Annotated in this window: 59 protein-coding genes (2 of these 59 only partly in view); 19 read left to right on the top strand and 40 right to left on the bottom strand. The window is 48.4% G+C overall.

The genetic code is table 11. The features are described 5' to 3' along the window. From rlmN to trmJ, 11 genes are all read right to left on the bottom strand, one after another. Nucleotides 1-985 carry the 5' portion of a dual-specificity RNA methyltransferase RlmN gene (rlmN, locus tag EHS89_RS09825; protein ID WP_124925962.1) on the bottom strand. It extends 149 nt beyond the left edge of the window, so only the first 985 of its 1,134 coding nucleotides appear in the window; the start codon lies at nucleotides 983-985; its stop codon lies beyond the left edge, outside the window. A 56-nt stretch (nucleotides 986-1,041) separates the two neighbouring features. Then, entirely contained in the window at nucleotides 1,042-1,449 is a 408-nt protein-coding gene (gene ndk, locus EHS89_RS09820) for a nucleoside-diphosphate kinase (RefSeq protein ID WP_124925961.1), read from the bottom strand. 132 nt (nucleotides 1,450-1,581) lie between these two features. Then, a complete protein-coding gene (iscX, locus tag EHS89_RS09815) occupies nucleotides 1,582-1,776 on the bottom strand; it encodes a Fe-S cluster assembly protein IscX (RefSeq protein WP_124925960.1) in 195 nt (64 codons plus the stop codon). A 14-nt stretch (nucleotides 1,777-1,790) separates the two neighbouring features. Then, nucleotides 1,791-2,129, bottom strand: a complete 339-nt coding sequence (gene fdx, locus EHS89_RS09810) for an ISC system 2Fe-2S type ferredoxin (protein ID WP_124925959.1) — start codon at nucleotides 2,127-2,129, stop codon at nucleotides 1,791-1,793. After that, a complete protein-coding gene (hscA, locus tag EHS89_RS09805; RefSeq protein ID WP_124925958.1) occupies nucleotides 2,129-4,003 on the bottom strand; it encodes a Fe-S protein assembly chaperone HscA in 1,875 nt (624 codons plus the stop codon). The genes fdx and hscA overlap by 1 nt, the downstream gene beginning before the upstream one ends. A 6-nt stretch (nucleotides 4,004-4,009) precedes the next feature. Next, on the bottom strand, nucleotides 4,010-4,549 hold the full coding sequence (hscB, locus tag EHS89_RS09800; protein WP_124925957.1) for a Fe-S protein assembly co-chaperone HscB: 540 nt from the start codon (nucleotides 4,547-4,549) through the stop codon (nucleotides 4,010-4,012). 29 nt (nucleotides 4,550-4,578) lie between these two features. Beyond that, entirely contained in the window at nucleotides 4,579-4,902 is a 324-nt protein-coding gene (gene iscA / locus EHS89_RS09795; protein ID WP_124925956.1) for an iron-sulfur cluster assembly protein IscA, read from the bottom strand. A 35-nt stretch (nucleotides 4,903-4,937) separates the two neighbouring features. Further along, nucleotides 4,938-5,324 carry a Fe-S cluster assembly scaffold IscU gene (iscU, locus tag EHS89_RS09790; protein ID WP_124925955.1) on the bottom strand — a complete coding sequence of 129 codons (387 nt, stop codon included), beginning with the start codon at nucleotides 5,322-5,324 and terminating at the stop codon, nucleotides 4,938-4,940. 37 nt (nucleotides 5,325-5,361) lie between these two features. Then, the gene (locus tag EHS89_RS09785) at nucleotides 5,362-6,576 is read right to left on the bottom strand and encodes an IscS subfamily cysteine desulfurase (RefSeq protein WP_124925954.1); all 1,215 of its coding nucleotides are present in this window, start codon (nucleotides 6,574-6,576) and stop codon (nucleotides 5,362-5,364) included. A 34-nt stretch (nucleotides 6,577-6,610) separates the two neighbouring features. Next, complete coding sequence (iscR, locus tag EHS89_RS09780; RefSeq protein ID WP_124925953.1) at nucleotides 6,611-7,096, bottom strand: Fe-S cluster assembly transcriptional regulator IscR; 486 nt, start codon at nucleotides 7,094-7,096, stop codon at nucleotides 6,611-6,613. 168 nt (nucleotides 7,097-7,264) lie between these two features. Next, on the bottom strand, nucleotides 7,265-7,999 hold the full coding sequence (gene trmJ / locus EHS89_RS09775) for a tRNA (cytosine(32)/uridine(32)-2'-O)-methyltransferase TrmJ (RefSeq protein WP_124925985.1): 735 nt from the start codon (nucleotides 7,997-7,999) through the stop codon (nucleotides 7,265-7,267). A gap of 132 nt (nucleotides 8,000-8,131) precedes the next feature. Here trmJ and EHS89_RS09770 point away from each other — a divergent pair, with 132 nt between their 5' ends. Next, complete coding sequence (locus EHS89_RS09770) at nucleotides 8,132-8,944, top strand: inositol monophosphatase family protein (RefSeq protein WP_229753750.1); 813 nt, start codon at nucleotides 8,132-8,134, stop codon at nucleotides 8,942-8,944. 118 nt (nucleotides 8,945-9,062) lie between these two features. On the opposite strand, the gene EHS89_RS09765 is transcribed toward EHS89_RS09770, so the two are convergent. The 12 genes from EHS89_RS09765 to EHS89_RS09710 all read right to left on the bottom strand — a co-directional run bounded on the left by EHS89_RS09765 (nucleotide 9,063) and on the right by EHS89_RS09710 (nucleotide 22,087). After that, the gene (locus tag EHS89_RS09765) at nucleotides 9,063-10,358 is read right to left on the bottom strand and encodes an adenylosuccinate synthase (RefSeq protein ID WP_124925952.1); all 1,296 of its coding nucleotides are present in this window, start codon (nucleotides 10,356-10,358) and stop codon (nucleotides 9,063-9,065) included. Between the two features lie 34 nt (nucleotides 10,359-10,392). Further along, on the bottom strand, nucleotides 10,393-11,577 hold the full coding sequence (locus EHS89_RS09760) for an ATP phosphoribosyltransferase regulatory subunit (protein ID WP_124925951.1): 1,185 nt from the start codon (nucleotides 11,575-11,577) through the stop codon (nucleotides 10,393-10,395). Nucleotides 11,578-11,601: 24 nt separating this feature from the next. Further along, a complete protein-coding gene (locus EHS89_RS09755; RefSeq protein WP_124925950.1) occupies nucleotides 11,602-11,799 on the bottom strand; it encodes a DUF2065 domain-containing protein in 198 nt (65 codons plus the stop codon). A gap of 135 nt (nucleotides 11,800-11,934) precedes the next feature. Then, nucleotides 11,935-12,810 carry a protease modulator HflC gene (gene hflC, locus EHS89_RS09750; protein WP_124925949.1) on the bottom strand — a complete coding sequence of 292 codons (876 nt, stop codon included), beginning with the start codon at nucleotides 12,808-12,810 and terminating at the stop codon, nucleotides 11,935-11,937. After that, a complete protein-coding gene (gene hflK, locus EHS89_RS09745) occupies nucleotides 12,810-14,003 on the bottom strand; it encodes an FtsH protease activity modulator HflK (protein ID WP_124925948.1) in 1,194 nt (397 codons plus the stop codon). Before hflK ends, hflC begins: the two co-directional genes overlap by 1 nt. A 58-nt stretch (nucleotides 14,004-14,061) precedes the next feature. After that, nucleotides 14,062-15,381 carry a ribosome rescue GTPase HflX gene (gene hflX / locus EHS89_RS09740; protein ID WP_124925947.1) on the bottom strand — a complete coding sequence of 440 codons (1,320 nt, stop codon included), beginning with the start codon at nucleotides 15,379-15,381 and terminating at the stop codon, nucleotides 14,062-14,064. 8 nt (nucleotides 15,382-15,389) lie between these two features. Then, entirely contained in the window at nucleotides 15,390-15,626 is a 237-nt protein-coding gene (gene hfq / locus EHS89_RS09735; RefSeq protein WP_124925946.1) for an RNA chaperone Hfq, read from the bottom strand. Between the two features lie 119 nt (nucleotides 15,627-15,745). Continuing rightward, nucleotides 15,746-16,723 (bottom strand): tRNA (adenosine(37)-N6)-dimethylallyltransferase MiaA, encoded by a 978-nt coding sequence (gene miaA / locus EHS89_RS09730; protein ID WP_124925945.1) that lies wholly within the window; start codon nucleotides 16,721-16,723, stop codon nucleotides 15,746-15,748. Then, complete coding sequence (mutL, locus tag EHS89_RS09725) at nucleotides 16,689-18,629, bottom strand: DNA mismatch repair endonuclease MutL (RefSeq protein WP_124925944.1); 1,941 nt, start codon at nucleotides 18,627-18,629, stop codon at nucleotides 16,689-16,691. Before mutL ends, miaA begins: the two co-directional genes overlap by 35 nt. Nucleotides 18,630-18,659: 30 nt before the next feature. Next, nucleotides 18,660-20,000: an N-acetylmuramoyl-L-alanine amidase family protein gene (locus EHS89_RS09720; RefSeq protein WP_124925943.1), complete on the bottom strand. Its 1,341-nt coding sequence runs from the start codon at nucleotides 19,998-20,000 to the stop codon at nucleotides 18,660-18,662. Between the two features lie 66 nt (nucleotides 20,001-20,066). Next, the gene (tsaE, locus tag EHS89_RS09715) at nucleotides 20,067-20,573 is read right to left on the bottom strand and encodes a tRNA (adenosine(37)-N6)-threonylcarbamoyltransferase complex ATPase subunit type 1 TsaE (protein ID WP_124925942.1); all 507 of its coding nucleotides are present in this window, start codon (nucleotides 20,571-20,573) and stop codon (nucleotides 20,067-20,069) included. Between the two features lie 11 nt (nucleotides 20,574-20,584). Continuing rightward, a complete protein-coding gene (locus tag EHS89_RS09710; RefSeq protein ID WP_124925941.1) occupies nucleotides 20,585-22,087 on the bottom strand; it encodes an NAD(P)H-hydrate dehydratase in 1,503 nt (500 codons plus the stop codon). Between the two features lie 45 nt (nucleotides 22,088-22,132). On the opposite strand from EHS89_RS09710, the gene queG reads away from it, so the two are divergent. Further along, nucleotides 22,133-23,245 carry a tRNA epoxyqueuosine(34) reductase QueG gene (gene queG, locus EHS89_RS09705; RefSeq protein ID WP_124925940.1) on the top strand — a complete coding sequence of 371 codons (1,113 nt, stop codon included), beginning with the start codon at nucleotides 22,133-22,135 and terminating at the stop codon, nucleotides 23,243-23,245. Nucleotides 23,246-23,284: 39 nt separating this feature from the next. On the opposite strand, the gene EHS89_RS09700 is transcribed toward queG, so the two are convergent. From EHS89_RS09700 to orn, 3 genes are all read right to left on the bottom strand, one after another. Continuing rightward, nucleotides 23,285-25,105 carry an EAL domain-containing protein gene (locus tag EHS89_RS09700; protein ID WP_170167469.1) on the bottom strand — a complete coding sequence of 607 codons (1,821 nt, stop codon included), beginning with the start codon at nucleotides 25,103-25,105 and terminating at the stop codon, nucleotides 23,285-23,287. Between the two features lie 166 nt (nucleotides 25,106-25,271). After that, entirely contained in the window at nucleotides 25,272-25,619 is a 348-nt protein-coding gene (locus EHS89_RS09695; protein ID WP_124925939.1) for a putative quinol monooxygenase, read from the bottom strand. Nucleotides 25,620-25,654: 35 nt separating this feature from the next. Then, on the bottom strand, nucleotides 25,655-26,200 hold the full coding sequence (orn, locus tag EHS89_RS09690; protein ID WP_124925938.1) for an oligoribonuclease: 546 nt from the start codon (nucleotides 26,198-26,200) through the stop codon (nucleotides 25,655-25,657). 143 nt (nucleotides 26,201-26,343) lie between these two features. Between orn and rsgA the strand changes: the two genes are divergently transcribed. The 6 genes from rsgA (at nucleotide 26,344) to EHS89_RS09660 (ending at nucleotide 32,522) form a co-directional block, all read left to right on the top strand. Further along, nucleotides 26,344-27,366, top strand: a complete 1,023-nt coding sequence (gene rsgA / locus EHS89_RS09685; protein WP_124925937.1) for a small ribosomal subunit biogenesis GTPase RsgA — start codon at nucleotides 26,344-26,346, stop codon at nucleotides 27,364-27,366. Nucleotides 27,367-27,388: 22 nt separating this feature from the next. Beyond that, nucleotides 27,389-29,029 carry an HDOD domain-containing protein gene (locus EHS89_RS09680; RefSeq protein WP_124925936.1) on the top strand — a complete coding sequence of 547 codons (1,641 nt, stop codon included), beginning with the start codon at nucleotides 27,389-27,391 and terminating at the stop codon, nucleotides 29,027-29,029. After that, nucleotides 29,029-29,838, top strand: a complete 810-nt coding sequence (locus EHS89_RS09675) for a sulfurtransferase (protein WP_124925935.1) — start codon at nucleotides 29,029-29,031, stop codon at nucleotides 29,836-29,838. Before EHS89_RS09680 ends, EHS89_RS09675 begins: the two co-directional genes overlap by 1 nt. A gap of 40 nt (nucleotides 29,839-29,878) precedes the next feature. Continuing rightward, a complete protein-coding gene (gene asd, locus EHS89_RS09670; RefSeq protein ID WP_124925934.1) occupies nucleotides 29,879-30,724 on the top strand; it encodes an archaetidylserine decarboxylase in 846 nt (281 codons plus the stop codon). Nucleotides 30,725-30,868: 144 nt separating this feature from the next. Continuing rightward, on the top strand, nucleotides 30,869-31,894 hold the full coding sequence (gene ygfZ, locus EHS89_RS09665; protein ID WP_229753749.1) for a CAF17-like 4Fe-4S cluster assembly/insertion protein YgfZ: 1,026 nt from the start codon (nucleotides 30,869-30,871) through the stop codon (nucleotides 31,892-31,894). A gap of 70 nt (nucleotides 31,895-31,964) precedes the next feature. Further along, the gene (locus EHS89_RS09660) at nucleotides 31,965-32,522 is read left to right on the top strand and encodes a hypothetical protein (protein ID WP_124925932.1); all 558 of its coding nucleotides are present in this window, start codon (nucleotides 31,965-31,967) and stop codon (nucleotides 32,520-32,522) included. A 3-nt stretch (nucleotides 32,523-32,525) separates the two neighbouring features. Here the strand turns inward: EHS89_RS09660 and ung are convergent, their stop codons facing one another. From ung to prfB, 4 genes are all read right to left on the bottom strand, one after another. Continuing rightward, nucleotides 32,526-33,251 (bottom strand): uracil-DNA glycosylase, encoded by a 726-nt coding sequence (gene ung / locus EHS89_RS09655; protein ID WP_124925931.1) that lies wholly within the window; start codon nucleotides 33,249-33,251, stop codon nucleotides 32,526-32,528. Between the two features lie 138 nt (nucleotides 33,252-33,389). Beyond that, a complete protein-coding gene (locus EHS89_RS09650) occupies nucleotides 33,390-33,839 on the bottom strand; it encodes a hypothetical protein (RefSeq protein ID WP_124925930.1) in 450 nt (149 codons plus the stop codon). Nucleotides 33,840-33,908: 69 nt separating this feature from the next. Beyond that, on the bottom strand, nucleotides 33,909-35,411 hold the full coding sequence (lysS, locus tag EHS89_RS09645) for a lysine--tRNA ligase (RefSeq protein WP_124925929.1): 1,503 nt from the start codon (nucleotides 35,409-35,411) through the stop codon (nucleotides 33,909-33,911). A 255-nt stretch (nucleotides 35,412-35,666) separates the two neighbouring features. Next, nucleotides 35,667-36,761 (bottom strand): peptide chain release factor 2, encoded by a 1,095-nt coding sequence (prfB, locus tag EHS89_RS09640; RefSeq protein ID WP_124925928.1) that lies wholly within the window; start codon nucleotides 36,759-36,761, stop codon nucleotides 35,667-35,669. A 157-nt stretch (nucleotides 36,762-36,918) separates the two neighbouring features. Here prfB and nhaD point away from each other — a divergent pair, with 157 nt between their 5' ends. Continuing rightward, nucleotides 36,919-38,382, top strand: coding sequence for a sodium:proton antiporter NhaD (gene nhaD / locus EHS89_RS09635; protein ID WP_229753748.1), 1,464 nt, complete (start codon nucleotides 36,919-36,921; stop codon nucleotides 38,380-38,382). Nucleotides 38,383-38,398: 16 nt separating this feature from the next. Here the strand turns inward: nhaD and fldB are convergent, their stop codons facing one another. Together fldB and EHS89_RS09625 are read right to left on the bottom strand one after the other, a co-directional pair. After that, nucleotides 38,399-38,917 (bottom strand): flavodoxin FldB, encoded by a 519-nt coding sequence (gene fldB, locus EHS89_RS09630; RefSeq protein WP_124925927.1) that lies wholly within the window; start codon nucleotides 38,915-38,917, stop codon nucleotides 38,399-38,401. 33 nt (nucleotides 38,918-38,950) lie between these two features. Next, complete coding sequence (locus EHS89_RS09625; protein WP_124925926.1) at nucleotides 38,951-39,280, bottom strand: phasin family protein; 330 nt, start codon at nucleotides 39,278-39,280, stop codon at nucleotides 38,951-38,953. Nucleotides 39,281-39,405: 125 nt separating this feature from the next. On the opposite strand from EHS89_RS09625, the gene gloA reads away from it, so the two are divergent. The 4 genes from gloA to EHS89_RS09605 all read left to right on the top strand — a co-directional run bounded on the left by gloA (nucleotide 39,406) and on the right by EHS89_RS09605 (nucleotide 42,693). Beyond that, nucleotides 39,406-39,789 (top strand): lactoylglutathione lyase, encoded by a 384-nt coding sequence (gene gloA / locus EHS89_RS09620; RefSeq protein WP_124925925.1) that lies wholly within the window; start codon nucleotides 39,406-39,408, stop codon nucleotides 39,787-39,789. A 222-nt stretch (nucleotides 39,790-40,011) separates the two neighbouring features. Beyond that, nucleotides 40,012-40,818 (top strand): tetratricopeptide repeat protein, encoded by an 807-nt coding sequence (locus tag EHS89_RS09615; protein ID WP_124925924.1) that lies wholly within the window; start codon nucleotides 40,012-40,014, stop codon nucleotides 40,816-40,818. Nucleotides 40,819-40,971: 153 nt separating this feature from the next. Beyond that, nucleotides 40,972-42,210, top strand: coding sequence for a YeeE/YedE family protein (locus EHS89_RS09610; RefSeq protein ID WP_124925923.1), 1,239 nt, complete (start codon nucleotides 40,972-40,974; stop codon nucleotides 42,208-42,210). Nucleotides 42,211-42,246: 36 nt separating this feature from the next. Further along, the gene (locus tag EHS89_RS09605; protein ID WP_124925922.1) at nucleotides 42,247-42,693 is read left to right on the top strand and encodes an RDD family protein; all 447 of its coding nucleotides are present in this window, start codon (nucleotides 42,247-42,249) and stop codon (nucleotides 42,691-42,693) included. Nucleotides 42,694-42,881: 188 nt separating this feature from the next. On the opposite strand, the gene lptG is transcribed toward EHS89_RS09605, so the two are convergent. Further along, nucleotides 42,882-43,940: an LPS export ABC transporter permease LptG gene (gene lptG / locus EHS89_RS09600; RefSeq protein ID WP_124925921.1), complete on the bottom strand. Its 1,059-nt coding sequence runs from the start codon at nucleotides 43,938-43,940 to the stop codon at nucleotides 42,882-42,884. Further along, nucleotides 43,933-45,036, bottom strand: coding sequence for an LPS export ABC transporter permease LptF (gene lptF, locus EHS89_RS09595; RefSeq protein ID WP_124925920.1), 1,104 nt, complete (start codon nucleotides 45,034-45,036; stop codon nucleotides 43,933-43,935). Before lptF ends, lptG begins: the two co-directional genes overlap by 8 nt. A 271-nt stretch (nucleotides 45,037-45,307) precedes the next feature. Between lptF and EHS89_RS09590 the strand changes: the two genes are divergently transcribed. The 5 genes from EHS89_RS09590 (at nucleotide 45,308) to EHS89_RS09570 (ending at nucleotide 52,334) form a co-directional block, all read left to right on the top strand. Beyond that, nucleotides 45,308-46,801 carry a leucyl aminopeptidase gene (locus EHS89_RS09590; RefSeq protein WP_124925919.1) on the top strand — a complete coding sequence of 498 codons (1,494 nt, stop codon included), beginning with the start codon at nucleotides 45,308-45,310 and terminating at the stop codon, nucleotides 46,799-46,801. Between the two features lie 155 nt (nucleotides 46,802-46,956). After that, on the top strand, nucleotides 46,957-47,400 hold the full coding sequence (locus EHS89_RS09585) for a DNA polymerase III subunit chi (RefSeq protein WP_229753747.1): 444 nt from the start codon (nucleotides 46,957-46,959) through the stop codon (nucleotides 47,398-47,400). 353 nt (nucleotides 47,401-47,753) lie between these two features. Then, entirely contained in the window at nucleotides 47,754-48,125 is a 372-nt protein-coding gene (locus tag EHS89_RS09580; protein ID WP_124925918.1) for a four helix bundle protein, read from the top strand. 62 nt (nucleotides 48,126-48,187) lie between these two features. Continuing rightward, nucleotides 48,188-49,288, top strand: coding sequence for a PrnB family protein (locus EHS89_RS09575; RefSeq protein ID WP_124925917.1), 1,101 nt, complete (start codon nucleotides 48,188-48,190; stop codon nucleotides 49,286-49,288). Between the two features lie 190 nt (nucleotides 49,289-49,478). Continuing rightward, nucleotides 49,479-52,334, top strand: a complete 2,856-nt coding sequence (locus EHS89_RS09570; RefSeq protein WP_124925916.1) for a valine--tRNA ligase — start codon at nucleotides 49,479-49,481, stop codon at nucleotides 52,332-52,334. A gap of 548 nt (nucleotides 52,335-52,882) precedes the next feature. Here EHS89_RS09570 and EHS89_RS09565 read toward each other — a convergent pair. From EHS89_RS09565 to EHS89_RS21100, 6 genes are all read right to left on the bottom strand, one after another. After that, complete coding sequence (locus tag EHS89_RS09565; RefSeq protein ID WP_124925915.1) at nucleotides 52,883-53,764, bottom strand: hypothetical protein; 882 nt, start codon at nucleotides 53,762-53,764, stop codon at nucleotides 52,883-52,885. Beyond that, nucleotides 53,745-55,043, bottom strand: a complete 1,299-nt coding sequence (locus EHS89_RS09560; protein ID WP_124925914.1) for an AAA family ATPase — start codon at nucleotides 55,041-55,043, stop codon at nucleotides 53,745-53,747. The genes EHS89_RS09565 and EHS89_RS09560 overlap by 20 nt, the downstream gene beginning before the upstream one ends. Nucleotides 55,044-55,098: 55 nt before the next feature. After that, nucleotides 55,099-55,689 carry a DUF2726 domain-containing protein gene (locus EHS89_RS09555; protein ID WP_170167468.1) on the bottom strand — a complete coding sequence of 197 codons (591 nt, stop codon included), beginning with the start codon at nucleotides 55,687-55,689 and terminating at the stop codon, nucleotides 55,099-55,101. 267 nt (nucleotides 55,690-55,956) lie between these two features. Beyond that, entirely contained in the window at nucleotides 55,957-56,253 is a 297-nt protein-coding gene (gene nadS / locus EHS89_RS09550; protein ID WP_124925912.1) for a NadS family protein, read from the bottom strand. Further along, nucleotides 56,243-56,587 (bottom strand): type II toxin-antitoxin system RelE/ParE family toxin, encoded by a 345-nt coding sequence (locus EHS89_RS09545; RefSeq protein WP_124925911.1) that lies wholly within the window; start codon nucleotides 56,585-56,587, stop codon nucleotides 56,243-56,245. The genes nadS and EHS89_RS09545 overlap by 11 nt, the downstream gene beginning before the upstream one ends. Before the next feature lie 204 nt (nucleotides 56,588-56,791). Next, the gene (locus EHS89_RS21100) at nucleotides 56,792-56,965 is read right to left on the bottom strand and encodes a hypothetical protein (protein ID WP_170167467.1); all 174 of its coding nucleotides are present in this window, start codon (nucleotides 56,963-56,965) and stop codon (nucleotides 56,792-56,794) included. Between the two features lie 257 nt (nucleotides 56,966-57,222). Between EHS89_RS21100 and EHS89_RS09540 the strand changes: the two genes are divergently transcribed. Beyond that, on the top strand, nucleotides 57,223-57,671 hold the 5' portion of the coding sequence (locus tag EHS89_RS09540; RefSeq protein WP_124925910.1) for a hypothetical protein. The gene runs 13 nt beyond the window's last position; 449 of the gene's 462 nt are visible here — the first part of the coding sequence; the start codon lies at nucleotides 57,223-57,225; the stop codon falls past the right edge of the window.

Genomic DNA, 57,671 nt, shown 5'->3' with positions numbered 1-57,671 from the left:
TACCGGCCTTTACCATTACCATTTTAAATGCCTGAATCGCATCTTCATCCGGACGCTTATAATCCGAATTAGGGAATGGGTTAAATGGTATTAGGTTTAGCTTGCAGGGTAAACGCTTTAACACCTTAACCAGTTGTTTTGCTTGACTTGGATGATCATTTACACCGGCAATCATCGTATATTCAACAGTAATAACCCGCTTATCACTCAGGTTATCCATATAGCGGTTACAGGCATCAACTAACTCATTGATCGGGTAACGTTTATTGATCGGTACCAGTTGATCACGCAACTCATCTGTTGGCGCATGCAATGAAATAGCCAAAGATACATCGGTCACTTCACTTAGCTTATCAATCTGAGGGACGACACCCGCAGTACTCAAAGTAACCCGACGCTTAGACAAACCATAGGCATTGTCTTCCATCATCAACTGAATCGCATCGACCACGTTATCGAAGTTCATCAGCGGTTCACCCATTCCCATGAGCACTACATTGGTCACACGACGATCACCAGAGGGATCGAATGGGCCAAAAGAACGGATCGCAACCCGCACCTGCCCGATAATTTCTGCAGCACTCAGGTTTCGATTAAAGCCCTGCTTACCAGTGGAACAAAAACTACAGTCGAGCGAACAACCGATCTGCGATGAAACACAGAGTGTAGCCCGACCATTATCAGGTATCAGTACCGCTTCAACCGCCGAACCACCATCCAGCTTGATAACCCACTTACGGGTACCATCTTTAGAGATATTCTGCACCAGCACTTCAGGTTCGCGAATTTCAGAAACTTCACTTAATTTCTGTCGCAACGCCTTGCTGATATTGGTCATTTCATCAAAGCTGCTGGCGCCAAATTGATGAATCCATTTCAATACCTGAGTCGAACGAAAAGGCTTTTCGCCAATACTCACAAAGAACTCTTCCAGCTTCTTTGGGGAAAATCCCAGTAGGTTAGTTTTTTTAATGGAATCTGTCATAGGGGTCTCAACTTTCATGAAATGACGGGTCGCTGTTAACAGCGACCCGCAGGGGATTACTTACCGAAGAAGTAAGCAATCTCGCGCTCTGCAGATGCAGGCGAATCAGAACCGTGTACGGCATTCGCATCAATAGACTGAGCGAAATCGCGACGGATAGTTCCTTCAGCCGCTTCCTGTGGGTTAGTAGCGCCCATCAGTTCACGGTTCAGAGCGATAGCGTTCTCACCTTCCAGAACCTGAACAACAACAGGACCAGAAGTCATGAACTCAACCAGATCGCCGAAGAAAGGACGCTCTTTATGCTCTGCGTAAAAACCTTCAGCTTCTTCACGAGTCAGTTGCTTCAGCTGCATCTCAACCATCTTCAGGCCGTTAGACTCGAAGCGGGAAGCGATTTTACCAATAACGTTTTTCGCTACTGCATCAGGCTTGATAATAGAAAAAGTACGTTCGATAGCCATGTGCTATTAATCCTCTGTATAAGTTCCAGACACTAAAAAAATTTAACGCGCAATTATACGCTAACAACCCACCAGTGAACAGCACCATACAGCATCAAAAAAGCCCGCAATTGCGGGCTTTTTAAGATCATTCTATTGTCGCTCTTCGATCCAGGCCATCTGAATCGCTTCTAACACTTTTTCACCGCAATGATTCGGGTCATCATCAAACCCATCCAATGCCATAACCCATTCATAAAGGTCAGGAAAACTAACGGTTATCGGATCAATATCAGGATATTTCTCATCCAGCTCGATAGCAATATCGTAAACTTCTACCCACTTCATCACTAACCTCCGACTCAGTGCCGCTCGGACACCTGATTAATGGTGTACTTTGGAATCTCTACTACCAGATCCTCATCCGCAACAACAGACTGACAACTCAGTCTTGATTCCGGCTCCAGCCCCCAGGCTTTATCCAGCATATCGTCTTCAAGCTCATCCGACTCTTCCATGGAATCAAAGCCTTCACGCACGATCACATGACAAGTTGTACAGGCACAAGACTTCTCACAGGCATGCTCAATCTCAATGCCTTCACGCAACGCTGCATCACAGATAGTCTCACCCGCTTCAGCCTCAATAACTTTACCCTCTGGACAAAGCTCATCATGGGGCAGAAAAATAATCTGCGGCATCAGGTATTCCCCTCAATTTCATCAACACTATGCCCTTTAAGAGCATTCTTAATACTTTGATCCATACGACGCGCAGCAAAGAAGTCACTCGCCTGAGCTAACACCTGTACGCCATATTCAATCGCTTTATAATCTTCGCCGTTACGCAGCGCCAGCAGAATTGCCATCTGCTCCTGCAGATGCTTGATCTCTTCAGCCGTCAGTAACGTCGCGCCGTCAGTTTCAATTGCCTGATCCAGGGAAACCAATAACCGATCGGCCTCGACCTGCTGCTCACGCAAACTGCGGGCCTGCATATCCTCTTCAGCGTTGGAATAAGATGCCTTCAGCATCGCTGCAATTTCATTATCAGCCAGACCATAAGATGGTTTAACCTGAATCTCACTTTCAACACCGGTAGACAGCTCTTTAGCCGACACACTCAGCAAGCCATCCGCATCTACCTGAAAAGACACCCGAATCTTAGCTGCACCTGCAGCCATAGGCGGAATACCACGCAATACAAACTGCGCCAGCGAGCGACAATCACTGATCAGCTCACGCTCACCCTGTACTACATGAATCATCATCGCAGTCTGACCATCCTGATAGGTGGTAAACTCCTGCGCCCGCGCAACCGGGATAGAGGTATTTCTGTGGATAACTTTTTCCGCCAGACCACCCATGGTTTCCAAGCCCAACGAAAGCGGCAATACATCCAACAGCAACATCTCGCTATCAGGCTTATTCCCCGCCAGAACATCTGCCTGAATAGCGGCACCTACCGCAACCACGCGGTCAGGATCAATATCGATATGCGGCTTACGGTTGAAGAATTTCTCTACCCGACTCCTTACTAAAGGCACCCGGGTACTGCCCCCAACCATAACCACTTCCAGTACTTCATCGGCTGTCACATCCGCATCTTTCAATGCCCGACGACAGGCTCGTACTGTTTTTCCAACCAGGTCATTTATCAGACCATCAAACAACTCACGGGTAACATCTAACTCTACTTTCTGACCACCGTGATCAAGCTCAACCCTGACGCTCTCATTATCTGTTAGCTGCTCTTTAGTCCAGCGCGCTTTTTCTGTCAGATAACGGGACTCACCCGCAACAACCTCAGCACCACCTAATTGCTCTAAAAACCACTGCGCCAGCGCCAGATCAAAATCATCACCACCCAGCGCACTATCTCCGCCGGTAGAAAGAACTTCAAACACACCTTTATTTAATCGCAGAATTGAGATATCAAAGGTACCACCGCCCAGATCATAAACAGCGATAACCCCTTCAGCCCCCTCATCCAAACCGTAAGCAACCGCTGCGGCAGTAGGCTCATTCAATAAACGTAAGACCTTAATCCCCGCCAGTTGAGCCGCATCTTTTGTGGCCTGACGCTGCGCATCGTCAAAATAAGCCGGCACTGTAATTACAGCCCCCTCCAGCTCACCATCCAAAGTAGCAAGTGCACGGGCTTTAAGGGTTTTCAGTATCTCACCAGAGATTTCAACCGGACTCTTATCGCCGGCAACCGTTTGCAGAAAAGGCATACCACCTTCACGATCAGCAAAGCGATATACCGCCTCACCGTGCAAACCTTTCAGATCTTTAGCGCCACGACCCATCAGCCGTTTCACGGATACGATAGTATTAAAAGGATCGACCGAAGCCTGAGCTAATGCAGCCTGACCAATAACGACACCCTGCTCGGTATAACGCACGACCGAAGGTAGCAGATGACTACCCCCTTCATCCGCCAAAGTAGCTGCATCACCACTACGAACGGTGGCAACCAATGAGTTGGTTGTACCTAAATCGATGCCTACCGCCAGCTTTCGCTGATGGGGTTCAGGGCTCTGCCCCGGTTCTGCAATCTGCAATAGCGCCATAATGTTTTAGTCGTCGAAAAGTTGATCTTCCAGCAGCTCAATTTCACGGCCAAGCTTATCTATAAACTGCATCTTTCTGACACAGGCAGCCGCGGCTTCCAGAGCTGAGGGTGAATTTTGGACACAGAATGTAGCAAACTGCTGACGCAACTCTTGCATCTGCTGCTCTACTACCTGCAACTGCTCTTCAATTTCTGCTTCGGGATCGTCCGCATCAGGTATCGACTCGACCGCCTCTCGAAGCTCCATCTGTTGCATCAGGAACATAGGGTCAAGCTGCACACGGCTTTCGGAAAAAGTATCTACACCTTCCAGCTGTAACAGATACTGCGCCCGTGTTAGCGGGTTCTTTAAGGTAGCAACGGCTTCATTGAGATAAGCCGTATACTGAACCGAAAGCCTGCGCTCCCGATCAGAAAGATGAGAAAAGCGATCCGGATGCAATGTTTTCTGCAATTCCCGGGCTCGCTCAGAAAGCGCCTGCTGATCCAGTTGATAGCTGACCGGCAGACCTAAAAATTCGAAATAGCTCTGGGTAATATCCATCTGTAAACCAGCAGGTAAAAAATTATGAATCAGATATTGAAGCTCTCGCCACAACCACACTCATTCTTCACATTAGGGTTATTGAACTTAAAACCTTCATTCAACCCCTCTTTGGTAAAGTCCAACTCAGTTCCGTCAAGGTACAACAGACTCTTGGGGTCGATAACAATCTTTACACCTTCAGTCTCAAAGACCTCATCTTCTTCGGCGATATCATCCACGAATTCAAGCACATAAGCCATACCGGAGCAGCCTGAAGTACGAACCCCCAGACGGATTCCAAAGCCATGGCCACGGGAATCAAGGTATCTGCTTACATGCTGCGACGCAGCCGGTGTCATTGTAATTGCCATCGAATGTTACACTCCCAAGAGCTTACTCTGCTCTGTTACTTCTTGGTCTGCTTCTCTTTGTAATCAGCAACCGCGGCCTTGATCGCATCCTCTGCCAGAACTGAGCAGTGGATTTTAACCGGCGGTAGCGCCAGTTCTTCAGCAATCGTAGTGTTTTTCAAGTCCTGCGCTTCATCCAGGCTCATCCCTTTAACCCACTCAGTAACCAGTGAGCTTGAAGCAATTGCAGAACCACAGCCGTAGGTCTTGAACTTAGCATCTTCAATAATGCCTTCATCGCTGACTTTAATCTGCAGACGCATTACGTCACCACAAGCAGGCGCTCCCACCATACCCGTACCAACGCTTCCATCTTTGTCATTCATTTTACCAACATTACGCGGATTCTCGTAATGATCGATAACCTGTTCACTATAAGCCATAACGACCTCCTCACATGGTGCTCAACTGATTATCAAATCAGTGATGAACCCACTCAACCTTGCTTAAATCCACACCGTCTTTATACATATCCCACAGCGGAGACAGTTCACGGAGTTTACCCACAGCTGTGCGAATCTGAGCAACAGCTTCATCAATATTTTGCTCTGTCGTGAAACGACCGATGGAGAAACGAATTGAACTATGCGCCATCTCATCATTCAGCCCTAATGCGCGAAGCACATAAGAAGGCTCCAGGCTTGCCGAAGTACAGGCAGAACCAGAGGAAACAGCCAGATCTTTCAGAGACATCAACAGAGACTCACCTTCAACATAGTTGAAACTGACATTCATGTTACCGATATAACGCTGCTCAGCAGAACCATTCAGATAGATCTCTTCCATATCAGCAAGACCATCCCAGAAACGCTGACGCAATGCCAGAATCTTGTCTTTTTCCTGAGCCATTTCAGCTTTTGCGATACGTGCAGCTTCGCCCATACCAACAATCTGATGTGTCGCCAGAGTGCCAGAACGCATACCACGCTCATGACCACCGCCATGAATCTGCGCTTCCAAACGAACCCGCGGCTTACGGCGCACATAGAGTGCACCCTGGCCTTTAGGTCCATACATCTTATGAGCAGAAAGCGAGATCAGATCCACTTTCATCGCAACAACATCGATCTCAACCTTACCGGCACTCTGTGCCGCATCAACGTGAAACAACACACCGTTAGCACGGGTTATTTCACCAATAGCGGCAATATCATTAATAACACCAATCTCGTTATTCACATGCATCACAGAAACAAGAATCGTATCATCACGCAGCGCATCAGCGATCGCTTGCGGCTGAATAATACCCTCTTTATCCGGATCCAGATAAGTTACCTCAAAACCTTCACGCTCAAGCTGACGACAGGTATCCAGTACCGCCTTATGCTCAATCTTTGAGGTAATAATGTGCTTACCTTTTTTCTGGTAAAAATGTGCAACACCTTTAATCGCCAGGTTATCGGATTCCGTTGCTCCGGAGGTCCATACAATCTCGCGAGGATCTGCATTCATCAGATCAGCAACCTGACGGCGTGCGGTTTCAACTGCTTCTTCAGCTTTCCAGCCATACAGATGAGAACGGGATGCCGGGTTACCGAAATTACCGTCCATTGTGAGACATTCGATCATCTTTTCCGCAACACGGGGATCAACCGGCGTTGTTGCAGAGTAATCAAAGTAGATTGGTAATTTCATTATCTATACTTCTCCAAACACCTGATTTATCAGATCAGGCAGTTACTTTTGCTGAAATAAGTGAGTCTTCAAATGACGCTAGCTGCTCTCTGTCCTGTCGCTCAGCAACAGTTTTAACATCTTTACGTGTCATCAGATCAGCCAGACTGATCTGACTCAAAAAATCATGGATCTGACTACTCAGATCACACCACAGATGATGAGTAAGACAGGTATTTCCATCCTGACAGCCACCGCTATGTCCACAGCCGGTCGCATCAACAGATTCATTCACCGCATCAATCACCTGGGCAACATCAATATCTCGCTGCTCTCGATTCAACTGGTAACCACCACCAGGACCACGTACACTTCGCACCAGTTCATTGCGACGCAATTTGGCAAACAGCTGCTCAAGGTAGGACAACGATATGCCCTGCCGCTCAGATATATCCGCCAGACTGACTGGTCCCTCGCCCGCATGAATCGCCAGATCCAGCATTGCTGTCACCGCATAGCGGCCTTTAGTCGTTAATCGCATCGCACCATCTCTCCATCATCTGCTTGTCCTGCGACAAAGCTGGGAGCATTATGCAATACCCTACCTTTTTGGTCAACTATTTAACCAACTAATTCAGTCAGGCTTTAATGGTTTTATAAACGGCTGCGAATTCTAGCAGCTTTTGATTACAAACACCGCCCTGAAACGTCATCGTCGCCCATATTTCTGCACCGCCGACAGCATTCCACGTAAAACATTAACTTCTATCTTATCAGGCACCGCCCTCAGCAATAATCGACGCAAACGCGGCATCAGATTGCGTGGCTTTTCAGGGTCTAGAAACTCGATCTCTGTCAGGGTTTGCTCCAAGTGGCCAAACAACAATTCCAACTCACGATTTTCAGCAAGCTCAACATCCCAGTCCGTTCCCCACTGCGGCTTATCCGAATCAACAGACAACAGTTGCGCCATGCGCAGCTCGTAGGAAATCACCTGTACGGCTGCAGCCAGATTCAACGAGCTAAAATCTTCATTCACAGGGATATGCACATGATGATGACAACGCTGCAACTCATCATTGGTCAGCCCGCGATCCTCACGCCCAAACACAATCGCAATTTTAGTTTCTTGTGGTAACGGCGTCACAATAGAAGCCAACTCACGAGGATTCACCAGTGGCCAGGGAATGGTTCTGCTGCGTGCACTGGTACCTACCACAAGATGACAATCTGCCAACGCCTGATCAAGATCTTCCACCAACAATGCACTATCCAGCAGATCACCCGCACCTGCTGCGCGTGCTACTGCATCGGCATGAGGAAACGTTTTCGGCTTCACCAGACAGAGATCGGTCAACCCCATATTCTTCATCGCCCGGGCTACTCCACCAATATTTCCGGGATGAGTTGTGTTCACCAGCACGATTCGGATGTTTTCCAGCATTTTTTGACCATTATCTGTAAAAAAGAAGCGCATTTTATCAGATAATAGCGAACTATTAATCATGAGCTGTTCTTTCCGCGACAACTGTTTTGTATAATGCTCGCTTTGGTCCCTTATATTGGTGTTTAACTGATGCAACCGATGGTTAATATCGCCCTGCGCGGAGCTCGCGTCGCAGGTGAACAGATCGCCCGTTCTGTAGAACGTCTTGATCTGATCAAATCTGAGCAATCCAGTGTCACCGAGTTTCTCGAAGACACTTGCAAGCAAGCTGAACGCACTATCGTTAACACGATCCATAAGGCGTACCCTGATCACAAGATCGACTGTGAATACACCGGCACTCACAAACCTGAAGACAAGGTTTGTGATGTTGTATGGACAGTTAATCCGATCGACAGCATCTCTAACTTCTCCAACGCTCTGCCGGTGTTTGCCCTGAGCATCGCCTGCCACCAAAGCGGCAAGTTAGAGCATGCAATCATCCTGAACCCGATTACCGGTGAAGAATTCACCGCAAGCCGGGGTCGTGGAGCTCAGCTAAACGGAAAGCGTTTGCGCGTAAGCAATAACAAAACTCTGGATGGCTGTCTGATCGGTAGCGGCTTCTTCGGCCGCAACAGCGACAAAGCTCACCTGGATTCTTTCCAGCAGATTTTTAAGAACATCACAATGGAAAGCGGCAGCATTTACAGCGGCGGCTCTCCGGCACTTAATCTTGCATACACTGCAGCAGGTCGCTTAGATGGTTTCTTCCAGATCGGTCTGAACCAGTGGGAAATGGAAGCCGGTGTTCTGATGCTTCAGGAAGCTGGCGGTCTGATGTCAGATTTCACCGGCAACAACAACTATCTTAAGTCTGGCAATCTGGTTGCCGGCAACCCTAAGATTCTAAAAGCGCTGTTACAGAACATTCGTCCAGCAATGACTGATGAACTGAAGTAACCGCACTGATTAATAAAAGCCGGGCAATGCCCGGCTTTTTTATGCCTTTAAATCACCCTAAAACAGACACAAAAAAGCCCGATACTAATGATCGGGCTTTTTTATACTCAACTAACGTTTACGCATCAAACGGATGACGCAAGACGATAGTTTCAACCCGGTCAGGACCAGTTGAAACGATGTCAATCGGCGCACCAACCAACTCTTCCAGTCGCTTGATATAAGCAATAGCAGCAGCAGGCAGCGCATCCATAGACTGGGCACCCAGAGTAGTTTCAGTCCAGCCCGGCATCTCTTCGTATACTGGCTGTACCGCTTCGTAATCTTCGCTACCACTCAGAGAACTTACAGCGTTACCCTGCGCATCTTTGTAGCCAACACAGATTTGAATACTTTCCAGCCCATCCAGCACGTCCAGCTTAGTCAGACAGATACCGGAAACAGAGTTAACCTGAATCGCATGTTTAAGCGCAACCGCATCAAACCAACCACAGCGGCGTGCACGACCAGTCGTCGCACCGAACTCATGACCACGCTCAGCCAGACGCTCGCCGATTTCACAATCCAACTGTGTAGGGAAAGGACCTGAACCTACACGGGTAGTGTATGCCTTAGTAATACCCAGAACATAATCCAGGTACAACGGACCAAAACCACTACCGGTAGAAGTACCGCCAGCCGTGGTATTAGATGAAGTTACATAAGGATAGGTACCGTGATCGATATCCAGCAGCGAACCCTGCGCACCTTCAAACATGATGTTTTCACCACGCTCACGGTACTCATGCAACTGCGCCGTCACATCAGTCACCATAGGACGCATAACCTCAGCCATTTCCAGCGCTTCTTTCAGCACTTCATCATAGCTAACCGGCTCAGCATTATAGTAGTTCTGCAGCATGAAGTTATGATATTCCATCACCTCTTTCAGCTTCACAGCAAAGCGTTCTGGATTCATCAGATCTTCCAAACGCAGACCACGACGCGCTACTTTATCTTCGTATGCAGGACCAATACCGCGACCGGTAGTACCGATTTTAGCATTACCACGCGCAAGTTCACGCGCCTGATCCATTGCGATGTGGTATGGCAGAATCAGCGTACAAGCAGGGCTCAGACGCAAACGTTCACGCACTGGAATACCACGCTCTTCCAGCTCAGCCATCTCTTTCAGCAGAGCTTCAGGTGATAGCACTACACCATTACCGATCATGCACAATACGTTCTCACGCAGGATACCGGATGGAATCAGGTGCAAAACCGTTTTCTCACCATCAATTACCAGCGTGTGACCTGCGTTGTGACCGCCCTGAAAGCGCGCCACTGCAGTAGCCTGATCTGTTAACAGGTCGACGATTTTACCTTTACCTTCGTCGCCCCACTGCGTTCCTAAAACAACTACATTTTTGCCCATTGGTTGTCTCTAGCGTTTAATCAATCTTGAAAATTTACAGGCTCTTGAGAACCCAAGTTCCATCCTGCTGTACCAACTGATGAGTAAACTGCTGCGCATCTTCCACAACAGAGTCATCTAACAGCTGAACAACACGCTCACCCTGAGCTCTCAGCTTAGTCACAGCTTCCTGCACTGCTGAATCACCGAATCCCGGCGCCAGAATTACTTTCTGACCTGACTTATCAGCCAGCAGAGAAAGCTCAACCAGCGTTTTCAGATCAGCACTGAATCCGGTTGCCGGACGGGCCCGACCAAAGTCACGCCCAACCTCATCATAACGACCACCCTTCGCTACCGCCTGACCAAAACGTGGTACATAAGCAGCAAAGACAATACCGGTATGATAGTTATAACCCCGCAATTCACTGAGATCGAAATACAGATCCAGCTGCGGATAGCGCTGACTAATCTGATCTGCAAGTGCATCCAGATAATCCAACGCCTCAATGATAGATGTGTCTTGCGCAGTAAAACTACTGCGCGCCTGCGCCAACACCTCACGCCCACCATGCAGCGTCGGCAACAAGGTAAGATGAGCTTTAACCTCATCAGACAGGTCTGACTCACGCAGGAAGCGACCAATTTCTGGCAGATCCTTACGCTGTAGTAATTCGAAATATTCAGCTTCCTGATTATCAGTCAGCTTCGCTTCAGCCATCAGACCACGGTATATACCCACGTGACCCAGATCCAGGCTTAATTCCTGATTCACCTGCATCGCGTCCAGTGTTTCGACCATCAGCGATATGATTTCAGCATCACTGGCAACACCTGAATGACCAAACAACTCAGCACCAACCTGCAGAGGATTACGGGAAGCAAGTGGATTGGCAGGAAGAGTATGCAATACGGTGCTGCAGTAACAAAAACGCACCGGCCCATTACTGGTCAGATGATTTGCATCGATACGCGCAACCTGCTGAGTAATATCAGCCCGCACGCCTAACATACGACCGGTCAGCTGATCTGTTACCTTAAAGGTATTCAACTCAAGATCGCGACCTACACCCACTAACAGCGAGTCCAGATTCTCTATCAGCGGGGTCATCACTAATTCATAGCCCCAGCTATCGTACAGATCAAGCAAACGACGACGCGCAGCTTCTACCTGTAGTGCTTGAGGTGGCAACACCTCTTTAACGCCGTCTGGTAACAACCAGCGCTCAGCCAACGTCATGTAACTCTCCGGAAATACGATGGATCAGTTAAATATATACAGCAGAATGACACCTGCCATCATGCTTATAAAACCTGTAATGCGTAGCCCCCGATTACTTACCAGCCCAAGCTGATGAACCAGGTTTCGCCAACGCTGAGGATAGAGAAAAGGCACTATGCCTTCCAATACCAGCATCATACAGAAACCTATCAGTAACTGATGCCAGAACGGCGAATCCATACCTCTACCCCAACAAACAGCAAAGCCGTCACATAAAAAAACCGGGTTATGACCCGGTTTGCGGAATTCTACCACGGAATAGCTGTCAGAGTGCAGCCTATTCCGCGTATTTTTTATACAACCTTCAGCGAATAGTTATTGCTGCGGCTTCTGCTCTCCCATATAGCGGAAGAATTCACTATCTGGCTTCAGAACCATAATATCGCCCTGCTGACCAAACGCTTCTTTATAAGCATTCAGACTACGATAGAACGAATAAAATTCAGAATCCTGAGTATAAGCATCGGCATAAATCCTTGCCGCTAGCGCATCACCTTCACCACGCAGCGATTGAGCTTCACGATATGCGTTCGCTTCGATAACCGCTTTTTGACGATCAGCATCGGCACGAATACCTTCTGCAAGCTCCTGACCACGAGAACGCAATTCACGCGCCTCACGCTCACGCTCAGTACGCATCCGGTCATATACTGAGTTGGATACTTCCTGCGGCAGATCGATCTTCTTAACCCGAATATCAATCAGCTCAATACCCAGCTCATCTTTGGTCTCAGCACTGAGTGATTCAACCAGCTCAACCATCAACTCATCACGCTCACCCGACACAACCTCTGTCAGAGTACGCTCACCAAACTGATTTCGCAGACCAGCATCAACGTTAGGGAATAGCAGGTCAGCCGCTTTGTACTGATCACCGGAAGTAGCGGTGTAATACTTTTGCGGATCAACAACGCGCCACTTGATAAAAGAGTCAACGATCAGACGCTTTTTCTCAATTGTCAGATAAGCCTGAGGCTGCGCATCTAGCGTCAGAATCCGGCCATCAAATTTACGTACTTTGTTAATCACCGGGAACATTACATGTAAACCCGGCTCGATATCAGAATTAACGATCTCACCGAACTTAAGCAATACAGCCCGATCAGTTTCTTTGATGATATACAGAGAGTTAAAACCAACCATCAGCAGTAACAGGGCGATTACCACCCCGGTCATAGATTTACCTGACATTAGCGTGCCTCCCTACGTGTAGTTTGCTGACGCTGACGAAGCTGATCAACCACCTGATTGGTAACTTCACGCAACTCATTACTGCTCAGACGACCACCTGAAGTCCCGCTAATTGTCCGCGGGCGATTCTCAGTTAACTTATCCAGCGGCAAATACATCATGTTATTACCACCTTCAACATCAACCAACACCTTAGTGTTGTTCGAAAGAACCGTCTCCATCGCATCCAGGTACAGACGCTCACGGGTAACCACAGGGGCTTTCTTATATTCAGTTAACAAAGCAACGAAACGTTCCGCGTCACCTTCTGACTGCGCAACAACCCGCTCACGGTAACCGTTAGCTTCCTCTTTCATCCGCTGCGCAATACCACGCGCCTCAGGAATAATTCCGTTTCGGTAAGATTCAGATTCGTTAATCGAACGCTGCTCATCCTCACGGGCCTTGATTACATCATCGAATGCGTCCTGCACCTGCGAAGGCGCTTTCGCTTCTTTAATGTTGACCTGAGTGATACGCAAACCGGTCTGATAATCTGTCATATAGCCCTGCAAGCGAGCCTTAACATCAACACCCAGCACTTCCCGGCCTTCGGTCAGAATAGAGTTCATTTCAGACGAACCCACGGTGTGACGCAAAGCAGATTCTGAAGCATGCCCCAGGCTTATTTCAGGATCGCGCACCTTTAACTTAAAGCTGGCAGGGTCCGAAATAACATACTGCACTGTCATGCTGACATCGACGATATTCTCATCTTCGGTCAGCATCAGTGAACGATGCTCATAAGCGTTTACGCGGGTAACGTTAACCGTCATCACATCATCAATCAGTGGAGGGTTCCACTGCAGACCAGGCATTACGGTTTCACTGTACTTACCTAAACGCAGCACGACACCACGCTCCTGCTGGTCGACGGTATAGACACCCATCACAGCCCAGCCAACAAGTATAACCAGTGCAATAACACCAAAGAAGCCAGCGGATGAAGCAGGTCCGGAACCGGAACCACCACTACCTTTGCTGCCGCCACTTTTACCAAAAATACCGTTCAGTTTTTCCTGCAATTTTTGCAGTGCTTCGTCAAGATCAGGTGGTCCCTGATCATTGCCGCCGCCACCGCCACCACGACGATCTCCGCCGTTGTTCCAGGGATCCTGATTTTTCCCGTTACCACCAGGCTCATTCCAAGCCATACTGTTCTCCGTTTATAGAACTGTTTAAACGATTTAAAAAAATTGTAAGTAGCCAGCCTTAACTATGCAACCATTCCGGTTTATTGACATCAGCACCCAGGTATCGTTCAGGTGCAATGTTCATTCGGCTTAACAGTTGCAGCAGATCTTTTCTTTGCAAGCGAACTTCCAAACTGATCTGCCCCTCATCATCTACCATCTCATTCAGGACTGCACCCTGCGAGTAGAATTGAGCACGTAAGTTACCCTCTTCAGGCCTTAAGCTTAGCTGTTCATGAAAGATATCGTCAGCCAGAAGTTCAGATATTGCCTCAAACAGCAATTCAACCCCTGCACCGGTCACCGCTGACAGCCAGACCCGTACCGGGCGACCCTCTTCATTGCGATCAATCCGGGGCTGAGCACTTTCCATCATGTCGATCTTGTTATACACCTCGAGAGTTAGCACATCTTCTGCACCGATCTCCCCTAATACCGAATGTACCTCATCAATGTGCGACTGGCGATCATCATCAAAGGCATCAATCACATGCAACAACAATGTAGCATCAGTTGTTTCCTGCAAAGTAGCACGAAACGCTTCCACCAATTTATGTGGCAAATGACGGATAAATCCTACTGTATCAGCCAGAATTGCCGGACCAACATCCTGCAATTCAACCCGACGCAGAGTTGGATCCAGTGTCGCAAACAACTGATCTGCAGCATACACCTCAGCATCAGTGACATTATTGAATAATGTCGACTTACCCGCGTTGGTATAACCCACCAGAGATACTGTTGGTACTGCAGAGCGACTCCGGGCACGACGACCCTGCTCACGCTGCTTACGAACTTTATCCAGCCGCTTAAGGATACTTTTGATCCGCGCCCGCAACAGACGTCGGTCAGTTTCCAGCTGGGTTTCACCCGGACCACGTAAGCCGATACCACCTTTTTGTCGTTCCAGGTGGGTCCAGCCACGAATCAAGCGAGTGGACATATGCTCCAGCTGAGCCAGCTCAACCTGCAGTTTACCCTCATGGGTTCGGGCACGCTGAGCAAAAATATCCAGAATAAGACCGGTACGGTCTAGTACACGACATTCGAGCTCGCGCTCGATATTTCGTTCCTGACCCGGACTCAGTGCATGGTTAAAGATCACCAGTTCAGCTTCGTGCAGACGCACAAGATCCCTGAGCTCTTCAACCTTACCTGAGCCTATAAAAGTTTTGGGATTGGGGATACTGCGAGATCCGGTAAGAAAAGTTACCGGATCGGCACCAGCGGACAGAGCAAGTTCTTCCAGCTCTTTTGGACTTTCCCGGTCCGCCTCGTCAGCCATATCAATGTGAACAAGAATGGCTCTCTCGCCAGACTCGGGACGCTCAAAGAACAATGAAAACCTCAGTCAGCAGATTCATCACCCTGTGGCAATTTAACCGGACGAGCCGGTACCACAGTTGAAATAGCGTGTTTATAAACCATCTGACTAACAGTGTTTTTCAGAAGAATAACGAACTGGTCGAACGACTCGATCTGGCCCTGTAATTTAATACCGTTTACCAAAAAGATAGACACAGGTACCCGTTCTTTACGCAGTACGTTTAAATAAGGGTCTTGTAACGATTGCCCTTTTGACATTGGAAGCTCCTTCCTAAGAGTATGTGGTGCACTGCGGTAGGGATGAAAAAGTTAACACCGCCGCGCAAAATGCTGTCACAAAAAAGCCGGACAGCTCAAAAAAATGTTTCAGTACTGCATTATATAATGATCCCTTCCAATAATTTCAAGGCATTATTGGTTAATTTAGGGTCTGCAGTTTCAAAATGGTGAAGATTTTCCCAACTTCGCAACCAGGTCACCTGCCGTTTAGCCAACTGACGGGTAGCGATCACCCCTTTTTCAATCATTGTAGGGTAATCCCATTTACCTTCAAAATACTCCCACATCTGGCGATAACCTACACAGCGCATTGAAGGCATGTTCAGATCCAGATCACCTCGATGCCAAAGTTTTCTGACCTCTTCTTCAAATCCCTGCTCCAACATTATATGAAAGCGCTGCTCAATTCTTTCATGTAACGTTTTACGCTCCTGCGGCATAACACAGAGCTGGGTAACATCATAAGGCAGACGTTGCGACTCTTGCTCCTGCCATAGTTCTGTCATAGAACGCCCTGTTAGCTCATATACCTCCAGGGCCCGCTGCATACGCTGCGGATCATTTGGGTGAATACGCTGCGCTGATTTGGGGTCAACCGCTTGCAAGCGCTGATGCAGATGATCCCAACCATACTGCTCTGCCTCCTGCACTAGCCGATCACGAATAGCCTGATCAGCCTGGGGTAATTTCGCCAACCCTTTCAGTAACGCCTGGTAATACAGCATAGTGCCGCCCACCAGCAGAGGGATCTTACCTGCAGCAGTGATCTCAGCCATCTGTGCCAGGGCATCACGACGAAAATCAGCCGCTGAGTAAGCTTCCGCAGGATCCAGTATATCCACCAGCCGATGGGGATATCGCGCAAGAAACTCCGCATCAGGCGTCGCTGTACCTATATCCATCTGCCGATAGATCATCGCAGAATCAACACTGATAATTTCGCAGGGCAACTGATCATATAGCGCCATCGCCAAATCAGTTTTACCCGATGCCGTAGGCCCCATTAAGAAAATAGCTGGCGGTAATTGTTGTTCACTCACGCTACTGGCCTCGCATAAACAGACCGTCGAGGTCATTCATCGACATCTGAGTCCAGGTTGGACGACCATGATTACACTGGCCACTACGTTCAGTCTGTTCCATATCCCGCAGCAAGGCGTTCATTTCAGGCAAAGTTAGCTGCCGATTGGCCCGCACTGAACCATGACAGGCCATCGTCGCCAACAATTCGTTAGTATGTTGCTGAATTTTCTGACTACTGCCAAACAGAGTCATTTCACCTAACACATCTAAAATCAACTTACTGACATCTGCACTGGCAAGCGCGACCGGAACCTGACGAATAACCAGTGTCTCTTCGCCCATTCGGGCAATTTCAAAACCCAGCTTAGAAAAGACATCTGCCTGCTCTTCTGCGGAATCCGCTTCATTCGCACTGACCGCCATACTGACAGGGACTAACAATGGCTGACTGCGCACCCCTTCAGCCTCATAGGCTAGCTTCATTCGCTCATACACGACCCGTTCGTGGGCGGCATGCATATCCACCACAACCAACCCGGCATCATTCTGTGCCAGGATAAAGACACCGTGCAACTGCGCGATGGCATATCCCAGCGGCGGACAAAGTTCATCGGTCGCGTCAGCGGTAGCCTGAGATAAACCGGACTGTCCGGTATCACTGATTACCCGCTCAGGATGGAGACTGGCATAACCTGCAATCTGATCCCGCACTTGCCCGGCGCCAGGTCGATCAGGCAGGCTGCCCGACTTATAGCCCGACTGATAACCAAATCCCGCCGTGGCTGAGTTCGCACTATGACTGGAGCTGCGCGGTAAACTATCCGATTGCAACTGATGCAAAGGCATCCGGTTCTGTTCAAAACTTTGCTGGTTCAACGCCGACCCCGGAGAAGCGCCTAATAATGCACTGGCCGCCGCCCCGGAAATGGCCGGTTCGGTACCTTGCTCAGGACGTATATCCGCAATAACCCGATGAGTGGTGCGGAAAATAAAATCATGAACCAGCCGACTTTCCCGGAATCGCACCTCATGTTTTGTCGGATGCACGTTCACATCGACTAATTTCGGATCCAGCTCCATATAGAGCACATAGGCAGGATGCCGGCCATGATAAAGCACATCCTGATACGCCTGACGCAGGGCATGAGCAACCACCCTGTCCTTAATGATACGACCATTGACAAAGAAGTATTGCAGATCTGCCTGACTGCGGGAAAATGTTGGCAGCCCTACCCAACCCCATAAGCGCAATCCTGAAGCTTCGGCACTGACATCCACCTTCATTGAGTTTTCAATAAAGTTCGGCGACAACAAGGAAGCGATGCGACGTTCCTGTTCAGCTTCACCCGGTGCCGGTCGTAGCTGATGAATAACTTTCTGATTATGACGTAGCGTAAAACCGACATCGAACCGACTTAATGCCAGCCGCTTAACTACCTCTTCGAGATGTTTAAATTCTGTTTTATCGGTTTTCAGGAACTTACGTCGTGCCGGAGTATTAAAAAACAGATCCCGCACTTCAACAGTCGAGCCTTCCGGGTGAGCAGCCGGCGTTAGCTCAGCCACCATATCCCGCCCTTCGGTTTGTACCTGCCAGGCACTATCCTGATCAGCTGTACGTGCTGTCAGAGTTAAGCGCGAAACGGAGCTGATTGACGCTAGCGCCTCACCACGAAAACCGAGGCTTTCAACCGCCTCAAGATCATCAAGGTTACGTATCTTACTGGTCGCATGACGGCTCAGAGCCAGAGGCAGATCATCTTTATCAATGCCACGGCCATCATCCCGCAACCGAATTAGCTTTACACCACCCTGCTCAATATCCAGCTCTATCCGGCCAGCACCTGCATCAAGACTATTTTCAAGAATCTCTTTAACCACCGAAGCGGGGCGTTCAACAACTTCACCGGCTGCGATCTGGTTGGCCAATCGCGGTGTTAGTAACTGTATACGGGACATAGGATCTGTGTGTTTGAATAGATAGATAAATTAACTGGCGGGAATCTTCAAAACCTGACCAATACGGATATGATCAGCATTTTTTAACCCATTCGCTTTTCGCAATGCGCTCAACGATACACCGTTCCTGCTGGCAATAACAGAAAGAGTATCTCCACGCTTAACCTTATGACTGACGGCAACAGACTTAGCAACTGTACTGCCACCATTCTTCTGCCATGCCAACAAGGTTAACGCCGGTGGCTTCGCCTTAAAGTGAGCTTTAATCCCGGCAAAAATAGCCTGAGCCATCTGCTTTTGATAAGCCCTGGATTTTAATTTTCTCGCCTCTTCAGGGTTTGTTATAAAGCCTGTTTCAACCAGAATCGAAGGGATATCCGGTGACTTTAGAACCACAAAGCCCGCTTGTTCCACCCGTGTTTTATGCATACGGGCAAACTTACTGACATTCCGATGAATACTTCGGGCTATCTCACGGCTATCACTTCGACTTGCTGTCATCGACATATCCAGCAACACTTTAGCCAGCACATCATCTTTATCTTCAAGGCTCACGCTACCGACACCACCAATCAGGTCAGCACCATTCTCTTTACTTGCCAGCCAACGCCCCATCTCACTACTGGCCCCCCGGGGAGATAACACCCATACCGACGCACCACGGGCACGTTTATCATTGAAGCCATCCGCATGAATTGAAACGAACATATCAGCATTTGCTTTACGCGCCCGTTTAGTACGGTTACGCAAACTAATATAGTAATCACCATCACGGGTCAGCTTGGGTGCAAAGCCCGGCTCTTTAGCCAGCAACGCTTTCAGTTCACGGGCGATACCCAGCACCACTGTTTTCTCTTTTACCCGGCCAGGCCCAACAGCACCCGGATCTTCTCCGCCATGGCCTGCATCGATAGAGATAACGACATCCCGTAGAGTGGCAGGATTGCTCACTGACGCCAGCGCAGTTTTCTGTGGCTGCGACTCTTTTGTTTCCCGGTGCAGATCAACAACTAACCTGTGTCCGTATTTGGCATTAGGTTTAAGCGCAAAGCTTTTAGGCTTAACCGATTCTTTCAGATCCAGCACAATACGCAGATCTTTACCGCCGTTACGCGTTCCTGAGCGCATTAACGATAATGGACTCTTGGCCAGATCAACCGCCGCCAGATTCGAGGTCAGGCTCGCGCCACTAACATCCAGAACTATCCGATCAGGTTTGCTCAGAGTAAAAAGCTTATGCTGTACAGCAGCTGTGAGATCAAATACCAACCGGGCATGATCCGGTGCTATCCAGATACGCACATTTTTCACCTCTGCGGCAAAAACACTGCTACTCAGCAACATTCCTGTCAGAAGCAAAACTCTCAACATAAGCTGTGTCACAAATCTGTTTATCATAATCGCGTAAGCAAACTCTCTGAAGTTCTAAGATTTACCTTATTCAGTAAACGGGTCTTCACCGGTAGCCGTCAGGCATCCATTCAGTTTATCGGCCAGACACCGGCCTTTTTCAGTCTGAGGTTGCCAAGTAATCCTGCGCCCCCGTTGTTCAACGCTGATATTAAGCTGCAAGTCCGCAACCGGTAATACCCCTTCACCCCGTTCCGGCCACTCAATCAGACAGATCCCTTCATCGGTAAAGTAATCCCGGATACCAAGATACTCCAGCTCTTCAGGGTCACCCAGGCGATAAAGATCAAAATGAAACACCGAACGTTCATCAAATTCGTAAGGTTCCACCAGCGTATAGGTAGGACTCTTAACAGAACCTTGATGACCAAAGCCTTGTAACACCCCCCGACTCAGCGTGGTTTTACCCATCCCCAGATCACCATTCAGGAAAATCACTTCACCACCAGCGGTGGACCGGGCAATCAATTTACCCAACTGAACCATTCCGGACTCATCCGGGACAAATACACTATTTTCAATTTGCTGTGGCACCGGGCCTTTCCTCACATACCATTCACTAACAGACGCAATTGTGCCAATAGATCAGTCGCTTGCATACCTCGGGCACCATTTTCTTCAGCACTACGATCAGCAGCACTGGCATGTAACCATGCGCCCAAGCGAGTCGCATCAATGCCACTGAGCCCCTGAGCCAACAACGCTCCGATAACACCACTCAATACATCACCCATACCACCACTGGCCATACCGGGATTTCCTGCCGGACAAAGATGCAACACATCCCCGTCGCAACTCAGACTACCCGGGCCTTTCAGTAGCGCCACACCGCCAAATTTTGACTGTAACCGGTTAATAGAATCAAATCTGTCACGCTGAATATCTGTCACACTGGTTTCCAGCAGCCTGGCAGCTTCACCCGGATGAGGGGTAATTATCCAACCACTCCCCCGCCGTGAACCAAATAATTTCTTAGCTGATAACAGATTCAGCGCATCGGCATCCAACACTAGCGGCTTTGCGCTCTGCAAAGCCTGCATTAACATCTGCTCGCCCCAGGCGCCCTGCCCTAAGCCCGGACCGATAACAATCACATCCGCCCGCGCAATCAAAGGCTCCAGATCCGCGCCGCTCCGTACCGCTTTGGCCATCGCCTCGGGATAACGGGTCAACAATGCTGGAACATGCTCCGCCCGGGTGGCAACTGTAACCAGCCCGGCGCCAGTTCTTCCGGCTGCCTGAGCCGCCATAATCGCTGCGCCTCCCATACCATTATCGCCACCAACTACCAGCACATGACCACAACTACCTTTGTGAGCACTACGACTGCGGGCAGGTAGTAACGATTTACAGTCTTCAGCGCCGGTAATAAAACCCGCCATTGAAACAGTCTCGTAGACACTCTCTTCAACCCGTAAGCTGTCAAATAACAGCTCGCCGGTAAACTCAGGTCCACGCCCCGTTAACAGGCCGCGTTTAACGCCGATAAAAGTGACTGTCATATCAGCACTAACAGTCTGTCCCAAAGGCATACCGGTATCACTACAGAGGCCGGAAGGAATATCCAACGCAATAACAGGCAAAGGGGAACTATTAAGCTGCTCAATTGCAGAAGGATACTGGCCTCTGACGTTTCCGGTAAGCCCTGTTCCTAACATTGCATCGACTACCAGCTCACCACTAAAACCCTGCCCAGCGTAGCTTTGCCACGCTACCCCTTCATCATGCATCCACTGCCAGGCTTGTAACGCCTCGCCCTGCAGCTTATCAGCAAAGTCCTCGCCCCCCAGACAGAGCAACTGAACTTGCAGCCCTTGCTGTCGAGCCAGCACAGCCACCACAAAGCCATCACCTCCGTTATTTCCACTACCACAAAGAATGGTTAACTTTTTTACCTTAGGCCAGCGCTGACGCAGCCGGTCAAAGGCTCCGTGTCCGGCGCGTTGCATCAACTTAAATCCCGGCACGCCACCGGCAATTGCCGCACTATCAAGAGCGCGGGTCTGTTCGGCCGTGTATAATGTCGTCGGCAGATTAGAAAGGGTCATAGCTGGCTCTCTTATCAGGTTCACTCACTCCATTATATATAGCCGATGACTCAATACGACCCCGACTCAATGCAAAGCCTGGCAAAGCAGATCAAGAACAGAGCGATCGAACTGGGCTTTCAGCAATGTGGCATTACCGATACCGACCTGAGCTCCGAAGCAGAAGCGCTCAAAGCCTGGCTCGACAAGGGCTATCAGGGGGAAATGGGGTATCTGGAAAACCATTTTGAAAAACGGATCGATCCGAGCTTATTGGTTGAAAATACTCAACGTATTATCTGCGTAAGAATGAACTGCCTGCCACCCGAGATAGAAACCCTGAAAATCCTCAAGAATCCCGATCAGGCTTATATCTCCCGTTACACTATGGGACGCGATTATCATAAAATCATGCGTAAGAAGCTGACCCGACTCGCTAAAGATATTGAAGGATTAATCGGCGAATTTGGTTACCGGCCATTTGTTGACAGTGCACCGGTCATGGAACGTCCTCTGGCGCGCAAAGCTGGCCTGGGCTGGGTGGGCAAACACACGCTGATTCTGAACCGTAGTGCTGGTTCCTGGTTCCTGTTGGGTGAGCTCCTGGTCGACCTGCCTTTGCCGGTCGATACTGAATACAAAGAGGAACATTGCGGGAAATGTCAGGCCTGTATCGACATATGCCCCACCGCAGCCATCGTCGCACCTTATGAACTGGACGCCCGCCGCTGTATCTCCTACCTGACTATCGAGTTAAAAGGTTCAATTCCTGAGGAATTCCGTCCCCTGATCGGCAACAGGATTTTTGGCTGCGACGATTGCCAGTTAATCTGTCCCTGGAATCGTTTTGCACAACACAGCAGTGAAGCCGACTTCAACCCACGCCACAAGCTGGATAGTATGAGCCTGGTTGAGCTGTTGGCATGGGATGAAGAAACCTTTCTCAAACGTACGGAAGGCTCAGCAATAAGACGGACAGGCTATCAGGGCTGGTTACGTAATATCGCAGTTGCAATGGGTAATAGTCATGGGGGGGAAGCCATAGAAGCGGCATTACAGGAGTTGAGCCAATACCCGGATGATATTGTCCAGGAACACGCCTTATGGGCACTGAAGCAATTAAACAAAACTAAAATAACCGCCCCTATTCTGACTCACCCCAGAGCCGCAAAGCTCTGAGGGTTAGAATTTTAAAGATTAGAGTTTAAACAGCCTGACTCAGATCAGATCAGGGGCAGGCTCACTAAATAAATAACCCTGCGAATAATCGATCCCCAGCTCTTCAACCACCCGCTGAACCGCTTCGTTATGAACAAATTCAGCAACCGTTTTTATACCCGCATTATGAGCAAAGAATACGATCGCCCGGGCAATTTCATAACTGTTCTTATCACTATCGATGTTCTTAATATACTTGGCATCAATTTTCAGATAATCCACATCCAACTCAAGAATCCGTTCGAAGTTGGAATATTCAGTACCAAAATCATCAATCGCTAACTTATAGCCCAACGCCTTAATTCGCCCTAACTGGGTAATATGATTCTTTTTGCCGTCGGAACTGACTCCCTCAAGAATCTCCAATACAACCTGGTTGGGCGCCACGTCATACTGTGCCGTTTTTTCCGTCAGGTATTGCTCAAGATATTCCTGAGCCAGATCATCTTCGGTTATATTCAATGACAAGGTTAATTGGGTACCACTGATTTTCGCTAACCCTTTATCAATCATTAAACGACTGATTGTAGGCAGTAGCCCGGATAACCTGGCGGCCTGCAAAAACTTGAAGGGAGAATATATCTCCCCATCCGCTTCTAAACGGACCAGCGCTTCATAAGCGACTATTTCCCCACACTGGTTACCCCTAACGCCCTGAAAAAATGGTTTAACCCGACCTTCATTCAACGCGGTATGAAGCATGCCATTCCAACGGATATATTCCAGCCGGTCAGCCTGATCAGGCTCATCCTGCTCAGCGATATAAATATGATAACGATTTTTACCCCGGGCTTTAGCCTGACTCATCGCCTGAATCGCATGCCCCATTACCCCCCGGCGCGAACAAGCACCGCCGGCAGTAAAGGTTATGTTGAAGCTCTGTTCATCAATCTGCAGAGGGTGGCGGAACAGGTAATCTCGCAACCCCTCGATCTGCTGCTGAAGATCCGCCCTACCCTGATAGTGAAGCGCAAATTCATCAGCATTAATACGATACATAGTTGCATCGGGTAGCTGCTGCCGCAAACAGTTTGCCACTTCACACAGATAACGATCTCCGAATACCGGCCCATAAGCGGTATTAATAAAACGAAAGTTATCCAGGTTTATTAACAGCAAAGACTGCTCGGCAATAGTACCCGCCAACACCATTTTCAGCTTCGACTGATTAGGTAAACCGGTAAGAGAGTCAAACTCGAGCGCTCGAATGAGCTTCTTACGCTGCTCTTCTAATGCCTGTTCCTGAAATTGTTTCGCCAACACGATATTGACTATCGCCGCACCCACATCAAGCAAACGGGCATGAAACGGAGAAGGTGAACGGTGCTCAAATGAAGACAGAGCGAAAGAGCCAATAGGTTTTCCATGACTATCCCGAACCGGCATTGACCAACAGGAACAAAGATTGAAATCATATGCGATCTGCCGCAGATTCTGCCAGCGGGGATCTATGTAAGTATCGGCAACAAACACCGGTTCATTTCGAAGCACGGCATTGCCACAGGAGCCACCACCCGGTCCGGGCTCTAACCCCTTAAGTGCATCAATACCCGGTTGAGGGACGCTGGGAGCAACCAGTACATTAAGCAAACCGGTTTGCTGATCCTGCAACATAACAGTCGCAACAGAATTTGGCAGCAAATGCTCAGCCATCTCACACAGCGCTGATAGCACCTGCAGGTAGTCTACATTCGCGCCTACCTGTGTGAATATCGCATGTTGCAGGCGTAGTATCTTATCAAGATCTTCAACCGGCATGGTTAACTCAGTTGAGTCCTGACTTAATACGTTACCCGATTGCGGCTCTTGGCTTCCTGTCATCGGAAAACTACACCCTGAATAGAGAGATTTATTTCAGTTTACGCATCCCAGAAACAGAAATCCCTGTGATAAATCAACCCTGCCTCTCATTTTGAGATACGCAAATTTTCAACAACCAGTGCTTAATAACCCGCCATCGGTAACCTGATCTGGCAGAATTCCGGTATCAAATTGCCGGCGCATCAAAATCCTGCGGTTCATCGGAATAGACACAAACATTCCACTTCTCTACCAACCCGGTTTCACTCACACACTGGGTTTCAAAGAAATTTACAATCTCGTTGCGCTGACAATGGGCTTCAAATGCAGCCGTGTTTTGCCAGATCTCATTAAAAACGATCGGAAAGCTTTCACCTTCGGCAAATGGGCTGGGTATATGCCGGGTTACGGTGTACTGAATACAGCCATCCTCACGCATTGTATTAGGCTCTAACGCCTGTAAAACACTAAACAACTCAGCCTCTTTACCCGGTTTAGGTAAAAACTGAGCAAGACAATATACTTTGCTGGACATACTAATTCCTGTTTACATATTCTGATAAAGAGAGCTTAAACCTCGCGAAAGAAGGTCTTTCGATAGTGTTCCAGTTCATTAATAGAGTCTTTGATATCGTCCATCGCCAGGTGTGAACCTTTTTTCACTACTCCATTTAACACTTCCGGCGCCCAACGTCGCGCCAGCTCTTTTATGGTACTGACATCAAGATTACGGTAATGGAAGTAGGCTTCCAGTTCGGGCATATACTTAACCAGAAAACGACGATCCTGCCCGATGGAGTTACCACAGATAGGCGAAGCACCTTTATCAACATACTCTGCGATAAAGTCTATCGTCGCCTGCTCAGCCTGTGCGTCACTAATATCTGACTCCTGAACTTTACGGGTCAGACCGGACTTTCCATGCTGATTAGTACACCACTCATCCATACTGTTCAGCAGTTCATCTGACTGATGAACCACCAGATTTGGCCCTTCAGCCAGAATATTGAGCTGAGAATCAGTAACAATAGTTGCGATCTCGATAATCCGGTCATGCTCCGGATCAAGTCCTGTCATCTCCAGATCAATCCAGATCAGGTTATCCTGCCGTGACATAATGCTTTTCCTCAGTATCAACACTATAAATTTGTTGCCGAATAGAATACCTTAGCAAACCAAGATCTGTGAACACTTACTCGAATATTGATCGGGTGCTCTCAGCTATATTCTACTCACCCTGACGGTTACCAACTGAATTAATGTCAAAACGAAAATTAACCCGTCGCCAGGCCTGGCGTATTAAAAAGATTCAGGACGAGCGCACCGAACGAGCAGCTCGCAAAGACTCTGGTATAGATCAGCAGCTGGAAGGCGGTGAACTTGGCCCGGAACAGCATGGTCAGATCATCTCTCATTTTGGCCGACAGGTTGATGTCGAAGCCTTAGAAGGCGAGCAACAGGGACAGATTATCCGCTGTCATATGCGTACCAACCTTGACGCGCTGGTAACCGGTGACAAAGTCATCTGGCGCGCCGGCAATGAACACGGAGTAGTTGTTGCTACCCAAGAACGTCATAGCATTCTGCAGCGTCCTAATAATCATGGTGAGCTCAAGCCGGTTGCCGCAAACATTGATCAGATTGTTATCACCATCGCGGTCGAGCCACTGGCCCACTACAACCTTATCGACCGTTATCTGATCGCCTCTGAACTAAGCCAGATAGAACCTATTATTCTGCTAAACAAAACCGATCTTATTAATGAGGATAACCGCGACAGAGTTGAGAAGATGATCAGCTTATACACTGAGATCGGCTACAAAGTGATGAGCGTGTCCTCAACCGACAAACAAGGTCTGGCCCCTCTCAAAGCACAGCTGGATGATCGAATCAGTGTTTTTGTTGGTCAGTCTGGGGTAGGTAAATCATCACTGATAAACGCTCTGCTGCCGGGCGTAGACCTTAAAGTCGGCGCGCTGTCAGAAGCGACCCGTAAAGGCACACACACAACCACCACAGCACGATTATTCCACTTCCCTGACGGAGGCGACCTGATCGACTCCCCCGGAATACGTGAGTTCGCCCTCTGGCATATCGATGAACACAATCTGTTAGAAGGTTTCCGGGAATTTTCACCCTTTATTGGTTACTGCAAATTCAGAGACTGTAACCATGAAAAGGAACCCGGCTGCGCTATTAAAGAAGCCATCGAGCAAGGTAAGATTAGCGAACAACGGGTAAATAGCTACAAACATATCCTGAACTCTTTGAATCAGGATTAAGGGCCGCAGGCAGAACAGATATATGGCGACAGAAGACTCCCCTAAAGACACCTCTCAATGGGTCAAATTTCTGGTAAATGAGAAGCCACCGGTCAGGCTGAGCGTTATATCCCGATTACAGAAAAAGCTGCAAGATAAAAACTGCTCAGTCATGCAACTGAGCCGCATTATTAAAGCAGACCCGGTACTTTGCCTGCACATAGTTTCCCTGGCGGGTGATCTACACGATAAAAAAGATTCTGAAGTCACCAGTATCGATCATGCGATCAGTTCCATCGGCGTACAAAAGCTGGACAAACTAATTCAAAAAGCTCCGACTATCCGGCTTAACGCCAACAGCGTCGCCCATAAAATGTATTTCCGCTCGGTGGCTAACAGTTATCACGCGGCAATTCAGACCCGCACCTGGCTGGTAAAAACCCGCAGCGGAATGTTTGCCGAGGAAAGCTTTCTGGCAGCCCTGTTTTATGGTGTAGGACACTGGATGCTCTGGAGCTTCGCACCGATTCATATGTCCCGTATTGAGGTTTTGATACGGGAAAAAGGCGCACTACCAGAGATCGCTGAACAGCAGGTATTAGGCTGCACCATTGCCAGCATATCTAAAGGCTTGATTGATCGGTGGTTTATCTCTCCGCTGGCACTGGAAACCCTGCATCAGGATTCACCACTGAATAAACAGATTATCACCAAACTGCATCAACGCGCCCTTGGCGATCCTCGCCTGCATGGCGACGAGCTACGCTCGTTGAATCATCTGATACAGCAAAAATCCTTTCCCGTTAAGCTGGCAAACATGCTGAGCTCTGCTGCCAACTATTGCTGGAGCAGTGATTCGGCTATGGATATCATCGACATCATTAATGATTATCTACGTGGCGAACTGGGTAAAACTGTCAATTTCCTGCATCAGAATTGCGCCGACGCGGCACGGCAGTACCATGTGGTTGGCACTCTGTCACCCGCAGCCGAGATGCTCATGCTTAACTCTGAAATTTCGCCTAATTATCGCTTAACAGGAGCAGACAAAAAACTGATTCCGGATCATGCCCCCCGTCCGGCACCTGTTAAAAAAGAAAGCGCTCCAAAAGCACAGACTAACGCTAAGACGACTCAGCCTGCAGATAGCGACTTCGCCGATGAAGCTAAATTTAAAGAAATTGCAGCCAGGCTTTTAAAGCCCGGTGACAAATACAGTCAGGCAGCGGAGATACTGAACGATCTAATTCTCGGACTAACGGAAGGATTAGGGCTATCGCGCATCGCGATCAACATTATTCCGGGCAAAGCCGAGCTGATAAAAGTGGTGCTCGATAAAGGATTTGAGCCGGGCCACCCTATCTCAAAATCCAGCCATAAACTCAGTGAGAACAGTCTGTTCAGCCGCCTGTGGGAAAAGCCTGCCTGTATGCGGGTTAACAAACAAAACCGGCAACGCATCAGATCGATGCTACCGGATAGTTTTAATCCACTGGTGAGCGAACAGGACTTCCTGCTTATGTCCCTGTTTGCCGGCAATAAGCCCGTCGCCGTAGTTTATGCCGATCGGGACGGATCTAAAGGCGGCACTACCGACTTTCATCAGGAAAAATTAAAGTATCTCTGTAGTGCCGCAGGTGTCAGCCTGAAGCAGGTCACACAGAAACGTTCTGGAGCAAAATAATGGATCTACCTCTCGTTATCAGTGCTGATCAGCTAGCGACAGAACTGAATAACCCAAACCTTTTGATTATCGACCTGTCCAGCCCGGAAAATTATCAGGCGGGTCACATCCCCGGCGCAATTTCAGTTGCACCCTCGGTATTACTCAGAGGCACCGGCGATGTACCTAACAAAATCCCTCAGGCCTCCCAGTTAACTCAACTCTTCAGCTCTGTCGGGCTTAGCAATACCACCCATGTGATTGTTTATGATGATCAGATGGGCCCCTTAGCCGGCCGCATGATCTGGACATTACATTGTACTGGCCACTTTAACTGTTCATTTCTGGATGGTCAGTTAAACAGTTGGAAAGCCGCCAAACTTCCCCTTGAAACACAAACTAATACTCCACAACCGACGGACTTCCAGGCATCCATAAACCCGGATTACCTTGCCGATGTAGATTATATAAAGGACCATTTGTATCAGACTGATCATATTGTTCTGGATGTCAGGTCCGAACCGGAGTACCGCGGCGAAAAAATAATTAATGCCAAAAAAGGGGGGCATATACCCGGCGCAGTTAATTACGAATGGACCCGAGCTCTGGTGTCCGGAGACGATCTGAAGTTACGTCCGGCAGATGAAATTCGTGCAGAGCTTGCAGCACTGGGCGTAACCGCTGACAAAACCCTCATAACCCATTGTCAGACCCATCGTCGTTCAGGCCTGAGCTATCTGTTCACAAAACACCTTGGGTTCGAAAAGGTACGCTGTTACGATGGCTCCTGGTTTGAATGGGGTAATCTGGAAGATACCCCGGTAGAGTAACTTTATTTGCCTTAAAACTGTTTTATTCGGAACCTGAACTGTGAAAGACTCTCTGTTTATTCTGCTCCAGCATTTGCTGCCGCAACACCTTCTGTCCCGCGCTGTCGGCTATCTCGCAGCGAGCCGTTGTAACTGGATCAAAGGTCCCTTTATTAAGCTGTTTGCCAAACAGTACAACGTCAACATGTCTGAAGCCCTGATCGAAGATCTGGATCAGTTCGAAAACTTCAATGCATTCTTTACCCGGGCGCTGAAACCCGGCATGCGCCCATTGGATGATGCAACTATCGTATCACCGGCTGATGGTGCGATCAGTCAGATTGGTAAAATCGATTATGGCCGTATCTTTCAGGCGAAAGGCCGGGGTTATGGCCTTAGCACGCTTCTTGGAGGCCATGCCGATCTGGCAGAACAGTTTATAAATGGTCGCTTTGCGACAATTTATCTGTCACCCAGCGATTATCATCGGGTACATATGCCGGTTACAGGAACGCTACGTGAAACCATCTACGTACCCGGCGATCTGTACTCCGTCAATCAAACCACGGCAGAAGGTGTAGACAACCTGTTCGCGCGAAATGAGCGTTTAGTCGCTATTTTCGATACCGAAGCCGGCCCTATGGCGATGATTCTGGTCGGCGCGATGATCGTTGCCGGCATTGAAACCGTTTGGAATGGTCAGGTTGCTCCGCCACTGAACAATGGTTGGCGTGTTGATCAGTCAAAACCTTCAGCACCGGTTATACTTGAAAAAGGCGAAGAGATGGGCCGCTTCAAACTTGGCTCTACTGTCGTTTTGTTATTTGGTAAAGATGCGATTGAGTGGAGCGAATCACTTAAAGCAGAAGACTCGGTTCGCCTGGGACAGGCCATCAGTCAATCATAAACGATTGACTGTATAGCACCGCTATACGGCTCGCCAGATGCACCGCTGGTGCTTACCAGTGTCGGGTAGAAGCTAGAAAGAATCATGTTTTATAAGGCCTGCCGGTTTGCAGGTACTTACTTACATCTATCTTAGGGTTTTATTATGAGTTGGTTGGATACGCTTAAGTCTCTGAATATGCAGGTTGATGAGGCAGGTAACAGTCAGTTAGCTGAGCCTCAGTCCGGCACCACGACGGTAACCCCACTGACCCATCTGGGTATCTTTGATGTGATCGGCCCTGAGGCAGAAAAGTTCCTGCACGGTCAGCTCTCCTGCGATATCGCAGAGATTGCTGCAGGTAAGAGTTTGCTTGGTTCTCATTGTAATATTAAAGGCAGCATGGTCAGCCTGAACCGTATCATGCCCGTTGAGGGTGGTTTCTGGCTACGCACTGAAGTCAGCGTTCTGCCACAAGCTCAGGCCAACCTGAACAAATACATGATGTTCTCCAAAGCCGAAAGCAAGAACATCTCTGAACAGGTCGTCGGCCTTGGAATTCAGGGAGAACAAGCGCAGGCTCTGTTGCAAGAGATCTGCCCTTCAGTTTCCAACGAAGCCAATCAGACAACGGCATGCCAGAATGGTGTTATCGTTTGCGTCCCTGGTGACCGTTTTGAACTATGGCTACCCGTGGGTGAAGCGCAAGCACTACTCCCCACACTACTGCAGCAGGCTGTACTGGCCGATACCAACAGCTGGCGCTTGTCTGAAATTCAAAATGGTATTCCATCGATCGCCCCGGAAACACTGGAAACCTTTATCCCTCAAATGACTAACCTACAGATCTTTGGCGGCGTCAGCTTTACCAAGGGTTGCTATACCGGACAGGAGATAATCACCCGCCTGCAACACCGGGGTAAACTGAACCGTCCGATGTTCCGCCTGGCATTCAGCGGTGAACAGCCTTTGCCAGGCAGCAAAATTAATACCCCGGATCGCAACGGTGTAGGCACTGTGGTCAGCAGCGCAATCACTTCAGCGTCCGAAGGAGAGCTGCTGGCCGTGGTATTGAAAGATAGCTTTGATAGCAGCGATACGATTCTCACCCTGGAAAGCACTGAGGCGCCTCTACAACGGTTAGGCCTGCCCTACGAACTTGATCCGGAACTGTTTGAAAGTAAACGCTAAAATCTCCCTACAGCCTTTCTGTTTTCCTGTGTTACAGTATTTATAAATCGACTGTAATGCAGGAGCGATTATGTCTGATCCGGTCCGTCTGAAAGTTTTTCATCTTGATAATAATGCTCAGAACAGTCTGAGCCAGCTATTTGACCTTCGGCTTGACGAAATATGGGCCGGCGGTCTGCACACCTGCCTTGGCCAGGACATGAACCGGGCCTGCTGGCTGCGCTTCCGCCTCGATGACGAGCAATGGATTGAGATTAACGTTGCCCGACATGAATTTAAAGATGGCTTTAGTGTTGGCAGCCTGAATGCTAAAGAGATTCAGGCGACGGTACCACCGCCCGATCAGTGCAGCTGGATAAGCCTGCCCAGCGCAGCCAGAGTTGAATCCATCGATATCTACGAACAGCGTGAACTGATAGATATCGTTGCCCCTGATCTGGACATTCCCTCTGAATCTCTCAACTACGATGCCCTATTGATCATAAATCTGGATAACGACTCAGCCATTATGCTGGGTATGGAACAGGACTTTGTCGACGGAGAGTTAGTCGTACTTCAAACTGGTACCCCAGAAGAGCAGATTGGAGAAAGTTTGCGGTTAAGAAGGTCTTTAAAGGCAAGTAGTTAGCTACTAAAAACCAAAATTCTGCTGTGGATCTTGTATTTCAGGTAATCGCCAGTCAATTGGTTTTCTGCCATTCTGAACCAGATATTCATTCGCCTGACTGAAATGTTTACAGCCAAAAAAGCCGCGATAGGCTGCCAGTGGCGAAGGGTGAGCTGATTCAAGAACCAGATGTTTTACCGGATCAATTACCGCTCCTTTCTTCTGCGCGTAACTGCCCCACAGCAGGAATACGACGTTTTCACACTGTTCATTAACCGTTGCTATGATTCGGTCAGTAAACTGCTCCCAACCTTTCTTCTGATGTGCAGCGGCCTGTGAATCCTCAACGGTCAGCACCGCATTAAGCAACAGTACGCCCTGCTGTGCCCAGCTCTCAAGATAGCCATGCTTGGCCGGGGCGATATCCAGGTCAGATTGCAGCTCTTTATAAATATTCACCAAGGACGGCGGCACTTTGATACCCGGAGGTACCGAGAAACTCAGACCATGTGCTTGTCCGGCCTGATGGTAAGGGTCCTGACCGATAATCACGACTTTAACCTGATCCAGCGGCGTGGCCTCAAGGGCATGAAACCAGTTTTCCTGAGCCGGATAGATGATCTTGTCCTGTGCGATCTCCTGCTGCAGAAACCCAGCTAAGGACTGCATATAGGGCTCTTCAAGCTCTTCCTTTAGCCAAGGCTGCCAGCCAGGCGCATTATCCAGTTTAAACTTCAGCTCTTCTTTCATTTAAAACCCGATTATTTGAAGCGTAATTGAGGCAGTCAATACAAGGAGAAAACTGTCGAGAACACGGAGTGTATTGTTATACACGAGTAGTTTAAGACTGTTTTTGACGCAGTAGTGACAACGCAGATAGCTTTAAACTTAGTTATCACCACAATCACGAACTTTGGGGTTCTGCTGCCCCAGCCAGACTTCACGGGTAAAGGTTTTACCATAGTAAACCGAGTAATAGCGTACCTTACCCGGCGCATGGGAGATCACACCGGAGACTAAGATAACCACAATATAAATCCAGGCTTGCGGACTATCCAGCCAGTACACTCCGACCGCCAACAACAAGAGCTTCATCAGCACCAACTGACCCCGTAACTGATACAACCAGATCGGATCAACCCAAAGCTCTTTCGCCAACAGCAGCACACCACTGCCAACTCCCAGTAACAGATAAGGAAACCAGACTGATTCTGGCTGATCAAACAGGTAAGCACCGGCCAGTCCGGCAATACCAACCAAATGCAGCGAACGCAAAATAATACTCAGCCAGCGTTTACCCGGTAGGTGTCGTTTCTGCTCTGGAATCAGCCAACTCATCTTGCGCTCTCCACTCATTAAAAAAAAGGCTGTCATAAGACAGCCTTTTTATATCATTTAACTATCTGCTTAACCCCGTGGGCGCATTGCCGGGAACAGGATTACGTCACGAATAGACGGTGAATCAGTAAACAGCATCACTAGACGGTCAATACCGATACCTTCACCCGCCGTTGGTGGCAGACCGTATTCCAGCGCATTGATATAGTCAGCATCGTAATGCATCGCTTCATCATCGCCGCTATCTTTTTCAGCAACCTGTGCCAGGAAGCGTTCCGCCTGATCTTCAGAGTCATTCAACTCGGAAAAACCGTTCGCCAGCTCACGGCCAGCAACGAAAAACTCAAAGCGGTCGGTAACAAACGGGTTATCATTACTACGACGTGCCAGCGGAGAAACCTCAGTCGGGTACTCAGTAATGAACGTCGGCTGATCCAGACGGTGCTCAACGGTCTTCTCGAAGATCTCGATCTGCACTTTACCCAGACCCCAGCTATCTTTCACATCGATATCCAGACGCTCAGCGATCTGACGCGCTGCGTGATCATCTGCCAGTGCTTCAGCAGTAATATCATCATTGTAATGCAGAATAGAATCGAACACGCTCAGACGAATAAACGGCTTAGCCATATCGTATTCAAAGGTTTCCAGCACTTCACCTTCTTCGTTACGCACAGTGTTAACGATAGTGGTGGTACCCAGTACATCCTGAGCAACGGTGCGCAGCATATCTTCGGTCAGATCCATCAGATCATTGTAATCGGCATACGCCTGATAGAATTCGATCATAGTGAATTCAGGATTATGACGAGTCGACAAACCTTCATTACGGAAGTTACGGTTGATCTCGAAAACACGCTCAAAACCACCCACAACCAAACGCTTTAGATACAGTTCCGGCGCTATACGCAGGTACATATCACGATCCAGCGCATTGTGATGGGTAATAAACGGACGCGCACTAGCTCCACCTGGAATCACTTGCAACATCGGCGTTTCAGCTTCAATGAAGCGACGCTCAGTCAGGTAATTACGAATACCTGAAACAATCTTAGAACGGGTTTCAAACACCTTACGTGACTGTTCGTTAGTGATCAGATCAACGTAACGCTGACGGTAACGGGTTTCAGTATCCTGCAGACCTTTATGCTTCTCTGGCAGTGGACGCAGGTTCTTGGTCAGCAGTTGGTATTCACCCAGGTCAACGTACAGATCGCCTTTACCTGATTTATGCAGAATACCGGTTACACCGATGATATCACCCAGATCCAGGCTCTTAGCGAACGGACGGGCTGCTTTATTGACATAAAACTGGATACGACCGCTCATATCCTGCATCACGCCAAAAGCACCGCGATTCAGCATCACACGACCGGCAATACTTACCTTAATCTCTGCTTCAGCCAGCTCTTCCTTCGATTTATCGCCGTACTTATCCTGCAGATCCTGGGCATAGGTATCGCGACGGAAAGTATTCGGGAAAGCGTTACCCGCTTCACGCAGCGCGTTAAGCTTTTCACGACGCTCGGTGATCAGGCGGTTTTCATCTTGCTGCTGAGTGTTATCAGACATTTTCTGTTGAACCTTTAATGGTTAAAGCTTTAATTCTTTTAAATCACCTAAGCAGTGATTCAATCAGTTATTCATTTTGGTTTGAACGTTGCGAGTAATCATCGCAGTCACTCAAAAGTAAACGCGGATAAAGCGTCATGAGCGCTGGGCTGGCAAGGCAAAAAGTAGCGAAACAGCGGAGCCTACTGTAGTAGGTGAGCATGTTGAGCTGCTTTTTAACGCCGTCAGCACAAGCGCAATAGCTTTAGCAGTAGATCAAAGGCCGGCCTTAAGGCTTGCCTCAATGAAAAGATCTAAATCGCCGTCCAGTACCTTATCGCAGTTACTGCTCTGCACATTGGTACGCAGGTCTTTAATCCGCTGGTCATCCAGTACGTAAGAACGGATCTGGCTACCCCAGCCGATATCGGCCTTATTATCTTCTTGTTCCTGCGCGGCTTCGGAGCGTTTCAGCATCTCCAGCTCGTACAGTTTAGCCCGTAGCTGCTTCATACAGGTATCTTTGTTCTGGTGCTGCGAGCGCTGACTCTGGCTCTGCACAACAACACCGGAAGGTCCGTGGGTAATACGTACCGCGGACTCAGTCCGGTTTACGTGCTGACCACCCGCACCGGAAGCACGGTATACATCGACCCGCAGATCAGCCGGGTTAATTTCAATCTCAACATTGTCATCGATCTCAGGCGATACAAATACAGAGGAGAACGATGTATGGCGGCGACCGCCGGAGTCAAACGGTGATTTACGTACCAGACGGTGAACACCGGTCTCTGTACGCAACCAGCCAAAGGCGTACTCACCCTGAAAGCTGATAGTCGCTGACTTAATACCAGCAACATCACCGGCAGAACATTCCAGCAGCTCGGTTTTAAAACCTTTATCTTCGCCCCAGCGTAGATACATACGCAGCATCATTTCGGCCCAGTCCTGAGCTTCCGTACCACCGGAACCCGACTGAATATCCAAAAATGCATTATTGCCATCGGCTTCACCGGAGAACATGCGACGGAATTCCAGTTGATTAAGCAGGCCTTCCAGCCCTTCTACTTCGGCCCGCACTTCTTCAACGGTATCTTCATCATCCTCTTCTACCGCCATATCCAGCAAATCGCGGGCATCAGCCACACCAGCGACCAGATCATCGATAGTTTTCACCACGCCTTCCAGAGCAGAACGTTCTTTACCCAGCGCCTGAGCCCTTTCCGGCTCATTCCATACCGCCGGATCTTCCAGCTCGCGGGTCACCTCTTCCAGGCGTTCCTGTTTCTCCGGGTATTCAAGATAGTTACGCAGTGTTTCTGTACGCGTAGCAATATCTTTCAAGCTGCTGGTGATCGGATTAATTTCCATCGTAAACGCTTAACTCTCTGTATAGATCTGTGAAGACTGGCGATTAAAAAAGCAGCACATTTTACCTGATTAGCCCGCCGCTGTGTATCTGCAATAGACGAAAAAACTCGACTTTAACCACCTTTTCCCGCAAGAATACGGGCTGACGGCCTGAACTATGGATAGCTCACTGAAAATGTATCGCCTGACGATCCTGTGCATCACCCTATTATCATTACTACCAGAGCCACTTCTGGCGGCCGATCTGTCAGACAATTCCTTTACCGGCACCTTCATTGGCATTAGCTGTGTCGCTATTTTCCTGATTAGCTATCTTTTCGTGCTGGGTGAAGAATTTTTTCATCTGCGTAAATCAAAACCCGTTGTTGTCGCTGCCGGCCTGATATGGCTATTGGTGGGGCTGGCATTCATGTTACGCGGAGATACTGAAACCGCCGCAACGGCGTTTCGTCATAACTTACTGGAATATGCCGAGCTGTTCTTTTTCCTGTTGGCAGCCATGACTTTTATCACTGCGATGGAGGAACGTTTAGTCTTTGCATCACTGCGTGCCTGGCTGATCACCAGGCAGATGACATTAGTACAGATTTACTGGGTCACCGGGGTACTGGCATTCATACTTTCACCTATTGCCGACAATCTGTCGACGGCTTTGCTCATGGGCGCCGTTGTGATGGCAGTGGGACAGCATAATATTAAATTTGTCGCGGTAGGTTGTATCAATGTAGTAGTTGCCGCCAACGCCGGTGGCGCATTCAGCCCCTTTGGCGATATCACCACCCTGATGGTCTGGCAGAAAGGGATGGTTAGTTTTGGTGGCTTTTTCGCACTCTTTCTTCCCTCTCTGGTCAACTGGCTTGTGCCTGCGGTGATTATGTCCTTCGCCATTGAACGGGTTCAACCTATGGTGGACCGCCGCACCTCTAAACGTCGAATGAAGCCCGGCGCCATCGCCATTATGGTACTTTTTTTATGTACTATTATGCTCGCAGTCAGCAGCCACAGCTTACTACACCTGCCACCGGTGCTGGGCATGATGACCGGACTTGGCATCTTAAAACTCTACGGTTATTACCTCAGCCGACATGAAGCCCATATGCGGGATACCGGGCATATCCACAACCTCCACTCTGAAAACATAGCCGATATCAGCAAGATGAAAGGCGATCATACCGACGTTATTCGTCGCTTTGATATTTTCAAGGTTGTCGAACGCTCATCCTGGGACACCCTGATGTTTTTCTATGGCGTGGTATTGTCCGTCGGCGGGCTATCTACCCTCGGCTATCTGGCATTACTCTCAGACCTTGTATACAGCAACCTGGGGCCTACGCTGGCCAACAGTCTTATCGGGGTGCTATCCGCCCTTGTGGATAATATTCCGGTGATGTTCGCCGTGTTAACCATGCAACCTGAGATGTCGGATAGCCAGTGGCTACTAGTCACTCTGACAGCAGGGGTCGGGGGATCTTTACTCTCAATCGGGTCTGCAGCAGGTATTGCGCTAATGGGACAAGCCCAGGGGGTTTATACCTTCCTCAACCATTTGAAGTGGAGCTGGGCGATAGGACTGGGATACATTATGAGTATTGCAGTCCATCTGTGGCTTAACGGTGTATGAAAATAAATACCGCGTCTTAAATATCAAATTCAGATAAAATCTGTAGCACCCAGGTTTCAATACGCTCAGGTGACTTATCTGCCTGACTATCTTCATCCAGCGCCAGACCAACAAAGCTGGCCTGATCTTCCGTCAGCGCTTTTGATTCATCAAAGCTATAGCCTTCAATCGGCCAATAACCCACCATAGATGCGCCACGGCTCACTAGCTTATCGTGCAAAGCGCCCATCGCATCGAGAAACCATTCACCGTAACCAATCTGATCACCCAGACCAAATAGCGCACACTGCTTACCGGTAAGATCAATATCATCCAGTTCAGACCAGACATCTGACCAGTCTTCCTGCAGCTCACCGTAGTCCCAGGTAGGCATACCCACAACCAAATACTGATAATCACCCAACTGATCCACACCATCAGCAGCAAGATCATGCAATCTCACCCGATCAAGACTGATCTGCTCGGCAATCATCTCGGCACAAGCTTCTGTATTACCCGTGGTGGATCCGTAAAACAGGCCTATTTCCTTACTCATACACTCTCTTCTTCCTGGATACAGGCCTATAAATTAAGATTTTGGTGCAAACGCATCAAACGCATCATTAGCCAGCCGCTCTACCGATTCACGTGCATCAGACAGGGCTTTCATGTTGTTGTCATTGGCTTCTTTAAGCGTATCTTCCAACTGTTTTGCGTAATCCTGCTGCAATTGAACCAGCTCATCAGGAGAGCTACAGCCCTGCATCTGACGGGTCTGTTCAACGGTTGCATCGATACAGGCTTTAGTACACGCCATCTGCTGGCGCGTCAGCTCTTCCAGCATACGGGTTTGAATATTAACCAACTCTTTAAAAGGTCCCATCGATGAATTTAGGGCTTTCGACATATCCTGAAACATAAGCACATCCTTTCGAGCCAGATAGTTCGGCCATCACTTGTAGCACACCGAAACTATTAATTTGATCAGTAAAGGTGATAGTTTACGATGAATAGCTATCAGGCCACAAACCGGAATCCTTAATCATGCGACTATTACACACCATGCTGCGGGTAACTGACCTGCAAAAATCGATCTCTTTCTACACAGAAATCCTGGATATGAAGCTTTTACGCCGCAAAGATTTTCCTGACGGCAAATTTACCCTGGCATTCCTCGGCTACGGCCCTGAATCGGATAACACTGTTCTGGAGCTCACTCACAACTGGGAAACAGATAGTTATGATATGGGTAACGCATACGGCCATATTGCGATTGAAGTGGAAGATGTATACAGCGCCTGCGACAAGATTAAAGCTTTAGGCGGCCAGGTTGTAAGGGACGCAGGCCCCATGAATCATGGTTCTACCATCCTCGCATTTGTGCGCGATCCCGATGGTTACATGATCGAATTGCTGAGTTCAAAATAAACCACCTCAGTATTTTCTTGATATGCGACAAGATGCCACCCTGTTTTTTCACGGGGAAAGGAGTAGAATGCGTCGCAATATTAGAACTTCCTAATTAAATTTCACATTGAAATTCCAGACAGTGCACCTGAAAAAGATCCAAACTGTCTCTTTTATGTGCAGGAAGCCAGCCGCTATAATAGGCCGCAATTTTTTAATCTTAAACCATACGGGCGCATCTCGATGAGTAAGAAACTACTACTGGCCGCCACTGGCCTGCTACTAACTCTGAACACAGCCTCTGTCTCTGCTGCCAGTCTGGCGAAAGGTATGACTGCCTTTGAAGCCCAGGACTACAAGAGCGCTATGTCTGAGCTGGAACCGCTGATCGGTGAAAACGACCTTGATGCCATGAATATGGTCGGTCAGATGTATGAGTTTGGCTGGGGCGTAGATGTCGATCAGAATAAAGCGCTGACCTTGTATACCCGTTGCGCAGATCAGGGCCACCTGGGTTGTATTAACAGCCGTCGTGCACTGAAAGATCAGGAATACAAAGTAGAGCTTAAAACCGTTGAACCCGCAGCACAGTCCGGTGAAGCGATTGCTCAAAACCGTCTTGCAGAAATGTATGAGTTTGGCTACGGCGTCAGCCGTGATGCTGCTCAGGCAATCAGCTGGTACCGTAAAGCCGCCGATCAGGGACTGGTTGTAGCACAGCACAACATTGGCCGTGCTTACAACTTTGGCACCGGCGTGACTCAGGACTTCAATCAGGCAGAAAAATGGTACCGTAAGGCCGCTGAACAGGGCCATATGGATGCAATGTTCTTCCTGGGTGCACTGTACTCAAACGAACACGGATCCGATGCCGGTCAGCACACCAATATCACTGCCTACGCCTGGTTACAGAATGCACTGGAGCTGGGTAACCCTACCGCTAGCGCTATTCAGTCCCGTATCGTCATGAAGCTATCTGACAGCGAACTGGAACAGGCAAAGAGCCTTGCCGCTGAGTATAAAGAGCTGTACGTCGTTCCGTTTAAATAAGTCTGCTAAATACAGAGGTCGTTTATACAATGAACGGCCTGACTGAGAAAACCGGGCCCTGGTCCGGTTTTTTTATGCTTTTAGATAACAGCCATTCCAAATCAACAGTGTTATAGTGGCCAACTTTTAACCAGCTGCATACCTTTCTCCACGATGAATCATACCGAAACGCTCCCCCTCACAGCCCGCTTTAACCGACTTCGCAACATATCACTGGCGTTGCTTTTACTGCTGACCGGAGCCCTGTACCTGATTCAGGAGAGCGGTTCACATCAGGCCCTGCTGCTCATCATCGGCGCTTTATTAGGGCTCAGCCTGTTCCATGCATCCTTCGGCTTTACAACCGCCTGGCGCAGCCTGATCACCAACCGCAGAGGCAGGGGTATCCGGGCACAGATGATTATGCTGTCTGTTGCTGTCTGCCTGTTTTTCCCGGCCTTAGCCTCCGGCACACTGATGGGCAATGATATCGCCGGCTACACCCGCCCACTGGGATGGTCAGTCGTGTTCGGTGCTTTTATCTTCGGTATCGGCATGCAACTGGGCAATGGCTGCGCCTCAGGTAACCTTTATCATGTCGGTGGCGGTCAACTAAGAGCAATACCCAGCATGATCGGCTTTATGGCTGGCGGGCTTTGGGCAACAGCCGATTATGAATGGTGGACGACCCTGCCCCAACTGGCCCCTGTCGCTATGATCGAGACACTGGGCAGCAGCCTGGCGATAGTCATTAATCTGGCATGCTTCGCCGCTATTGCCGGGCTATCGCTGTGGTTAGAAAAACGCCGCCATGGCAGTGTTGAAAAAGACCTGGTTCAGCCTTTTTCATTGTCCCGTTTATTACAGGGGCCATGGCCCTATATATGGGGTGGCATTGCGCTGGCCGGCCTGAATTTCATTGTCCTGGCAGAAACAGGCAGACCCTGGTCTGTCGCGGTTGCTTATCCACTGTGGGGCGCTAAAGCTTATCTTTGGTTAGAACAAAGTTTCAGTCTGGGATTAGAATTCGATCTGGATTTTTGGGCATACTGGTTACAACCGGGCCGGGAAACAGCGCTGAGCGAACCGCTATTAAATGATGCCGTCTCAGTCATGAATATTGGCATTATACTAGGGGCTTTTCTTGCCGCAGCCCTGGCAGGTAAGTTTAGCTGGCAATGGAAAATGCCCCTTTTACACTGGCTGGCAGCTGCACTGGGCGGCGTTATGCTGGGTTATGGAGCAACCATCTCGTTCGGCTGTAACATTGGCGCCTATTTTGGTGGTATAGTCTCCGGCAGTTTACATGGCTGGTTGTGGCTTATCGCTGCGTTTGCCGGAACTGTTCTGGGCACTCGTATCCGCCCTCTGTTCCGGCTACCAAATGAAAAATCAGCCGCAGGCCAGTGCTAACAATTATTTTTATTGATCAATTAAGACGAAACACAGATGAGCAGACCTTTTCCAGAACTTGATGGCGAAATTCAACAGGCAACCCTGTTACGTCGCTTTACCGCAATGATCTATGATGGTTTTCTGGTGGTAGCCATCTGGATGTGTACCGGCTTCGCTGCTGTCGCCCTGAACGATGGTGAAGCGGTAAGTGGCGCCCTGTTTCAGACAGCGTTGTTCCTGATAACATTCGCATTCTTTGCCTATTTCTGGGTTCGCCTGGGGCAAACGCTGGGCATGCAGGTATGGCGTTTAAGAATTCAGACAGCCGAGGGTTGCCATATCAGCCCCCGCCAGGCACTGATCCGCTTTATGACCGCGATCCTCTCATTCGGTTGTTTCGGTCTGGGCTTCTTCTGGATGCTGTTCTCTCCCGAAAAAAATACCTGGCACGATGCTTTTTCTGAAACCCAGATCGTTCTTTTGCCCAAGCCAAAAAAGTAACTGAATTAGCGCACAAGAATACAGCAAGTAGCCAGACACATCGCAAACCATACTTGCCAGAAAACACAGATCAAAAAAAAACCGCCAATTGGCGGTTTTTTTATACCCGCACTGCGGGTCTGTTTTTTCTTGTCGGCAGCTAACTAAACTTTTTCGGCGACGTTCTGGCGACTCCCACCAAGTCAGCCTTATCCGGCCCTTTTAAGTAACACCCCGCCAAGCATAACGCACACAACGGCAGGTCCGAGTGCTGACCAGACCGGGTCTATGCTATAAAGCGAACTGAGCGGCCCCAGGATATCCTGAACAATCTTAAACACCATCCCTACGACTACACCAGTCACGATCCGCTGACCGGTAGAGACACTACGCATCGAACCGAACATAAAGGAAACCCCGATCAGCACCAGACCGATAATGCCCAACGGCTGAAGCATCTTGCGCCAGAAATTCTGCATAAAGCGATCATTTTCTAACTCCTGATCTGCCAGGTACTGGCTATAGTTGTAGAGTTCAGAGATCGACATATCTTTAGGCTTAATCAGCAACACTTTCAATCGCTGTGGTGTTAAGGCCACACTCCAGGGCTGCAGAGGATACTCCGTCACTTCAGTACGATTATCGCTAAAACGTGTTTCCGACACATTTTTCAATAACCAGCCGCTATCATCATAAAAGCCGGATTCAGCATAACTACTGAACTCTAAGGATTTATCTTCAGCCAGCTTAAACCGGGTTATCCCCTGAATATCGCCATCAGGTCTGACAACCTTGATATGAATATATTCGTCATCCTCTTTATGCCACACCCCGACACGTGCAGAAATAGCACTATGGCGATCATGCTCGGCGCGAATACTTTCTGCCAGAATTCCACAATAAGGCGCCACATATTCACCGACGGGAATTGCCAGCAATGCCAGTAATATCACCGGTTTCAGAATCATCATCACCAACCGGGATAATGAAATACCCGCAGCCCGCATCACGGTCAGCTCACTGCCAGAAGCCATCGCTCCCAGCCCCACCATACAGCCAACCAGACAGGACAGCGGCAGATACTCATAAAAAGCTGAAGGGGTATTCAATAAGGCATAAGCCAACATTACCGGCGCAGTATATTTATCGGTCAGGTTATCCGCTTCATCAATAATGATGAATAAAGTATCCAGCCCCACGACGATCAAAATGATCAACAGGATGGCAAGAAAGACCTGTTTGCCTACATAAAACTGTAACTTACGCATCAGCAGTCACCGCCACCCGGGGGCGCTGTCGACGCCAGAATCGCTTCATAAACAACAGACTCATCGCCAGTACAAAATAAACCAAATGGATCAACCAGATATAGGTAGCCTCGCCCTCATCATCTTCCATATATTCCCGGGCGTGGGTGAGCAACACCAGATATGACATATACAAAAGAATGGCCGGAATTAACTTGGCATAACGCCCCTGACGTGGATTGGTTTTACTCAGAGGTACCGCTATTAATGCCATAATCAGCGTCATCAGCGGCAGTGACAGCCGCCAGTGTAACTGTGCCTGCTCCGCTTTACCGCCGGCCATCAAGCCACTGGTTGGTAAAGTATCAAGCTGACTTATTTCAACCGCTCTCTTGGGTTCAGGCAAACGGATACCATACTCCTGGAACGAGACTTCCCGATAGTTAGCCTGCCCCGGATTACCTTCATAGCGATAGCCGTTATCCAACACCAGATAACGAACGCCTGTTTCCGGGTTGGTATACTGGCGGCCCTGTTCGGCTACCACCATCACCAGTTGCCCCTCATCACCCTTGCTATTCGGCTCGGTGATAAACACCCCTTTCATTCCAGAACCATCACCGTTGACTTGCTCAACATAGGTTACCCGTTCGCCTTTTGCTCCGCTTTGAAAGCGCCCCTCAGAAATCAGATCAAACTCGCCCCGATTCTTTTCGGTCTGCAGCATAATCTCCGTTTTCAATGCCCCATAGGGCGACAAAAACAGTGTCATGGAGGCAACGATCAATGCAGTAAAGACGGCAGGCCCTAAGGTATACATAGTCAGGCGACGCTGACTCATACCGGTTGCTTTCAGCACGACCATTTCACTTTCCAGATATAAGCGTCCGTAGGCCAGCAATATCCCCAGAAAAAGTCCTAATGGTAAAATCAGCTCAAGAAAACTTGGCAACCGAAACAGCAGGTAGTAATACACAGCCTGCATCGGTAACTCACCCGCTGCAGCGATGGCCAGATAGCTGATGAAACGGCCACTCATGATAATCAACAACAGTACGGCGGAAACCGCGACCATAGTGATCAGCACCTCTTTTGCCAGATAACGAAAGATGATCAAACTGCACAATCCTGTGTAAATGCCTGTAAAGATTTAGCTCTGAAACTTAAAACAGGGTTTTGTTTCTCCGGCATTAGGATAAAATCCGGTTAACCCGTTTCATAAAACTGCCCGAACGATATATTTACCCGTACTTATTTACCGATTATTAGTCGTAACTATATCAACTGGGTCGCAACAAACTTTATGATCGAAGCCCCGTGACAACGTCAATACGTTCAGGGCCATCATTATCATATAAACCAGGCACGATGTCTTGTGTGGAGAGAGCATGGAATTTGAAATTGTTACCGGTTCAGTAGAATCACTGGAAACAGATTGTTTAATTGTTGGTGTTGCACCGGAAGGTAACCTGTCGCCTTCTGCCGATCTGATCAACAAGGCCTCTGCCGGATACCTGAAAGATGTTGTGGGTGATCATCAGGGTAAAGCAGGTGAAGCCCTGCTGCTTCACAAAGTGCCGGGCATCAGTGCCGGCCGTGTACTGCTTGTCGGTATCGGTAAGGCAGATGAGCACAGCGACCGCAACCAAAAGAAAATTATTAAAGCGGTGATGGCCAACCTGAAAGCGATTCGCTGCAAGTCTGCCGTACTGGCACTGGACGGACAGGAAAGCGCTGATCAGGACTTGTACCGTCAACTGCGTCATAACACCGAATGGGCCAGTGCTGAGCTGTACCAGTACGATGCGACCAAAAGCAAAAAAGCTGAGCCGATTGATCTGCAAAGCCTGGGCTTCCTGCTCAGCAGCGAAGATGCGGAACTGGGTGAGTTTTCCATCAGTGACGGATCAGCCATCGCCAATGGTGTAGATACCGCTCGTGAACTGGGCAACCTGCCAGGCAATATCTGTACCCCATCTTATCTGGCAGAGCAGGCACAAGCGCTGACTGAAGAGTGTGACGAACTGAGCACCACGATTCTTAATGAAGATGAGATGGAAAAGCTGGGCATGCACTCCCTGCTATCTGTAGGTAAAGGCAGCTCAGAACCCTCCAAGTTGATCGTCATGGAATTCAAAGGCGGCGAGCCTGATCAGAAGCCACACGTACTTGTCGGTAAAGGCATTACCTTCGATACCGGTGGTATCAGCCTGAAGCCAGGCGCCAAGATGGACGAGATGAAGTACGATATGTGCGGTGCTGCCAGCGTTATGGGCACTATGGAAGCACTGACCGAACTGGATCTGGAAATCAATGTTGTGGCTATTATCGCTGCAGCGGAAAACATGCCTGCGGGCAATGCGTCTAAGCCGGGTGATATTGTCACGACCATGTCGGGCCAGACCGTTGAAATTCTGAATACCGATGCCGAAGGCCGTCTGGTGCTGTGTGATGCCCTCACCTATGCCGAGCGTTTTGAGCCTGAAACCGTCGTCGATATTGCCACCCTTACCGGTGCCTGTATCGTTGCACTGGGACACCAGGCGACCGGCTTACTGTCTAACGATGACCTGCTGGCTGATGACCTTCTTGCCGCTGGCGAGTTTGCGGCAGATAAAGCATGGCGTCTGCCACTGTGGGATGAGTACCAGGAACAACTGGACAGCAACTTTGCCGATATCGCTAACATCGGCGGACCTGCAGCAGGTACTGTCACTGCGGCTTGCTTCCTGTCCCGCTTTACTAAGAAGTATCGCTGGGCGCACCTGGATATTGCCGGTGTAGCATGGAACAGTAACGGCAAGGCGAAAGGTGCTACCGGACGTTGTGTACCATTACTGTGTCAGCATCTGATTGCGCAAGTTGACGACACTGCTGAGTAACGGCTCTAGTATTCCAGTGCGGCGTTAAAATTCTGCTCAAAATGCTCACCTACAGTTGTAGGCTCCGCGTTTTCGCAGAATTTTGCCTTGCTCTGAAACACTATTCCTCGTCACTACAAGCCATTCATACATGAACTGAATACAGAACCCGGTCGATGAATATGCCACAAGCTGACTTTTACGTCCTACCCGACGATACCCCAGAAAGCCGTACGGCATTTCTGTGCCGTCTGGCGGATAAAATATTGGGTAAGGGTCTGAACGTCTATATTCATGTCATCAATGAAAGCGAAGCTGAACGTCTGGACAAGCTGCTATGGGATTACCGGGCGGATGCATTTATTCCCCACGGTATTCTGAACGCCAAACCCGGCGCACCGGTACAGATTGGCTGGGGAGATCAGTTACCAGAACATCGTGATGTGTTTATCAATCTGAATCTGGCAGCGAGCGAAGAAACTCTCAAGTTTGACCGGATTCTGGAAATCGTTATCCAACAACCCGATATTCTAGCTGCAACCCGAGCTAACTACGCGCTTTACAAAAAACACGGTATTACACCGAAAATGCATGATATGAGGCCGAAAACGCCTGCATAGGCGATAGCTCTCTGAAATAATTAAACCGCCCTAAGGCGGTTTTTTTTGGTATTTAATCCATCACAGCAGAAATTCCAGCTCGGCTGTCATAAATATAACCACCAATACAGTGCAACTTTTAATAGTCCATCTCCAGTCGACAGACCAAGGGTAATGAAAAAAGATGTATCGAAGCTTAACGAACGGAATATAAACCCGCCTACGATAGTTTTTCAGATTCCTTAGTTTTTCAATCGACTGCTCAGCTACCTTACAAGCAGCATAGCCGCGTTCTAACCACTTCCCCACTTAGGTGTGAAGTCCGATTTTTCTGAACTAAACTGAAGCGCAGAAACTGATAAAAAGGATTTGTCATGAATCATGAAGATCTTGAGCTATGGAAGCGTGCTCATCGTTTGAGTTACGACGTTGCTGTCGAGTTATCTCGCTGCATGTACCCTGATTTTATTAATCAGACGAACCAAAGCAGCTCAACCATTTTATGCAATATCGAAACAAGCTTTAACAAGGACTCAGCAAGTGAAAAACGACGCTTTCTGGCCTACGCCAGAGAAGCCTTGGCTGAATTTAAAATTCAGATCTATGTAGCCCAACGACTCGGCTATATAAATAACGACAAAGCAGCATCCTGGCGCATGGAGCTACATATAATCAAACTAAAACTGACAGCACTGATCAAGGCAACGGAAAACAATCAAAAAAAAATAATCTCCTGCCAACATTAGCATCCTGTCAGTAGCTCAGACTCAGGTTAAAACTAAGGGCCAAAAGGGCTAAGGAGAGGAAGATGAAAAACTGTTTCAGATCCCGAGGTTTTTTACCCTGCAATGATCCCGACGAAAAGCTGACATTAGGCGAGGAATTTGAATCATTAGACAGACTCGGTGAAGAGTTACCCAGCCTGTTACTGGAAGATGACTGTCGCACCTTTTTGTCACAGCAGATAATACCTCAGTGGCCCTGTGACAATATATCACCCTCCCTACTCTCTCAGGCACGCCTCTATTATGTCAGGCTCGGGTTTATTGCATCGGGCTACATCAACCAGACAGGCCAAGCCAAATGTCACACTTTGCCACAAAACATAGCACAGCCACTGATCAAGATAGCGGGGCTATTAGGGCGTAAACCTATGCTCAGCTATGACGGCTATGCATTGTACAACTGGAAACGATATGACATAGAAAAACCGATCGAACTGGGCAACATTGACACACTCCAGAATTTTGTCCACCTGTATGACGAACACTGGTTTATTCTGGTCCATGTCGAGATCGAAGCAATCGCAGCCCGCATACTTAATGGCATAGAACTTTGGAACGCAGCCCTGGACCTTACTGACAGCACAAGAGAAGCCCGCTTACAAAGCGCCATGGATGATATTAGTCTGGCGATTGTGGCGATCACCAAGGTTCTGCAGCGTATACCTGAGCGAATGTCAGATCAGCTGTATTTCTCCGATTTTCGCCCCTACATCGGCCATTTTGATGATATTGAGTATGAAGGTACCGATACGGTCATGACCTTTCGCGGCGAAACCGGCGCTCAAAGCTCGGTTATCCCGACATTACTGGCATTTCTTAAAATTCCCCACCAACAAACCCGGCTGCTAAAGCACCTGCAAGATATGCGCAACTATATGCCCGCCGAACACCGTCTCTATATTGAACAAGTCCAACAGATGCCTGACCCGAAGCCACTAACCCCGCCGGAGTTATTTGACGAAATACTCGAAGGTATCGCCCAGTTCCGCGAAGTTCACTACCACTGGGCGATAAAATACATCGCCCGGCGCGGCAACGATCAGCAAGGCACAGGCGGTACACCCTATGTGAAATGGCTTAAATACCTCATCGATGAAACCCGCAATCACAAGAATGGTGGCTAACGCGGTGAATAAATTCGCCTGACCAGAGGTGACTTAGTCGCTTGCCAGAGCGAGAACTTCGTTTGCCGCTAGCGGCCATGAGATAACAGCGGCCAGAACGCAACGTCTAGCCACTGTTTATTCCCCCGTTTCAGGGGTATAATTGCCGGCTATTTTTTGCACTAATTTCAGCATTGAGAACCGGTCGACAATGGATACCACTTACCAGCCGCACGAGATCGAAAAATCCTGGTACAAAACCTGGGAAGATAAAGGTTACTTCGCCCCTTCTGGCGAAGGTGAAGCCTACAGCATCATGATTCCGCCGCCGAACGTCACCGGCAGCCTGCATATGGGTCATGCTTTCCAGCACACCATCATGGATGCTCTGACCCGCTACCAGCGGATGAAAGGTAAAAACACCCTGTGGCAAGTGGGCACCGACCACGCCGGTATTGCGACCCAGATGGTCGTAGAACGTAAGCTGGCCGCTGAAGAACAGAAAACCCGTCACGATCTGGGCCGCGAAGCCTTCATCGAAAAGATCTGGGAATGGAAAGAAGAATCCGGCGGTACCATCACTAATCAGATGCGTCGCCTGGGTAACTCCGTTGACTGGCCAACCGAACGTTTCACCATGGACTCCGGTTTTTATAACGCGGTTCAGGAAGCCTTTATCAGCATGTACGACGATGGCCTGATCTATCGCGGCAAGCGTCTGGTTAACTGGGACCCTAAGCTACACACTGCGATCTCCGATCTGGAAGTAGAGAACCGCGAAGTCATGGGTAAGATGTGGTACCTGCGCTACCCGCTGGCCGATGGCGTTAAAACCGCTGCCGGTGACGACTTCCTGGTGGTAGGTACGACTCGTCCGGAAACCATGCTGGGTGATACCGGTGTTGCGGTTAACGCTGAAGATGATCGTTATAAAGATCTGATCGGCAAATTTATTACCCTGCCACTGGTTGGCCGTCGTATCCCTATCGTGGCGGATGAACACGCCGATATGGAAAAAGGCACCGGTTGTGTGAAAATCACTCCGGCCCACGACTTCAACGATAATGAAGTGGGCAAGCGTTGCCAGCTGCCGATGATCAACATCCTCACCCTCAACGGTGATATCCGCGATGCAGCACAGACCTTCAACACTGACGGTAGTGAGAATAACGAGCTGGACAAAACCCTGCCTGAGAAATACCAGGGCATGGAACGTTTCGCTGCGCGTAAAGCGATCGTAGCGGATATGGAAGAAGCCGGTCTGCTGGTTAAGATAGAAGAAAACGCGATGACCATCCCGTACGGCGACCGTGGCGGTGTGGTTATCGAACCAATGCTGACTGACCAGTGGTTCGCCGATGCCAAAACGCTGGCTAAACCGGCTATCGAAGCGGTTGAAAACGGTGACATTCAGTTCGTACCTAAGCAGTACGAAAACATGTACTTCGCCTGGATGCGTGACATTCAGGACTGGTGTATCTCCCGTCAGCTGTGGTGGGGACACCGCATCCCGGCATTCTATGACAATGACGGTAACGTCTATGTCGCAAAAGATGCCGATACTGCTCGTGAGAAATACGGCCTGGATCTGGAAACCGAACTACGTCAGGACGATGACGTACTGGATACCTGGTTCAGCTCCGGCCTGTGGACCTTTGGTACCCTGGGCTGGCCTGAAAATACCCAGCGTCTGCAAACGTTCCACCCAACCGACGTACTGGTCACCGGTTTCGATATCATCTTCTTCTGGGTTGCCCGCATGATGATGATGACCATGCACCTGATCAAAGATGACGAAGGCAAGCCGCAGATTCCATTCAAGACCGTTTATGTAACGGGCCTGATCCGTGATGAGAACGGCGACAAGATGTCCAAGTCCAAGGGTAACGTACTCGACCCACTGGATATGATCGACGGTATCGATCTGCCGACACTGATGGAAAAACGTACCGGCAACATGATGCAGCCACAACTGGCTGAGAAGATCGGCAAACGTACCGAGAAGCAGTTCCCTGAAGGGATTGCGGCTCACGGCACCGACGCCCTGCGCTTCACTCTGGCGGCACTGGCCTCTACTGGCCGTGACATCAACTGGGACATCAAGCGTCTGGAAGGTTACCGTAACTTCTGTAACAAGATCTGGAACGCTGCCCGTTATGTACAGATGAACGCCGAAGGCGAAGACTGCGGCCAAAACGGTGGCGATCTGGAACTGTCTCTGGCTGATCGCTGGATCGCCAGCCAGCTGCAGCGCGTCGAAGCCGACGTGACAAAGCATCTGGATGAATACCGTTTCGATCTGGCAGCTAAAACCTTGTATGACTTCGTCTGGAACGAATACTGTGGCTGGTACCTTGAGCTATCCAAGCCGGTACTGTGGGATGACAACGCATCCGAGGCTGCCAAGCGCGGCACCCGTCACACGCTGGTACGTGCTTTAGAAGTAATCCTGCGTCTGACCCACCCGATCATGCCGTACATTACCGAAGAGATCTGGCACTCCATTAAAGATCTGGCCGGTGTCGAAGGCGATACCATCATGCTGCAGGGCTACCCTATTGCTGATGAGACCAAGATCGATGCAGCAGCCGAAGCCGATATTGAATGGCTCAAAGGCGTGATCACCGGGGTACGAAATATCCGTGGTGAGATGGGTATCTCCCCGGCCAAAGAGCTGGATATCCTGATTCAGAACGGTAGCGCAGACGATAAAGTCCGTCTGGAAGCCAACCAGGCATTCCTGGCTAAGCTGGCCTCTCTGGCATCCGTTACCTGGCTGAATGAAGGCGACGAAGCACCGATGTCTGCCGTACAGCTGGTTGGCGAGATGCAGGTACTGGTGCCTATGGCCGGCCTGATCAACAAAGACGCCGAACTGGCCCGTCTCAAGAAAGAGATGGATAAGCTGGAGAAAGAGTCTGGTCGTTTAGCTGGTAAGCTGAGCAATGATAAGTTTGTTGCCAACGCACCGGAGGCTGTCGTCGCCAAAGAGCGTGAGAAGCTTTCTGAGCTTCAGGCGTCGTTAGCTCAATTGACTGAGCAGTACGGGAAGATTGAGGCGTTGTAACGTTTCGTAGTCCGAAAAAACAAAAAGCCCAGACATTGTTCTGGGCTTTTTTGTATCTTGAATCTAGTGTTCTTCTGATTAAAGGTGGCTAACTGAAACGCCCCATTTCGCCTTCGCTGGCGAGTTAAGACCTTTGTATGGACAAAGACCTTAACAATCCAAAACCACCCCTGCTGCTTGGTCGCTTCGCGACTGCCCTGCGCGTTTCATTTTCAATCGGAGCTGCGGAACTCGGACGCTTCGCGCCCTCAGACAGTCCTCGCTTTAATCCGATTAAAAACTGCAATGCTCGGCTGCACAGAAGGGGAGATTGAGTCTGTGCCAGATTATAAATCTTACTCTGATCCCAATTATTTGTGTCTAGACCGTCGCTTCGCGACTCGCTAGCCGCCGAACAAGTTCGGCTAGCTAGTGGCTTGAAAAAGCAAAAAGCCCGGCAGTGATGCCGGGCTTTTTTAGTTAGTGAATAACGATATTTTTAAGCGACGCTTTCAACAAATAAAATGATATAGTAATGAATAAAAGGAAATTTTCTACCTAGTGTTTTTTTAAGCTGCTAACATCCTATTTACCATAGCTTGATAATAAGGATCTTTATTTACTTCTAAAGATCTTGCATAACGCTCAATCATTGCAGCCACAATAAATTCTTTTGGTAGCGCCCCAAAACCTGCCATTGTTCTACAAATATATGATATCAACGATATAGACATGGCCTCAACAAGCTTCCCATAACAGTATCGAAAAGAGCATAGATTATTATCATACTCAGGAACAAAAATAGGCCTTGCAAGCTGCTCCTTATTATCTCTAATAAGCCTAGACAATTGCTTCCTATTGAAAGACGGATTTCTTCTTGAATCAAAAAACCGTTCACCATTACAAGCTGTAATTAGCTTAACGCCATTCAATCTAAACATTATCTCAACATTAATTAGAGTTTTAGACTTAGATCCAAGATCACAAAACGCCTTATCGACGATATATTTATACCTTTCCTCTAAACCATTTTTAAAGATAAGACTTTCAATTTGATCTTTTACTAAATCATTCCTATAAACATCATTCTCCCAACTATATCCTTTTGTATATAACACAAAGGGAGAATCAATTTTTACCCCTATAAAATCATCCAAATCAGAATCTACAGCTACCGCTACATTTTCAATTTCACCTTCACTCAGAAGCCTACATATTTCTTTTGCGCAAGTTTTCGATCCTAACGCTTTAAACTTAATATTAGATGTTAACCCATGCTTCACCAGCACATTACTCCAAAACTTTATATCAACAGACTGCTCCGAGCCGGCCCCTCTCAACACCTCATCTGCAGTATAGGATTTATTTCCGCCCTCAGTATATATAATTAAATCAACACCATAAAAAAGTGAATTATTTGTTAACCCAGAACTAGTTCTTGTGAAGGACATTCAAATATTCCTCCATATCAAAAACTTTATTTCCATAACTACTAACAACATCTGGCGAGTGTGTAGCAAAGATAATCTGGGCATGAGGATTTAATGCCCTCAGATTATCTACTAACCTCTCCTGCCATGATACATGTAAAGAAAGCTCGGGCTCATCTGCAATATAAACACAAGATCTATTCTCTTGAAGCAAAGCCTCACCCAGCACTATCAATAGTTGTTTTTCACCAGATGAGAGGTGCTTCAATAACAACTTCTTATTAGAATCCGTTTCAACCTCCAATTCATTTCTATCATTTATAAAAAATGTTTTTCGCTGAACAAGGCCATTAATTATCTTAAGAAAAGTTTCTCTTGGCTGAAGAATATCTGATCTTTTCTGAGTGACAATCTTCCAATCCTCTATTATCTGATCTATCCTATCATTTAGAACAATCGAAGCCACATCAATATAATCAAGCCCCTCTTTCTCGTTCACTTTATTCATAGCTTTATCAAGTTTTACAAAATGATTATCAACCCTTGATTTATAATTACCAACATCCAAATTAAAATGATTAAAAATTGAATATAAGGTATCTTTCTCCTCTTCTAAATCTAACGCTGCATTCGGCCTAAAAAGGTTGCCTTGTTTCCTACCTACCAACATAGAAAGAAAAACACTTTCCTGAAATTTCTCAAGCAAACCAGAAGCATTTCTTCCTAAGGAAGAAAAATACCTAACCAACCTATTCATCAGCTCATCAAGCTTTCTATCAACTGTTGATTCAAAAGACTTTCGCTCTCTATCTTCGGATGGTGAAGCACGATGAACTGAAAGCCAGCTTATTTGAGTTAATGACTCTAAATGCTCAACAATTGAATCACCATATATTCTTTTAAGCTCTCTATTAACATAACGTTTCGGAATATCCCGATAAAGTTTATGCTCTTCAAAGTCATCAAGCGAATATCCTACAGCCGGCTCCCCTGCACTATTCTTTATACGATATTCAATAGAACCAAAAGGAGAACCTTCAGTATACTTCTTTAACACTACAACTTCTGGCTTCTTTCTTTTCTTATACCCTTTAAGAACAATACTAATTTTTTCAAATTCGATTCTATCAAGGGTAGTAAAATCAGCCATCAAGGCAGCCGCAATTAAATTTATCACGGTAGTTTTTCCAGAACCATTAACTCCTATAAGAAAATTAACATCCTGATTAAAATCTAGAACTAAACTTCTATCTCCCCAAAAACCATCAATAACCACTTTAGATATATAATTTTCATTCATAAAAACTCACTTATATAATCAATTAAATGCGCAATTCACTGCCAAAGTAAATGACTTAATTACCTACCACCCTCAAATCACCAATCTCTACTTCGTCCGGTTTATCATCAACACTGCCTTCCACCTCTTTAACCAACATCATCTTCAACACTTCTGTTTTATAAGCCCACTTGGCAGGTACCTGAAGCATGGGCAGGCCGGTTTGTTTGCAAATCTTTTTTAGCAGTTCATCCCGTTTCTGGCGGTGATTCTGGTTGTGGGATTTATCATCCAGTTCGATAACGGCCACCGGGGTCAGGTCATCGATTTTGCAGAGGACAAAGTCGAAGTGTTTGGCGGAGATGGCGTTAAAGGCTTTCTGCCACTGGCTGCGATTACGGCTGGGTTGGGGTTCTAGCAGGTCTGTGACCGGACTTTGCCCTAAGCTCTTATAAAAGGTCTGGTATTTATTGCTGTCGATAGCTTGTAACAGTACACCGTAGAAGGAGCGTTCTGCCGGGGTAAACAGCGGGCCTTTTTTACGGTAGCCGGGCTTGTCACTGTCATTGGTACTGCTTGCTGTGTCCGAGCCTTTAAGGTTCTTAACAAAACCGGCAAAGATAATCAGCGCGATAAAGATCAGTAATGGGAAAAAAAAATCGTCCATTGCATCATCCATGCATTGCAGGCAAGCCTTGGGCCTGCCCGGTCTTCCTGACCAACTACATGATTGCGAATGACAATCTGGTGGGAAACTTAAAAAGTTAAGAGTCGAATGTAACCTGCCTCACGTATTCACTCAATAGAACAGCGGTGACACAGGTCACACTTACTACCCAAAATGACTCTCGGGCTCTTAATCACTTCGGACAAGTCGCGCAGCGACGCTCGGACCTCGGACAAGCCACGCACTGGCGTTCGGACCTCGGTTCTGCTAACCGCTGTTATTTAGCAGTTCAATCATTTTACGGGGGTTATCCTGAATCAGGGTTAGCAGTTTCTTGGTAACGCCTGAGGGATTACGGCGGCGGTTTTCCCAGCTCTTCACAGTTTCGTAACTGGCACCAATAATCTCTGCAAATTCAATCCGGTTTTTACCGGATGCTTCACGAATCGCTTTTACATCCAACGTCTGATAATGATGGACACTGCGGGGCTGTTGTTCGCCATTTTCAATAGCAACCATCTCTTCGGCACTCGCCTGCAGGTCGCTAAACAATTCATCTTTCATGCTTATCTCCTGCCGATTTCAGTTGTCCGGCGATCTGTTTAAGTATCTGCTTCTGCTCAGCAGTCAGACTATCAGCTTCATTCTTGGTATAGATCAGCGCCAGATAGAGCCGACTGTGACTCGGTACCAGGCTGTAATATATTGCCCGTACACCACCACTCTTCCCCATTCTGGGTCGGGACCATCGAAGCTTTCTGAAACCACCAGTACCCGGCATAACCGGGCCCAGTTCGGGATTCACAATCAATGCCTGTTGCAACAACTGATACTCTTTATCTTGCAACAGGCTTAAGCGGTGCTTGCTGAATCCATTCAGCTCAATAAATGTAAACATTGCACATCCATGTACTATGTACCTAAAGCACTATAGAGCAATTAGTGTACTATGTACACGAATCAGAACTCCCGCCTCACCAAACTCCTGCTTTATGTCTTTTCTGACAAGTTGCGCAGCGACGCTCGGACTTCGGACAAATTGCGCAGCAATGATCGAACCTCGGACCAGTCAGGCACTGGCGTTCGGCCCTTCGTCAGCAGACTATTCTTCCTCATGCCCCTGAGGCTTCACAAACAGAAACATTGTCCAGGTAATCAGACATACCGCACCCGCGATATAACCTAAACGCATCAGGCTTATTCCTTCCATATCATGTGCCATAAAGAATAAGAAACCAGCCAGACAGACTGCTATAACTGCCGAAATTATTTTCATACAAAATCCCATTTTTAACTGATGCTAAACGAAGAGCTAAAACTACCATCACTATCGGCTTACCGCTATTAGAATAGCTTGCTGAAAGCACTTATGCGCTTTCTAGCAAGCGGTTCCGCCGACCTAATCACCCGCACAACATCTAAGCTTTCCCTCTGACCGCTTCCCTTATCAGCCGATAAGTATTTCTGAGTCGATCTGCCCCGCTCAAACCATTAGTCTATCGCCTTTGTTTTAAGCTATAGCGAGTCATTGCCGTGTCTAACGATATCAACCAGATTAGCCAGATTAATAGCCAGATCGAAGCCTATTTTGATGGCATTGAGCATACGATTTTCAACGGTTCCATGTTCGCCCCATGGCGCGGCTCGTTTGAAGTAAAAAAGGTCTATATCAAGAAAGACAACGCTGATATCAAGTGCGATCTGGATGTGCGCTTACAACACTGGCCTGAAGGCGTTGTCGTTAAAGTCTACAAACACAAAGCTCTGGCAGCGCTGCCCAGCGTTAACAATGCAGATATTGCCCGTGAGTTTCTGAAGCAGGAGCCAGTACCTAGCAAGTTCTGGAAGGAGACTTTCTACTTCTCCCACCGCACCGATCTTGATGACGCCCGTTATGTACTGCGCGAGGGTAACGATATGACCCCTGCTGATGCCGATACCTGCCTGACTATGCTTAAAGGCTTTATCGAGGAAATAGAAGC

This window comes from Amphritea balenae, assembly GCF_003858655.1.
In the GTDB taxonomy this organism is placed as follows: domain Bacteria; phylum Pseudomonadota; class Gammaproteobacteria; order Pseudomonadales; family Balneatricaceae; genus Amphritea; species Amphritea balenae.
Note: the sequence above shows the minus strand (reverse complement) of the source record. Positions and strands in the feature narration are given on the sequence as shown.

Coding starts and splice junctions, on each gene's coding strand:
- hscA (WP_124925958.1), bottom strand. CDS start 4,003: ATGGCGCTATTGCAGATTGCAGAACCGGGGCAGAGCCCTGAACCCCAT.
- EHS89_RS09580 (WP_124925918.1), top strand. CDS start 47,754: ATGAATCATGAAGATCTTGAGCTATGGAAGCGTGCTCATCGTTTGAGT.
- EHS89_RS09555 (WP_170167468.1), bottom strand. CDS start 55,689: ATGGACGATTTTTTTTTCCCATTACTGATCTTTATCGCGCTGATTATC.
- EHS89_RS09545 (WP_124925911.1), bottom strand. CDS start 56,587: ATGTTTACATTTATTGAGCTGAATGGATTCAGCAAGCACCGCTTAAGC.
- lysS (WP_124925929.1), bottom strand. CDS start 35,411: ATGTCTGATAACACTCAGCAGCAAGATGAAAACCGCCTGATCACCGAG.
- queG (WP_124925940.1), top strand. CDS start 22,133: ATGACTCAATACGACCCCGACTCAATGCAAAGCCTGGCAAAGCAGATC.
- prfB (WP_124925928.1), bottom strand. CDS start 36,761: ATGGAAATTAATCCGATCACCAGCAGCTTGAAAGATATTGCTACGCGT.
- lptG (WP_124925921.1), bottom strand. CDS start 43,940: ATGCGTAAGTTACAGTTTTATGTAGGCAAACAGGTCTTTCTTGCCATC.
- EHS89_RS09610 (WP_124925923.1), top strand. CDS start 40,972: ATGAATCATACCGAAACGCTCCCCCTCACAGCCCGCTTTAACCGACTT.
- hflC (WP_124925949.1), bottom strand. CDS start 12,810: ATGTCAGGTAAATCTATGACCGGGGTGGTAATCGCCCTGTTACTGCTG.
- EHS89_RS09765 (WP_124925952.1), bottom strand. CDS start 10,358: ATGGGCAAAAATGTAGTTGTTTTAGGAACGCAGTGGGGCGACGAAGGT.
- EHS89_RS09585 (WP_229753747.1), top strand. CDS start 46,957: ATGAATATGCCACAAGCTGACTTTTACGTCCTACCCGACGATACCCCA.
- iscR (WP_124925953.1), bottom strand. CDS start 7,096: ATGCGATTAACGACTAAAGGCCGCTATGCGGTGACAGCAATGCTGGAT.
- EHS89_RS09660 (WP_124925932.1), top strand. CDS start 31,965: ATGTCTGATCCGGTCCGTCTGAAAGTTTTTCATCTTGATAATAATGCT.
- nadS (WP_124925912.1), bottom strand. CDS start 56,253: ATGAAAGATGAATTGTTTAGCGACCTGCAGGCGAGTGCCGAAGAGATG.
- miaA (WP_124925945.1), bottom strand. CDS start 16,723: ATGACCTCGACGGTCTGTTTATGCGAGGCCAGTAGCGTGAGTGAACAA.
- fdx (WP_124925959.1), bottom strand. CDS start 2,129: ATGCCGCAGATTATTTTTCTGCCCCATGATGAGCTTTGTCCAGAGGGT.
- EHS89_RS09720 (WP_124925943.1), bottom strand. CDS start 20,000: ATGTTGAGAGTTTTGCTTCTGACAGGAATGTTGCTGAGTAGCAGTGTT.
- EHS89_RS21100 (WP_170167467.1), bottom strand. CDS start 56,965: ATGAAAATAATTTCGGCAGTTATAGCAGTCTGTCTGGCTGGTTTCTTA.
- iscX (WP_124925960.1), bottom strand. CDS start 1,776: ATGAAGTGGGTAGAAGTTTACGATATTGCTATCGAGCTGGATGAGAAA.
- EHS89_RS09560 (WP_124925914.1), bottom strand. CDS start 55,043: ATGAATGAAAATTATATATCTAAAGTGGTTATTGATGGTTTTTGGGGA.
- EHS89_RS09675 (WP_124925935.1), top strand. CDS start 29,029: ATGGATCTACCTCTCGTTATCAGTGCTGATCAGCTAGCGACAGAACTG.
- mutL (WP_124925944.1), bottom strand. CDS start 18,629: ATGTCCCGTATACAGTTACTAACACCGCGATTGGCCAACCAGATCGCA.
- hscB (WP_124925957.1), bottom strand. CDS start 4,549: ATGGATATTACCCAGAGCTATTTCGAATTTTTAGGTCTGCCGGTCAGC.
- EHS89_RS09565 (WP_124925915.1), bottom strand. CDS start 53,764: ATGTCCTTCACAAGAACTAGTTCTGGGTTAACAAATAATTCACTTTTT.
- hflK (WP_124925948.1), bottom strand. CDS start 14,003: ATGGCTTGGAATGAGCCTGGTGGTAACGGGAAAAATCAGGATCCCTGG.
- rsgA (WP_124925937.1), top strand. CDS start 26,344: ATGTCAAAACGAAAATTAACCCGTCGCCAGGCCTGGCGTATTAAAAAG.
- EHS89_RS09755 (WP_124925950.1), bottom strand. CDS start 11,799: ATGGATTCGCCGTTCTGGCATCAGTTACTGATAGGTTTCTGTATGATG.
- nhaD (WP_229753748.1), top strand. CDS start 36,919: ATGGATAGCTCACTGAAAATGTATCGCCTGACGATCCTGTGCATCACC.
- ung (WP_124925931.1), bottom strand. CDS start 33,251: ATGAAAGAAGAGCTGAAGTTTAAACTGGATAATGCGCCTGGCTGGCAG.
- hfq (WP_124925946.1), bottom strand. CDS start 15,626: ATGTCAAAAGGGCAATCGTTACAAGACCCTTATTTAAACGTACTGCGT.
- EHS89_RS09605 (WP_124925922.1), top strand. CDS start 42,247: ATGAGCAGACCTTTTCCAGAACTTGATGGCGAAATTCAACAGGCAACC.
- EHS89_RS09710 (WP_124925941.1), bottom strand. CDS start 22,087: ATGACCCTTTCTAATCTGCCGACGACATTATACACGGCCGAACAGACC.
- EHS89_RS09680 (WP_124925936.1), top strand. CDS start 27,389: ATGGCGACAGAAGACTCCCCTAAAGACACCTCTCAATGGGTCAAATTT.
- EHS89_RS09625 (WP_124925926.1), bottom strand. CDS start 39,280: ATGTTTCAGGATATGTCGAAAGCCCTAAATTCATCGATGGGACCTTTT.
- EHS89_RS09785 (WP_124925954.1), bottom strand. CDS start 6,576: ATGAAATTACCAATCTACTTTGATTACTCTGCAACAACGCCGGTTGAT.
- ndk (WP_124925961.1), bottom strand. CDS start 1,449: ATGGCTATCGAACGTACTTTTTCTATTATCAAGCCTGATGCAGTAGCG.
- iscA (WP_124925956.1), bottom strand. CDS start 4,902: ATGGCAATTACAATGACACCGGCTGCGTCGCAGCATGTAAGCAGATAC.
- EHS89_RS09590 (WP_124925919.1), top strand. CDS start 45,308: ATGGAATTTGAAATTGTTACCGGTTCAGTAGAATCACTGGAAACAGAT.
- EHS89_RS09615 (WP_124925924.1), top strand. CDS start 40,012: ATGAGTAAGAAACTACTACTGGCCGCCACTGGCCTGCTACTAACTCTG.
- EHS89_RS09695 (WP_124925939.1), bottom strand. CDS start 25,619: ATGTCCAGCAAAGTATATTGTCTTGCTCAGTTTTTACCTAAACCGGGT.
- EHS89_RS09575 (WP_124925917.1), top strand. CDS start 48,188: ATGAAAAACTGTTTCAGATCCCGAGGTTTTTTACCCTGCAATGATCCC.
- fldB (WP_124925927.1), bottom strand. CDS start 38,917: ATGAGTAAGGAAATAGGCCTGTTTTACGGATCCACCACGGGTAATACA.
- trmJ (WP_124925985.1), bottom strand. CDS start 7,999: ATGCTGGAAAACATCCGAATCGTGCTGGTGAACACAACTCATCCCGGA.
- EHS89_RS09570 (WP_124925916.1), top strand. CDS start 49,479: ATGGATACCACTTACCAGCCGCACGAGATCGAAAAATCCTGGTACAAA.
- EHS89_RS09650 (WP_124925930.1), bottom strand. CDS start 33,839: ATGAGTTGGCTGATTCCAGAGCAGAAACGACACCTACCGGGTAAACGC.
- EHS89_RS09760 (WP_124925951.1), bottom strand. CDS start 11,577: ATGACGTTGGCTGAGCGCTGGTTGTTACCAGACGGCGTTAAAGAGGTG.
- gloA (WP_124925925.1), top strand. CDS start 39,406: ATGCGACTATTACACACCATGCTGCGGGTAACTGACCTGCAAAAATCG.
- ygfZ (WP_229753749.1), top strand. CDS start 30,869: ATGAGTTGGTTGGATACGCTTAAGTCTCTGAATATGCAGGTTGATGAG.
- orn (WP_124925938.1), bottom strand. CDS start 26,200: ATGTCACGGCAGGATAACCTGATCTGGATTGATCTGGAGATGACAGGA.
- iscU (WP_124925955.1), bottom strand. CDS start 5,324: ATGGCTTATAGTGAACAGGTTATCGATCATTACGAGAATCCGCGTAAT.
- EHS89_RS09700 (WP_170167469.1), bottom strand. CDS start 25,105: ATGACAGGAAGCCAAGAGCCGCAATCGGGTAACGTATTAAGTCAGGAC.
- EHS89_RS09770 (WP_229753750.1), top strand. CDS start 8,132: ATGCAACCGATGGTTAATATCGCCCTGCGCGGAGCTCGCGTCGCAGGT.